We start from the raw sequence: 57671 nt of genomic DNA, 5'->3' as shown, positions 1-57671 counted from the left end.
TGAATTTACAGAACTTGCAAGGACTGAGGGACTTGCTATCAAACGACCTAGAGGTTGTGATGGAGCGATCGCCTTTCTCAGATAATCTTTTTGTGTTGACTTCTGGGCAATCCTTAGTAGAATCTGCTCCAGAGCTGGGGTCTACTCGCATGGAAAAGATTATGGGGCATTTTCAGGAAAAATTTGACTTGGTTATCTATGACACTCCTAATCTACTGAACTATACAGACGCCAATTTCCTGGCTGCCAATACAGATGGAATCTTGATGGTGGTCGGATTAAGAGGAACTAAGAAATCTCAATTCAAGCAAGTCCTCGATCAAATAGACAGGTTTGGCTTAACTTGTCTGGGGGTAGTAGTTAATCGTGTTCAACCATCTTCCTTGACTGTCTCACCCTAGAACATGGGTTGTTGAAGGTTAATCGGTTGTTCACCATTTTTGAATGAAGAATGAAGAATGAAGAATGAAGAATGAAGAATGAAGAATGAAGAATGAAGAATGAAGAATGAAGAATGCGCGCATTCTAAATTCTACATTCTTCATTCTGACAGACAACCTTGGCCAAAAGGCCACGCAATCGCGTTCAACCTGCCACCAAAACGAATTCTGCCGGATACGATATTACCTATCCCCGATGCGATCGCAATCCGGATTCTGAGTTCACACTTAGTAAGAACAATTAGGAACATACTGCCACCAAAGTTGCTTTCGCCTGAGGAGGCGGCAAAATTGGTACGGACAATGGAGCCTAATCAGGTGATGTTAATGAAGGCGTTACATCCCTTGAAACATTTGAGGATTTTTCTCGATCTATTCCATCTCTTAGATAAGGTGTAAATCTACGAACTACGAATTCATAGAAACAGACATACCGTTGCCCCGAGTTCACGATGACAATTGCCTATCTAGTTAATCAGTATCCTAAGGTAAGTCACAGCTTCATCCGGCGAGAGATTGCAGGCCTTGAGGCTTGCGGTATTCAAGTCAAACGTTTTTCTATCCGTTCCTGCGCCTCTGAACTAGTTGATCAAGCCGATCAACTAGAGCTACAGAAGACTCGATTTGTCTTAGGAGTTGGCATCGTGGGCTTGTGTTTTAGCCTATTACGCACTGCCTTAACCAGACCGATACGTCTTTTGAAGACCTTAGGGCTGACCCTCAAAATCGGCTGGGGTTCAGACCGAGGAGTTTTGAATCATCTAGCCTACTTAGCTGAGGCTTGCCTTGTGCTGGGTTGGTTTTCCGAGTCAGATATTGAGAAGGTTCACGCCCACTTCGGAACAAACTCAACTACAGTAGCTATGTTATGTCATGCTCTCGGTGGACCATCTTACAGCTTCACAGTTCATGGTCCAGAAGAGTTTGATAAATCCCAACTTCTCGCCTTAAGAGAAAAAATCAACCGAGCTGCTTTTGTGGTCGCTGTTAGCTCCTTTGGCAAAAGCCAGCTTTATCGATGGTGCAGCCACAATCAGTGGTCAAAAATCCATGTGATCCACTGTGGTGTGGATGAGATGTTTTTGAGTAAACCCCATACCCCCATACCAGAGGTGCCACGCTTAGTTTGCGTTGGTCGCCTCAGTGAACAAAAAGGACATCTACTCTTGATTGAAGCGGCGCATCAGTTAGCGGCTGAGGGCTTGCAGTTCAAGTTGGTACTAGTGGGTGATGGACCGTTGCGATCGCAAATTGAAGCAACTATTGCCCAGTTGGGTTTGCAAGACCACATTCAGATTACTGGCTGGGCTAGTAATACTGAGGTTCAGCAACAAATTTTAGCAGCACGAGCCCTGGTACTGCCCAGCTTTGCGGAAGGATTACCAGTCGTGCTCATGGAAGCTTTAGCCCTGGGTCGTCCAGTGATTACTACTTATGTTGCCGGAATACCTGAGTTGGTGAGTGATGGTAGCTGTGGTTGGCTGGTGCCACCAGGCTCTGTTGAAGCCTTAACCGCAGCAATGGCTGAAGCCTTAAACTCCCCGGTGGAAACCCTCGAGGAAATGGGTAAAGCTGGGGCGGAGCGGATTGCTAGGCGGCATGATGTCGCAACAGAAGCCAAGAAATTGTCAGCCCTATTTCTATCTAATCCTGAACTACCTCCAAAGCAAGCTCCGATTGAGGCACCACCAAGGAGTGCTAAGCTCTCACGCCTTTAAATTGTAAATCGGGGCAACAGATAACCATTTTCAATAATTTCCCTTATTTTTAAAAGTTAGCTGATGCGTTTTGTATTTTTGCTTTCAGACTTTTCAACAAGCACCACTTGGCAGCTAATATACCGTGTCCTTCGCCGTCCTAAGCTAAAGCCAATTCAGAGTTGGGTCAGGCGTAGGTGGCTTTATAAATCCGAAGTAAACGGCGGAGACCTGAATATCATGCGTCACTGCTTGGCAGCTCGGGAATCTGGGGCTGATGCAGTAATTGCCACCATGACTGGTCGTAACACCTTTGGGAATACTTGGGGGATTCACGATTTACCCTTTATCCGTTGGGCAGATCGTCGTCCGGATGATGTATGCATTATTCCTGATTGGCTGACACTATTGATTAATGATGTCAAAGGACCAGCGATCGCTTATCTCCAGGTTCCAATTTTGGTTAAAGCTGATTTTGACTATCGAGATAGCCGTGTGGCTCTTTGGACAGACTCTCCCTTCATGAAGGAAATATGCGAAGCCACTTATCCTGGCAAGGAAATTGAGATTGTTCCCAATGTAGTTGACAACCAGGCATTTCCATTTATTCCTCAAGCAGAAAGAGAAGCAGGTTTGGTCTTCGCCTTTCCCAGAAAAGGTCCTGAGTTCATCACCGAGACTGAGGAATGGTATCAAAAGCTAGGTGGTACCTACTGGAGATTTGAGCGTGTGGATGGACTTCCCTTTCACGAACTAGCAAAGCAGTTTAGACGACCACAAGTCTTCCTGGCATCTGCAGAGGTTGAGGGTTGTGCCCTTCCTCCCCAAGAATCCATGGCAGCAGGAATTGTGGTAGTCGGTAAGACTGCCCGTGGGGCAAATTTCTGCATGGAACACCGTAAGACTGCTATGGCTGCCGAGACTCCTGAGGCTGCAGCACGATGTCTTTTGGAACTAGAGAATGCAGAACTTCGTGACAATATTTCACGCAATGCTCACGACTATATCAGTCGTTATTTCTCATCTCAAGAGCCAGCCCGTTTCTGGCAAAATACGGTTCGGGAGTATTCATCTGGTGCTCAACAACTATTATCTACCTAGCTGTAACGTACCTACATTACACAACATGCTCAGATATCAGCTGTAGAGCCAATCTTTAAAACTAATCAAATTATCTGATGCCTTTAAGTCTGCAACCCCACCCATCCCGTCTACCTACTCGGAAATCTAACCATGTCCTCATCACTTAAAAAACAACTCCTCCGTGGGGCTATTTGGACAGTAGCTGGTTATGGAACAAGTCAGTTTCTGAGACTGGCAAGTAATCTTGTTCTGACCCGCCTGCTTGCACCAGAGTTTTTCGGCTTAATGGCTCTAGCCAACGTTTTCATCATTGGCTTACGGTTATTCTCCGATGTCGGGATTGGTGCAAGCATCATCCAGAATAAACGTGGGGATGACCCAGTTTTTCTGAATACTATCTGGACTATTCAGGTTTTGCGGGGCCTTTTGCTGTGGGTGGCTTGTCTTATAATTACTTGGCCGATTGCCCATTTCTATAATAACCCGCAGCTGTTAGGGCTGATGCCAGTCATTGGTGTGATCCCACTGATTGAGGGATTCAACTCCACTGCTGTGTGGAGCCTCAACCGCCACATGGCATTTGGCAAGATCATGATGTTTGAGCTGGTGGGGCAAGTGTCCGGCCTGATCTTGATGGTCGCTTGGGCTTTTGTCAATCGGACAATCTGGGCTCTTGCTATTGGAAATGTGCTGACGGCATTGGTCAAAATGGTAATGAGTCATTGGTTAATTCCTGGAATATCAAACCGCTTTACCTGGGAGAAAGAGGCAGCCAACAGCATCTTTTCCTTCGGGAAATGGATATTTATTTCAACGGCGCTTACCTTTCTCGCGACCCAAGCCGACCGACTAATTCTAGGCAAATTGTTTTCATTTGAGTTATTGGGAATTTATGGTGTTGCCTTTAATTTAGCGTACCTACCTTCTCAGGTAATCTCGGCAATTAGTTCCAAGGTGCTTTTGCCAACGTTTTCTCAGCTGGCTGATTTGCCTCGGGAAACCTTTCGGATCAAAATTTGGTACAATCGCCAACTTATCCTAGTGGTTGCAGCATTGATGTTGACAGTCAGTACTGCTTTTGGAGATTTTGCGATTTTTATCTTATACGATGAGAGGTTTTATGAGGCGGCTTGGATGTTGCCAATCCTGACCCTAGGCATCTGGCCTGCATTATTGATTGATACGGTTCAGCAAGCTCTGATGGCTCTTGGGAAGCCAAACTATAACGCTTACAGTCAACTTGTCAAGAGTCTTAATGTTTGTATTGGCATACCCCTAGGATTTTATCTGATGCAAAGGTTCGACAATGGACCACTCGGAGCAGTAGTCGTGATTGCTTTCAATGACATTCTCCCTTATTTAGTAATAACTTATGGTCTCTGTCGTGAAGGGCTTTCTTTTATTAAGCAAGACCTCTGGGCTACTTCACTACTGTTGACATTACTGATGTGGGTGATTTGGGCTCGATATATGTTGGGTTTTGGATATCCTATCAGTGGACTTTTTTAAAACAGGGAACAGGGAGCAGGGAGCAGGGAGTAGGTAACAAAAATTATCACGTTCTATTTAGTATTGCTATTCTTAATTAAGAATAAAAACTATAAAATAAACAATGGATAACAAAATGGATTCAAAATTAAACTATTGCCTAGACCCGGAAAAGTTAACTAACTTTGCGAAGGAGCATTGTGAAGCCTACGCCCAGGCTGAGCCATTCCCACACATTATCATGGATAACTTCTTTCCAGAAGAGATTCTAGATAATATTCTGAATGAGTTTCCTCAAGCTGATGCAATTGATTGGCAAAAATTTGAGGCTGCCCCAGAAAAAAAACTGGCTTCAAAATCGGAATTACAAATGGGAGAATACACCCGTTTTTTTCTGTATCAGCTCAATTCATCAACTTTCCTTAACTTTTTAGAAACCTTAACTGGTATTGATGGAATCATCCCTGATCCTCATTTTGTTGGTGGTGGCTTGCATCAGATCGAAAAAGGTGGTTACTTGAAAATCCATGCTGATTTCAATCGCCATACAAAATTGCGCCTTGACCGCCGCTTAAATCTTCTGATCTATCTCAACAAAGATTGGAAAGAAGACTATGGTGGTTATTTTGAAATGTGGGATCAAGAGATGACTCAGTCTCAGAAAAAAATTCTCCCCATCTTCAACCGATGTGTCATATTCAGTACTACCGATTTTTCCTATCACGGACATCCTGAGCCATTAACTTGTCCAGAAGGAAGGACTCGGAAATCCTTGGCACTTTACTACTACAGCAATGGCAGACCAGCTGAAGAGCTTTCCAAGAGTGGCGATCATTCCACATTATTTAAGGCTCGACCAGGAGAAAAATTACAACTTAAAAAATCTCCAGTAACCAAAGTCAAGAACTTTCTTAAGAAGTTAATTCTTGAGTAATAATTCAGCAGTCAGCGGTCAGCGGTCAGCGGTCAGCGGTCAGCGGTCAGCGGTCAGCGGTCAGCCATCAGCGGTCAGCGGTCAGCCATCAGCGGTCAGCCGTCAGCCTTCAGCTTACTCTTTTATTCAAAAGCACCTCAAGTACCGTGGCACAGGCTTTGGCCTTGGCCTTTAGGCCACGCGGGGCGCGTTTGGCCACGCTGTGCGAACGACGCTGTGACTTAAGGCATATGCTGATAGCTAATAGCTAATAGCTGATAACTGATAACTGATAACTGATAGCTAATAGCTGATAGCTGATAGCACCTCAAGTAGCGTGCGCGTAGCGCTTAAGCTAATAGCTGATAGCTGATAGCTTACATTACTTAAGTCAGAAATTACTCAAGCAACTCTGTTGACGTTTATGCCCAAAAAAGCCAATGAGTTTTTTAGTCCCCATCGTCATGTTCGGCTGGATTCCAGTTGTTCTTTATCTCTTCATGAGAATTCCAGCTCAGCGGGCAGTCATTGTGAGTTTCATCGTAGCATGGCTATTTCTACCTGTGGCAGAATATGCTTTGCCTGGTCTACCTGACTATACTAAGATGTCGGCAACTTGCTACGGTATTTTGTTGGCTACGTTTATATACGATGTTGGGCGTTTTAGCTCCTTTAAATTCAGCTGGATTGACTTGCCGATGCTAATTTGGTGCCTATGTCCATTGGCTTCATCTCTTACGAATGGGTTGGGGGCTTACGATGGGTTCTCTACTGTTTTGACGCAAACCTTGACCTGGGGAGTACCCTATTTTCTCGGTCGGATCTATCTCAATAACTTGAGTGGATTACGTGAATTGTCAATTGGCATTTTCATGGGCGGCTTGATCTATGTTCCCCTATGTTTGTACGAAATTCGCTTTAGTCCGCAGCTCCATAGGATATTTTACGGCTTCTTTGCTCATCCTGACTTTTCTCAAACCATGCGTTACGGGGGATGGAGACCGACAGTATTTATGATCCACGGTTTGCCAGTGGGTCTGTGGATGATGGCAGCTAGTTTAGTGGGAATTTGGCTATGGCACACTGGGGTGATCAAACAACTGTGGAATATTCCGATGAAGTGGCTGGTAGCTGCCGTGTTGATCACATTTATATTGTGCAAATCCACTGGTGCCTATTTCTTACTACTCTTAGGAGTTGGGATCTTGTTTGTGGGCAAGCAATTTCGTACTGCTTTGCCAGTCTTTATCCTAATTGGGGTTATTTGTTCTTACTTATACATTAACTCACAGACTGAAACCTACGTTAGTGATCAGATTATCTCACATGTATCGAATGTGGTTCCTGCAGACCGTATCCAATCCTTACAGTTTAGATTTGATAATGAAGAGCTACTTGTAGATAAAGCACGGGAACGGATCGTGTTTGGCTGGGGAGGATGGGGAAGAAGTCTGATATTTAATGACAAGGGTGAGCAAGTTACAGTTCCAGATAGTTTGTGGATTCTTGCGTTTGGTGAAACTGGTACCGTTGGACTAGCCAGCCTGACCACATCCTTACTAATGCCGGTGTTGACTATGTTTTGGTTCCGTTGTCCAGCGGAGTTGTGGCCAAAGCGGCAAGCGGCACCAGTGGCGGTGCTGACCGTGGCTGTAGCGTTGTACATGGTGGAATTTCTGCTCAATGCCCATGGTAATCCTGTCTTTGTATTGGCTTGTGGAGGACTATCAGGATTGGTGATCCAAGAACCTACAACCAATAAGGTTAAAAAAGTCCCGGCATTGGTAGCCCAGCGTTCTCGGAATCAAAATCGGCATCAAAATCGGCATCAACGGAGACAAGTTCAAAGGAATTAGGGATGATATAGCAGGGAGTAGGGAGTAGGGAGTAGGGAGTAGGGAGTAGGGAGTAGGGAGTAGGGAGTAGGGAGTAGGGAGTAGGGTAAAAAAACGTGTTAATTTTTACGGTTTTAAAAACGCTATTTTTTTAATTAAAAAAATAGCAAAATAACTAACAATTAATTCTTAATGTATAAGCTAAATAAAGCACAAAATTAGTTATGTTTAATGAAGTAAAAAACAATAGCATAAATTCTTTACTTATAGTAATTGTTAACTACAAAACTCCTAGTTTAACTATAGACTGCTTACGCTCTCTAGCGGATGAAATGCCAGGTTTATCGAATACTCGGGTGGTAGTGGCAGATAATGCCTCTGGGGATGGATCGGCTGTTGCCATTAAAAATGCGATCGCAAACGAAAACTGGGGTAGTTGGGCATCGGTGATGCCACTAGAGCACAATGGTGGATTTGCTTTTGGCAATAATGCTGTGATCCGCCCAGCCCTGAAGTCTAATCAGCCACCGGATTATGTGTTGTTGCTCAACCCAGATACCATTGTTCGTCCTAGGGCAATCAAAACCCTGGTCGAGTTTATGAGTGACCATCCCCAGGTGGGTATTGCTGGCTCTCGCCTGGAAGAGCCTGACAGTACCCCTCAGTGTTCAGCATTTCGGTTTCATACCGTCCTCAGTGAGCTAGATTCTGGTTTGCGTCTCGGTGTGGTATCGAGATTATTATCGAAGTGGGTAGTTTGGCCACCGATTCCTGACCAACCCTGTCCAACGGATTGGGTTGCTGGGGCAAGTATGATTATTCGTCGGGAAGTGTTTGAGCAGGTTGGCCTGATCGATCAAGCTTATTTCATGTATTACGAAGAAATGGACTTTTGCCTACAAGCCCAGAGAGCTGGTTGGGAATGCTGGTATGTCCCAGAAAGTCGCGTAGTCCACTTAGTTGGACAAAGTTCAGGTGTTACCGACACCAAGCGTCCACCCAAACGCCGACCCCAGTATGTCTTTGATTCTCGACGACGGTATTTTCTTAAAAACTATGGTTGGTTTTACGCTGCTCTAGCGGATCATGCCTGGGCTTCTAGTTATTTATTGTGGCAATTGCGCCGAGTGGTTCAAGGTAAGCCCGATAATGACCCACCCCAGTTACTTAGTGATTTTCTCCGCAATAGTGTGTTTTGTAAAGGTGGTGCCTTTAGTAGTCCGAAGATTTCGTGATTAGCTTTTAGCTATCAGCTTATAGCAAATCTTATACCCATGAGGTACAAAGGGATCCCCCTAAATCCCCCTTAATAAGGGGGACTTTGAGGTTGAGAAGTGTACCTCATATAATGCGGGTGCCACAGCATCGAAGCCTGTTATACAAAGCTGATGGACTATTCCCGATTCCCAATTCTAAATTCTTCATTCTAAATTCTTCATTCTAAATTCTTCATTCTAAATTCTTCATTCTAAATTCTTCATTCTAAAAAAATATTATGGTGATGCCAACAGATTTAACGGCAAATTCTACCCAGCCAAAAACCGATAAGTTGGGACTTTGGCAACAAATTAAAGAAGATTGGAAGGCCCATGGTTGTGATTGGACTAAGCCTGGATTTCGGGCTGTGGCGGTGCAGCGGTTTGGAGTCTGGAGAATGAACATCCAACCGAAGTTACTACGGGCTCCCTTTAGTATTCTCTACCGAGCATTATATCGTAAAGTTCGTAATACCTATGGGATTGAATTACCTTACACCGTAAAGCTTGGTCGTCGAGTAATTATTGAGCATCAAAGTGCGATTGTTATTCATGGGGATTGCACTATTGGTGATGATAGTATCCTACGTCAAGGAGTCACTTTAGGTAATCGTTATTTAGATCGTCCTTTCGATGCCCCCATCTTAGGAAAACGTGTCAATGTTGGTGCTGGTGCTAAGATTTTTGGCAAGGTTACTATCGGTAATGGGGCAAATATTGGTGCTAATGCTGTAGTTTTATCTGATGTACCTGCTGGGGCTACGGTAGTGGGAATTCCTGCTAAGGTTATTAAGGTGCGTTCTTTAGATGAGAACGGCTCTAGTTGAGATGTCAACAAATGAAGACTAACCACAAATGAACCGCCGCCGCATTCTCAAAGCTGGACAGCCTTACAGTTTTAGCCAATATTTTCACCTTCCCTTTACCCTAGAAGATATCTTGGCTGAATTTGACTGTACCCTTGTGCGATCGCATATCGATCTACCTCGTCAGCCCTTCACTGCGCCTATTGAACCCCTGCTGCACCAAATCGAGCGTAACCGCAAGCGCATCGAGCTGATCAACGAAACTGCCCGTCGCGAAGCCCTGATCGCACCAATTCTGTTTGAAGTAGTCGATCTAACTAATCACCGCATTTACATTGAATATTCCATCGCCGTTAGCGAACACCTGCGGGGAACCTTAGATTATTACATTGCCAACCATAACGTGATTGTGATCGAAGCCAAACAATCTGATCTGGTAAGGGGCTTCACTCAACTGGCGGTGGAGTTGGTTGCCCTTGATCAGTGGCTCCAGTCTGACCAGAGAATTTTGTACGGCATTGTTACCACCGGAGAAGACTGGCGTTTCGGTACTTTTAATCGCCAAGAACGTTCTATACAACAAGACCCCAAGCGCTACATCGTCCCAGAAGAGCTAACCGAGTTGCTGGAAATTTTAGTCGGGATTATGAATTGAAACGGTTAATTAATTATAGTGGTTTTTAATTAGGGAATCGGGAATCGGGAATCGGGAATCGGGAATCGGGAATCGGGAATCAGAGGGGAGTAGAGACTTAGATAATTTACAGAAATAAATACAGATGAAAAACCACTATAGTATCTTAATTCAATGGTCAGAGCAAGACCAAACCTACATTGCTAGTTTACCAGAATTTGGTCCTTATGCTCATACCCATGGCAGCAGCTACGAAGAGGCTCTCAAAAATGCTAAAGAAGTGTTAGAGCTTTTGGTAGAAGATTACCAAGCTAGAGGTCAAGAGTTACCTTTATTAAATTATTCAAAAATAACCGTTTAATTAAAGATTACAAAAACCGACTTTGCCACTGCTGATTTTTTCTTGATTATACAGCATCAGCGCAATTTCAAGTTTGAATTCATCCTCAGTCATTTGGCTTTACGGGACAGACTGTCCCAATACTTGCTACCGAATTCTAAATTCTTCATTCTTCATTCTTCATTCTTCATTCTTCATTCTTCATTCTAAACTGACTCCACCCACAACTGGATTGTCTCCAAGTCCCCAAATGGGATCATCTACACCATTGCTATTTTCTTGTAGCTGTTGATTGTTTTGCTGTAACTGTTTAATTTTTACAATTTCATGATGCAAGGCTAATACAACTAATTACTCAAGATTCTTTACTAGTCCTGTCTGAATTAGTTCTTCTGTAGTTTTCAGCAAATCTGTGGGTAAACTTAAAGTGATTTGATTGACGTTTTCCATGGATAGTATTGTTTGGATGAGAGTGTTGATTATTATTGATTGAGCTTACCTATAGTCTAGGTGAGTTAGCAAAACGAAACTTGCCCATGATTAAGCTAACATTAGCTTAGCGCAATTCTTCCCCATGGCACAGGCATCAACTGAATCCTAACACTGGTTCACTTCACACCCAGTAAGGCTAATCATAATTCCTCTATCCTTGATTAACTCTTCCCTACTCCCTACTCCCTACTCCCTACTCCCTACTCCCTTTTCCCTACTTCCACCATCGACTAACATCATCAACCGCTGCCACCGTTTCTCTTAGGGCTTCAATACCCCCAAACTTGATGATTAAAGGAGCTAATTGAGGAAGAGCTTTAATAAAATTGGGACGGGTTAGACTAGCTATCCCTCTTTTGTCAGTCTCCGGGACACCAATCTTCAGAAGTATTATCAGTCAATCAATACAAGCTATTCTATTAGAAAAAATTGGATACTGTATTTGTTGCTAGAAAAAAATCTGGTAATCCCTTGAACTACAAAAGTTCTAGAATTTAGAAAAGACAAAAGATTTCGGAGAGTGACAGAAGAGGGATAACGGGCAAGATGCCCATTCCACCCACCGGGTCAAACAGCTTTAATGAGATGCACCCTGACACTTTCGAGCTTTGTAGGCGGCGAGAGTCTGTTTTAAGCTGCCCAAATTGGTTCAATCGAGACCCTTGTGACGCTGGGTTCTTTCCACACGGGGCTCTAGCTGCTGAGATGTCAGCACAAGCAAGCCATAAGCCCTTTGACATGATCAGCGATCGCGAAATAAAAACTTTTGCTGATCTTCAGGTTAACCCGTTGGGCTGCTGGGAGGTAGCCTCAACAGTGACCAAACTAATATATAACTTACCTGAATATTTGTCAAGTACATTTTATACAAAAAAATATTAAATTCCCCTGAGATATAGCTTTTCCATTTGAGATGTAAACAGAGGATTGAGGAAACAAGGGAATCTAAAATAGACAACAAGCACTATTATAAAAGAAATACAAGGATTTTTTGGGGTTATTTTAAATCAGCCTTATAGTTCACGAGCTATTTGTAAATTTTATTTATTCGAATACAAAAAAAATACAAAGGCTAAGGTTAGCACACAATCTTGACAAGATGGTCTAGTATAAGAGTAAAATAATGGTTAACTAATTCCTGGAAAAATACGGCTAAGTGGCAAGAGAGCGAATAGCTCCACTTCCTGATAGGCTCAAGGGAGTTAGTGTAACGATAAGCCAGGTCAATTTCACATAGGGGTTAGACTCATTTAAGCTCAGGGCTTAATCTACGTCGAAAGCAGGGTAAGCGCAAGAAAAAATGGCTCATAATGTGCATTGGCTGGATATCGGTTGCTCGTGGCTCAAAACCCCTATCATCTCGTAGAACTGTACTCGCAATAGAGTTAAGTTATTGATAATTGTGCCGTCTTTTTATCAATGAGCCACAACTTATTGATTCTTGCGCTTACCCTGATGCCGAAAGGCCTATTAACTCTTAGCCCAAGGCCAAAAAATTTAATTAATTTATGAACCTGCTAGGTTTTTTGTGCTAATTCCTAATGAGCACAGATAACCGAGATTGTAGGTATCCATCGACAGGTCTTGGAATCAATTCCTTGGCCATGATTCCCATACCACTGTGGATTGCCACAGCTGCTAGTGGGAAAGTATTTATTCTTATTCTAATTATTACTAATGTCTCGACAAAAGCGCAAAAGGTCAAGGTGCAGCAGCGGTTGGAGGCTGCAAAGCTGGAAAGTTTGCTTGCCCGCGATCGCAATCATCATTTTGTTGTGTGCCGAGGTAGCAGTAGCCCAGAATCCACCTTCTGAGCTTACATCTCTCCAAAACCAGCTTAAATCTCTCCAAAACCAGGTTAAATTTCTCGAAATCGCCCTGGATACTATCTGGGTGATATTCACTGGTTGTTTAGTGTTCTTTATGAACGCGGGCTTTGGGATGTTGGAGGCTGGTCTTTGCCGCCAAAAGAACGCCGCCAACATTTTGACTAAAAACCTGATTGTGTTTGCCCTGTCTACAGCCGCTTACTGGGCAGTTGGCTTTGCTTTCATGTTTGGCAATGGGAACCCTTTTATAGGTTTGAGTGGCTTTTTCCTTAAAAGTAACGATGTCTTCGATTCACTAACACATATTGATATACCCCTCAACGCCAAGTTCTTTTTTCAACTGGTTTTTGCTGGAACTGCTGCCACTATTGTGTCTGGAGCAGTGGCTGAGCGGATCAAATTTTCCGCCTTTTGTCTGTTCAGCCTTCTCCTGGTGGCAATCATTTACCCAATGACGGGTCACTGGATTTGGGGAGGAGGCTGGCTAAAAGGGATAGGATTTGAGGACTTTGCTGGTTCAACCGTAGTTCACTCCGTAGGCGGTTGGTCTGCCTTAGTGGGTGTTTACCTTCTCGGACCACGCAAGGGTAAATATATAGATGGCGTGTCCTATGGGCTGTCCGGACACAATCTCAGCCTCGCGATTCTAGGTTGCTTGATTTTATGGCTAGGCTGGTTTGGTTTTAACCCGGGCTCAACGATGGAATTAGATCCCAAGGCAATTAGCCATATTGTCCTGACGACGAATACAGCAGCTTGTGCAGGGGGTATTGCCGCAGCTATAGCTACCTGGTTGAACCCATGGGATCTTAACAGTAAGCCTGACCCCACTATGATTATTAACGGAGTACTGTCGGGTTTGGTAGCCATTACCGCATCCTGTCGATTCGTTACCATTGATAGCGCTATCGCTATAGGTCTGCTGGCAGGAATAATTGTGGTCTTCTCAGTGGAATTTTGGGACAGGATGGAAATTGATGATCCAGTAGGTGCTATTTCTGTCCATCTTGTCGGTGGAGTCTGGGGAACCCTGGCTTTAGGCCTTTTCAGTGAAGGAAGTGAAGGAGCTGGTGCTTTGTATAGTGATGGTCCAGTAGCAGGACTATTCCGTGGTGGCGGGATAGATAGTATCCGGCAGCTTTCTATTCAACTACTTGGCATTGTTGCAGTAGGTCTGTCAACAGTTGTCCTGAGCTATCTTGCGTGGTTATTAGTTAAAAGCATACTTTCCTCAGATCTCAGAGTTTCACCAGAAGCAGAAAAGGAGGGTCTAGATTTGCACGAACACCGTATGAGCGCCTACAGTGGCTTTTTGTTTAAGGCAGATGTCAAGGAATCAGCGCTCAAGGATCCCCCAAGAAAGAATTAACAAACTAAAGAATTAACAAACTCAAGAGTTAGGAGAGTCATCATGACGATTATGGACGATGAGCTAAGAAAAATCGTTGAAGAAATGGAAGTTCCCAATATAGCCATAATTGGTAAGACTGGTACGGGTAAAAGTACTCTTATTAATAAGGTATTTGGGGTAGAAAAAGCCGAAACAGATGCGGGATGGCCTGTAACTCAATCATTCAAGCTTTATACTCCAGATCATAGTTCTGTCGATACACGGAAACCCATTAATTTATACGATTCAGCCGGTTATGAAGCGAATAAAGAACAAGAGTTCAAAGTAAATCTGTTTGATTTTATAGAGACCAAACAAGCCGAAGGATTAGAAGCTCAAATCCACTTGATTTGGTATGTTATCAATGCGGCCTCAAAAAGAGTTGAAGGCTTCGATGCGGATATCATTAACGAACTCAACGGATTAGCAATTCCTGTGATCATAGTTTTGTCTCAGTGCGATATTGTCAGTCCTGAAGACATTGATAAGCTTAAGGATGTGATCAGAAATTGTGAATTTAATAAGGCTTATGACATTCTCGAGGTAGCCGCTAAACCTTTAGAGAGGTACAATGGACCCATTTGTAAAGCTTTTGGACTGGAAGAATTGGTCAGTAAAACCGTTGAGTTATTACCGACTATATATTCAGATGCCATCGTTGCCAACCAAATAGTCAATATTGGATACAAGAAGAAGGTAGCCTGGAAATACATTGCTGCTGCTGCTACAACTTGCTTTGGAGCTGGGTTTTTTCCCGTCCCGCTTTTAGCGGTCATAGCCATGACTTCCTCTCAAGTTGGTCTTCTAAAGGTTATAGCAAAATTATATAAGTCCGATGATATTATCGAAATTATAGACCAAATTAGCGGTCAAACAATTGTGACAGCAATTAGTGTTCCAGCAACTGGGGCTTTAGAAATCTCAGCTACCTTTTTGGTCGGCTTGTTTCCTCCTGGTTTTCTGGCAACAGAGGCAGTAGCAGGAGCACTAGCTGCTACCTATGTAGTAATGATGGGGCTGACATATACGTCCGTTTTTGAGAAGTTTTATAAAAGGCGCTTGAATCGCCCGCAGAGCAAGCAGGAAATCAAGGAGTTTCTTGAACGAACATTTAGAGAAGAACTTCATAAATATCTAAGAATCAGAGTTAATTCTAAAGAAAGCCTTGATCATATAAGAGACGATTTTTTATCGGATCGCGATCAAGACGATCAAGATTAGTCTACCCACCATTAAGTCCCTGGCAATAATCGATATGTCAAAAAAAACACAAAATTATGATAGCATTGTTAGGGAGTTAGTAGATGCTCATGATGACATTATAGGTGCAGTTATTATCTCCGACGAAGGGCTACCATAAACTGATTATATAGGCGAATTATCTGAAGATGAAATTATCGAAATAGCAGAGGCAATAATCAATGTTGCTAGTATTAAACGACCCAACCGAATTTGGTTTGAATATCAAGATTTTGATCTAATTGTTGTTTTTAACGCTAAGGATTATTTATTGCTAGTTAAAGCTAAAAAAACTAATAGACTTGGGAGCCTTAGAAAGACTATTAAAAATACCTCAGAAAAGATTCAGTCTTTAGTTGACCCTAATCCAGCTTCTGGCAATGGTGATCAGCCCAGTGTTAGGCAAAATAATAATGAAAAAAGATACAGGAACAAACCGGAAAGTCCTGAATCTTAGTCAGTTGCTCCACTTCCAGGGCAAAGGCATCTCCCGATCAATCGTCTTGATTATGGGTATTCAACTGAACCCTTAATAACGGGGGGCATTTTGCCCTTGGCCTCAACTCAGATATTCCACCAAGTTTATTAATATTTACCTGTGTCTTGATGCAGTCGCAGGGAGATAGGGTTTGAGTTTTTTGTGATAACTGAGTAGTATCCAATTTGAATTTTCAAAAAACCTTAGCTATTCTATCATGTAAACCGATTTTTTATATATTCACTGTTCCCTGTTCCCAGATCCGCTGTTCCCTATTCCGTGGTATATCAAAATATAAGCCAATGAAAAATACTGTACAAATTCAACATAATTGAGTAGACAAATCCCTAAAACTTTTATTTGTAAATAAATGTAAAAAAAAAAATACCCCTTGCATTTTTTCGAGGAGTTATGTATACTATAGAAAGTGACGACCGATACTAATAGCCGCGCTGGTTACAACTGTTAACCACGACCAGCGCGGCTTTCCTCCCTCCTAAAAAGGAGTTACTTCCATGATGCAAAAAAAAATCACGATCATCAATCCTCGCTGGCTACATCTCAGTAAGCATTCAGCTTATGCACTACGGGCACGCTACGCGAACAGTTATCAGCTTATGGGCGATGGGCACGCTAGCTGACGGCTGACGGCACCTCAAGTAGCGTGAGCTTTTAGCTCACGGCTGACCGCTGACTGCTGACTGCTGACTGCTGAATAATTAAATTTTACGATAGTAAAAAAACAGGAATATATTTCGACGAATAAAAAAAGAAAAAGGCTAAGGTTAGCATACAACATTGACAATATCCTCTACTATAAGAGTAAGATAGAGCTTAACTGCTTCCTGGAACAACACTGTCAAGTGCCCAGGTAACAAATAGATTCAGTTACTCATAGAATCAAGGGAACTAGTGTAAGGATAAGCCAAGTCAATGGTCACTCATGACTTAGGCTGATTTAAGATTAGGGTGTTATCTACGCCAAAATTTTATCTACGCTAAAAGAGTTTTCACTAGTAGCCTAAGGCCAAAAAAAATTAATTAATTCAGGGGTCTACGCTGAAAGCTGAAAGCTGACGGCTGAAAGCTGACGGCTGAATGCTTACAAGTATTGATTTTTATTCTAAGCACTAAACCTTTGATTACTAATGTCTAAACAAAACCGTAAAAGGTCAAGGTGTACCACCGGTTGGAGGCTGCAAAGCTGGAAAGTTTGCTTGCCCTTAATCGCAATAATCATGGTGTTGTGTACCGAGGTAGCAGTAGCCCAGAATCTACCTTTTAAGACTACCCTTGCATCTCTTCAAATTGCCGTGGATACTATCTGGGTGATATTCACTGGTTGTTTAGTATTCTTCATGAACGCGGGCTTTGGGATGTTGGAGGTTGGTCTTTGCCGCCAAAAGAACGCCGCCAACATTTTGACTAAAAACCTGATTGTGTTTGCCCTGTCTACAGTCGCTTACTGGGCAGTTGGCTTTGCTGTCATGTTTGGTGATGGAAACCCTGTTTTAGGTTTCAATGGCTTGTTCCTTTCAGGATTAGATAATAGTCCAGCCATAGGAGAAGCCTACAACGGTGTCTTCTATTCACTAAAAGATATTGGTATACCCCTTAACGCCAAGTTCTTTTTTCAACTGGTTTTTGCTGGAACTGCTGCCACTATTGTGTCTGGAGCAGTGGCCGAGCGCATCAAATTTTCGGCGTTTTGTCTGTTCAGCGTTCTACTTGTGGGCATCATTTACCCAATCACGGGTCACTGGATTTGGGGAGGAGGCTGGCTAGGAGGAGGCTGGCTACAAGGGCTGAAATTTTGGGACTTTGCTGGTTCAACGGTAGTTCACTGCGTAGGCGGTGGCTCTGCCTTAGTAGGTGCTTACCTTCTCGGACCACGCAAGGGCAAATATATAGATTGCGTCTCCTATGGGCTGCCCGGACACAATCTCAGCCTGGCGATTCTAGGTTGCTCGATTTTATGGCTGGGCTGGTTTGGTTTTAATCCCGGCTCAAGCATTTTTAATCCCGGAACAACGAATTTAGATCCCAACTCCATTAGCCATATTGTCCTCACGACGAATATAGCAGCTTGTGCAGGGGGTATTGCCGCAGCTATAACTACCTGGTTTGACCCAAGGGATCCTGACAGTAAGCCTGACCCCACTATGATTATTAACGGAGTACTGTCGGGTTTAGTAGCTATTACTGCATCCTGTGCATTCGTTACGATTGGTAAAGCTATTGCTATAGGTCTGCTGGCAGGAATAATTGTGGTCTTTTCAGTGGACTTCTGGGACAGGATGAAAATTGATGATCCAGTAGGTGCTATTTCTGTCCATCTTGTCAGTGGAGTCTGGGGAACACTGGCTTTAGCTCTTTTCAGTGAAGGACCTGGTGATTTGTATAGTATTGGTAACGGTCCAGTAGCCGGACTATTCTGTGGTGGCGGGATAGATAGTATCCGGCAGCTTTTTATTCAACTACTCGGCATTGTTGCAGTAGGTCTGTCAACGGTTGTCATGAGCTGGCTGGCTTGGTTATTTGTTAAAAGCATACTTTCCTCAAGTCTGAGAGTTACAGAAAAAGCAGAAATTGAAGGTCTAGATTTCCACGAACACCGTATGACTGCCTACAGTGGCTTTTTGCTTAAGGCAGATGTCAAGCAATCATCGCTGAGAGATCAGCAAAGACATAATTAATATCATGTCCGGTTGAATACTTACACTTTGGCTAAAGTAAGGCAGAAGGCAGAAGGCAGAAGGCGCTTAGTATAAGTACTCAACCGGACATGATATTACCTGTTCCCTGTTCTAGAGTAGTTTAATCAAAAATAATCCCATGACCAGAATCAATATGATGTCAAAACAACCACAATATTACGATATAATTGTTAGGGATTTAGTAGCTGATAATGATGACATTGTAGGTGCAGTTATCCTCTATAAACAGTTACCTATTACTGAATATATAGGTGAATTAAATAAAACTGAAACTCTAAAAATAGCAGATCAAATAATCGAGTTTCACAAATCTATTAACCGCTTACCTAGTCTGGTAAACAACGAAAAAATATTGATGGAATCTAGAGATACTTTGCTGATTGTTGTTTTTTATCCTAATCAGTGTTTGTTGCTAGTTAAAGCTAAGCAAACTGATATCCTTGGCAGGATTATACATGCTATTGAAGAAACATCACAAAAGATTCAGTATTTACTTGACCCTAGAGCAGCTTATCGGAATGGTTATCAGTTCTTTGATCAGCCAAAGGATAATGAAATAATATACAGGAATAAACCCCTAAGTCCTGAATTTTAGGACGTTCCCAAATTTCAATACAACTGGGGCACAAAGAATTGCTCATACAGAGGTGGGCGCACATAATTATTGGGAGCCTTCTTGCGTGGGGGTAATTCTAGAGGTTCCGGTGTCATATCAACATAGGGAATCTTGCTGAGAATATGACTGATGCAATTAAGCCGAGCACGCTTTTTGTCATCAGCTTCCACCGTGAACCAGGGGGCTTCTGGAATATTGGTGTGAGCCAACATGTTGTCTTTTGCTTGAGAATATTCCACCCAGCGATCGCGAGATTCTAGATCCATCGGGCTGAGCTTCCAGCGACGAGCGGGATCGGTGGTGCGAGATTGGAAGCGTCGCTCTTGCTCCTCATCGCTTACTGAAAACCAATACTTCAGCAAAATTATGCCAGATCTGACCAACATCCGCTCAAATTCTGGGCAGGTTTGCATGAATTCCTGATACTGTGCATCGGTACAAAAACCCATCACATGCTCCACCCCAGCTCGATTGTACCAACTGCGGTCAAAACAGACAATTTCACCGGCTGCGGGCAGATGAGCTACATAGCGCTGGAAATACCATTGGGTCTTTTCCCGATCACTGGGTGTACCCAATGCCACAATTCGGCAGCCACGTGGATTTAGGGGTTCGGTAATCCGTTTAATAGTCCCTCCCTTACCCGCTGCATCACGTCCTTCAAACACAATCACAATCCGGGTCCCAGTATGCTTAGTCCAGTATTGCATTTTCACCAGTTCCAATTGCAGACGGGCAAGCTCCTTTTCATAAATTTTCCTGGGAAGTTTAGAGCTGCCTTCTGCCTCAGAAATGTGGTAGAACACTCTTCGTTCTGAATTGGGGAGATTGGCCTTCTTTTGTTTCTTGAGTTTTTTCTTATTTAATTTTTCCTTATTTAATTTTTTATTATCTTTCTTTTTACTATCTGCTGCTAGTAGATGCTTCTTTTTGCTCGCCCGTTGGGACTTATCCCCATTCATAGATTTAGTTTTCATTGCTATACAACCCTGTATTTGTATTGAGCTTGATGTAGGGTGGGCAGTGGATCAGGCAGATTCACCAAGCTAGCCATCGGTTTGCTAGGCACTGCCCACTTTAGGATTTGCCCTTTGCCTAAAACCAAGCATTAATTGAGCTAAGAGGGAATTCACCGATTTTCTAATCCTCTAACTCGTTGCTCTAAGGCATTCATTCTTTCCTCTAAATCTAATTTATCAGATTCCTGGGTGATGCTATATCCAATCAATTGTTCTAATATCCTTTCTTGTCGTTGTTGGTTCTCTTGAGACCTTAATTGTCTTTCTTGTAGTTCAAGTTGACCAGCTTGTAGTTCAAGTTGACCAGCTTGTAGTTCAGCTTGAACAGCTAGCATCTGTTCTAATATTGTCTCTTGTCGTTGTTGGTTCTCTTGAAACCTTAATTGTGTTTCTTGAAACCTTAATTGTGTTTCTTGTAGTTCACGTTGAACAGCTAGCATCTGTTCTAATGTTGCTTCAATTCGATCTAATCTGTTCGAGCCGTTGTTAGTCATTGTTAATTTATTAATTTAGTTGGGTTCTATTTAGAGCTATTGGCCAATGCCTCTAATTTATTATGACTCCAAGCTTTTAACTCCTGACTCCAACAGATGTAGGGTGGGCAGTGGATCAGACAAATTCACCAAGCTGGTCATAGGGTTGGTAGGCACTGCCCACCCTACGATTAATGTGCTGGATAAAGTTAATGCGTTCGCTAGCCAACGCCCTTCGGGCTAATCGCAACTCTAGATCGCCTTGGCAAAGTTAGCTGGATCTTGGTCACGTCGGTGACGGATGGGAATAGCAGAACCTTGACCATTTCCTACTAAAGAGGCAGTTTTTTCCAGAGACTCTCTGAGCCTCTTAGCAGCATAGATAGACATATCCCGAGGAACACTAATTCTGTCGCGCAAATATCTAAGAGCAGGATCTGAACCCAACGGTGGCATACAGGTTTCCCCGGTAATCATCTGTGTCAAGGCACAACGCAGGGCTGGATCAAACAGTGTCTCGTCGGCGGGGTTAACTCGAATGATATTAGTGCGGTGTTTAAGCACTCGTTGGAGAGCTTCAGTACGGGAAGTCTCCGGTTCTGGGTAAGTTACATCCGGTAGCCCTTCCCAAGGACCATTGTCCACCCGTGCCTGATTGATTAACGTCTGGGGTTTATCATTTTGCCAGCAGCCCCCCATCTGGGGAGGCAAATCATGGACATGGGTGTGGAAGTCGCTCTGTGTGCCACGATAGGTAGGTCGGGTTTCCATGGCTTCAAACCAAGCTGCCAATCGGGGATTTTCTTCCCTCATAGAATAGCCTTTGTAGTAATAAAGACTGGCATTCATGCGTTCGACATAAGGCATGAAAATCACATCAACAGTACCAAACTGATCCAGAAAGTAAGGACCCGGAGTGCGACTGAGGGCATTTTCCACCATCCCCACCACTTTAATAAATTGGTCTTGGTGATGTTGCTCTTCTTTAGATGAACGTGTAGGATAGCACAGCCAAGTACACCAAGCTCTAAACAGAAGTCTCTCCAACTGCCTTAGCTTTATGACAGCCGGGTCTTTCATGCTTTGCTCTAAGGGTTTAAAAACCCGCTCTAATCCGATTAAAATGTCATCACTTTCGGTGATAAAGTTACCATCTAGCTCTAGGGCTGGTAGCATTCCGGATGGCACTTTCTGCTTGTACCAACGTTCTTTCTTACCATAACAAAACATGGTAATTTTTTGGATACGATAAGGAATTTGTTTTTCTTCCAACCATAGCCAAATTTTCTGGCAGTAAGGGCACCAAGCGTGGTTATCCCGGTATAGGGTAACCCGAATATCAGATTCACTAAAACCAAATAGGCGCAAACAAGATTGAGCGTTAGTAGCTCCATTAACGGTATCTATTTTAAAATCCGTCAGAGCTTCTAGTTCTTGCCAGCTTAGGGGGGCGATACTCATGGGGGTGGGTTTAATTAAAGTTTGTTACAAAAGATACTATCGCATATTTTGTGTAAGCTATCAGCTATCAGTTATCAGTTATCAGCTATTGAATAAAATAAGCTGACGGCTGATCGCTGACAGCTGATAGCTGAGGATCAAGACAGTGATAAACCTGAGCTTGGTAACCATCCACGGATATTAAATTATTAACAGAATTCTCAGCAGAACAATTAGGTAACTCTTCAACTGTTGCGTTAAAATTCACCAACCATAAATCTAGGGTACTTGACAAATCAGCGACAGTTTGTTTAAGAGTGAGAGCAGCCGGACAATTGCTCTGCTGGCACTGAATTTGGTCTTGATGTGCCAATATAAATTGGGGATTAACTGAGGATAGTTTTTGATCAGCCTTCTGTTGGAATTCCCAAGCCAGCCCCATCATTTCACCAGTCTGTACCAAGGTGTTGTGAGTAGTAGCAATTAGTATCGGTACTGATGACTGTTGTTCAATTATGGGTACCAATAAATCTGGACGATAGTATTTTTGATAGCCTAGATTGCTGACTACGGTAATACTACTCAAAAACCCCATTATCAAAACTAGCGCTATGGTTTTTGGTCTACTAGGGCTACTATTGTCAGTGGAATTTGTGGTTGAGGCGCGAGGGTTACTCACGGCTAGGGCGGCTGCTACTAAGACAATCACAGCAGGGAAGTAAACGAAACTATACCGAGCACCACGGGTGAGGTCAGTACCAAGGCAGTAAGTAATACCAAAAAATAATGCGATCGCACTAATCAAGAAACTCCCTAAAACCCCTGTGACCAAACCAGTCTGAGGGTGATTTAGTTGTATTTTTAGATAGCGATAGAGAATCGGGAGCAACCAGATTAGAAACACTAACATCACCAAACCCGAAGCAATGACCACGATCAGGGAAGATGACTCTACCGGCAATAGCGATAACATGGTGATCCAAGCAGCGAAAGCTTGAAAAATTGGCTTGCTCCAAGCCCAACTCCCTTCAGTGCTACTGATAATCCATTCAGTCATCTGAGCATCGTAACTCGATAGCCACACCGGTAACCAAACTAATCCTCCCATAGCACTACCTACAGCAACTGCACCAATGCGCCGGATTGGATAGGGTCGAGAAGGAGAAAGTTTGGCTAATCCCCAAAGTCCTAACAAAACCATGGCCTCAGCACACAGGGTCAGGAGAAAAAAATAGTGGGTTGCTATACCTAAACAATTAACCACTACCCAAGACAGGGATATCCAAATCGGTAGAACAGTCTGGCGTTGAAGATGTTGTACAGCAATAACTAAGCAGCACAGGGATGCCATTACCCACAAAATAGCTAAGGTGTAATGACGGGCTTCCTGGGCTAGAAAGACACCGTAGGGAGACACAGCCATAATTGCTGCTGCTAGTTGAGCCACTAACCGGGAACGAAACCCTACCCAGCTCAGTCCATAGATTACTGGAATTGATACTATACCGAACAGGGCGGGAAGCGATCGCATCCCCCAAATTACTAAGTCGCTATGCTGTAACGATGTTCCATCGAACGCCTGTACACCGAAGGAAAATAGCCTCATCCACCAGTTCGCCAGGACAAAATATAGGGGAGGGTGGTGATCCTCAGTAAATAAATGATGAATAACTGCTGATGCTCCCGATTCTGGATTAAATGCCAGTGGTTGTAACAGGGTAGATAGGGAAATGGCTTGGTCTAGGGGTAAGGTTTGATAACTATTGCCCAAGCTGAACACGATTGTGGCAAATTCATCGGTCCAGGGGGACTTCAGGGTGAGGTTAGTGAAGCGTAAAACACTGCCAATAGTAATCCAAAATAATAGCAACAGGGGCTGAAACCAGAGACTTCTCAGGAAAGTTTTCAAAAATAGTAACCTCAATCAGCAAAGGAGCACACTTGCCAATGGAATTGAACAATGATACGACGCATTCCCCCACCTGGCCTATGGCCACGCTACGCGAACGGCTTGCCAGGTGGGGGTTAAGGAGTAATCAGTTATCTCTAGCCCAGCGCTCTATTAGTTCTCCAACGCTGATATTTGTTTCTTTGGCAGAAGCTCGCAATCTATTCCATGCCGTATCGGTCAGCATTATGGTGTGTTTTTTTTTAGTTCATCATAATAAACCGGGATTCCTCTCATCCTTTTTTGAGTTTTCTTTTGCCTTGTGCTTGACCTATCTAGAATAGCCGTATTTACTAAAAATAGAGTAGCAAAGAAACAGATGAAAACGCCAGCCAAAGTTATCCGCACCGATAAATGGAGTGCGGCTCGTTCCTAGGAAGAGCCTCCTGAAACAGGAGGGGTAAAACTAGGGGGATTCGCGGGGAAAACCCAGAAATCCTAACTATCTGTAGGATGGTGGTGAAAACCCACCCCTTGAGGAGAACAAGTGACTCCCTACCTTGGCCACACCGAACAAGCGGCAACTTGTAGAGTGAAGCTGGCACCAGGGCGGAATTAGAGGCGAAGCAGATTAACCACACTACCGCTAATGGGGAGGCGACAAGGGTAACAGTAGTGAAAGTCCTGAAAAAGTGTCTAAGTCGGAAGCCGCAATCTGTCAAATATGCGAGACTTTATCCTTTAATTCTCACAACGTTTTTCCATTGACAGTTGTAATCTCCGAGAAGAGGATAGGCAAAGTGGACTGCCCTAAATCGCCAAAACAATCCAACAGATGGAACGAGTAAAAACGACAGCAATAATAGGTCTAAGGAATTAGTCGAACCTGAGTAAGTTATGCCAAACTTAATCCCTACTGTCGGGTAGGATGTAGTCGAAAAACTGGCTACGGGTATCAAGATAAACAAATCTGAGAAGAGCATGGGTAGACACATATCAAATAGATATAGTGACCTCTGGAAGAGTGAACGCTGGAAACAGCACGAAAAAAACTTATTCCGCCTACAAAGAAGAGTTTATAAAGCAGTTCGAGTTGGCGACCTAAAGAAAGCTCGGTCACTTCAAAAACTGATAATGAAATCCCGCTCAGCACAACTTTTGGCCGTCCGACAAGTAACACAGCTCAATCAAGGAAAAAGAACCGCCGGAGTAGACGGGAAAGCATCCTTAAACTACAAAGAAAGGTTCCAGGTACTTGAAAAACTAGGCTCCAGTGCGGAAAATTGGACGCATCAAGGCTTAAGGGAAATCCCCATAGCCAAGAAAAACGGGAGTACGAGAATGTTGAAAGTACCAACAATCCAAGATAGAGCATGGCAATGTCTAGCAAAATATACTCTAGAACCTGCTCATGAAGCAACGTTCAGTGCCTACAGCTATGGGTTTAGGACTGGCAGAAGTGCCCAAGACGCACAAAAAATGCTATTCCAAAATCTGAACTCAAGAAAAAACGGCATTAATAAAAGAGTAATCGAACTGGATATAAAGAAGTGTTTTGACCGCATATCCCACAGCTCCATTATGGATAGATTGCTAGCTCCTGCGGGTCTGAAGATAGGGATATTCAGATGTCTAAAAGCAGGCATCAATCCAGAATTCCCGGAGCAAGGAACGCCCCAAGGAGGTGTGGTCAGTCCACTTCTCGCCAACATAGCACTTAACGGAATCGAGGAAATAAATCCAAAAAATAGGTGCATTAGATATGCTGACGATATGGTAATAATCCTCAAGCCAAAAGATAACGCTGAAAAAGTACTAGAGAAAATTAAAACCTTTCTCGCAGAAAGAAGGATGGAAATCAGTGAAGAAAAGACCAAGATAACTAATACGACAGACGGATTTGACTTCCTGGGGTGGAAGTTCCGCGTACAGAAAAACGGAAAATTCCGATGCATTCCCTCAGAGGAAAATCACCGGAACATACGTGAGAAGATTAAAACCGTGGTCAATAACTCGAATTATGGAGCCGAAGTAAAAGCCAAAAAGCTAGCACCAATCGTGCGTGGATGGAGGAATTACCACAAAAGCTGTGACATGAGCAGTTCCCGAGATAGTCTCTGGTTCATGACCAAAACTGCAAATCGAAAGTTCCGAAAGGAAAAGAAAATTAGCAGACATAAGGCCACAGAGCTATGCAAGAAAGCCTTTCCAGAAGTAAGGTATGAACAAAATCAGCACGTAAACGTCAAAGGCACCAAGTCTCCATATGATGGAGACCTGGTTTACTGGAGCAATAGGAACTCCAAACTCTATGATAACGCTACAGCAAAAGCTTTAAAACGGCAAAACCATTCCTGTGGGCATTGCGGGTTGAAATTTATTAATGAGGAAAAGGTACACCTTCACCACATTGATGAAAATCATGACAACTGGAAGGAAAACAACCTGATGGCTGTACACCAAAGTTGCCACCAACAATTACACTGGAGCCAAAAAGATACTTAGGAGCCGTGTGAGGCGAAAGTTTCATGCACGGTTCTGAAGCGGAGGTGCGGGGTTCAATAGCCCCCATCGACCGTAACGACTCAACCCGACCACCGAGCAGCGTGTACTGCTTAGTGAGACGGTCGAGGTCTACCGTCGTGCTTGTCGGTACTTGGTTGGCATCATCTATACTCACTGGGGGGAACTTGGGGATTTAACGGCAGATCAATTGACCCCTGCCGTTGAGAAATTGATGCACAAGACTGCTAAGCGTCCTAATATCAAATATCCCCAATTCAATAAAACCTTCTATAAATTCCCTAGTTACTTACGTCGGGCTGCAATCGCATTTTCCGCTGGTCAGGTTAGTAGTTTTGTTACTCGTTATCGGGATTGGCAATCAGGAAGTAGAAAAAGAAAGGACGCCAAGCCTCCAAGACTGAATGCAAGTACCGGTTGTTATCCATCCCTCTACAAAGGGCAGTGCTATAAACTACATGGTTTCAATACAGTAGAAGTTAAGGTCTTTAATGGCTCTGATTGGATCTGGACTGATGTTCATATCACCGGTTTAAGAGAGCGTCACTTGGTAGCATCTAACAAGATGATGTCTCCTTCTCTAGTAATAAACAATCGGGGGTATTACCTGTCAGTTCCATTTACCTGTAAGCCAGAAAAAATAAAACCAGAGGCAAATGTTACAGCAGTCGATCTAGGAATCAACACAACAGCCACAATAGCAGTCGTAACTCACAGCGGAACTGTAATCCATGCTGAATTCGTTCATCCTGGAAGAGACATAGACCGCCGAGATAAAAGACTAAAGTCCGTATCTACACGGGCATCATTGACCATGGGTAAAGGCGGGAAACTCCATAAAGGTTTCTGCTCTAAAACCTACGATAAATGCCGAAGAATCAATCATCAGATCGGCCATATTGTTTCAAAGCGGATTGTCGAGATTGCCAAAAAGTTCAATTCTTCAGCTATAGTGTTTGAGAATCTTAAAGGCTGGAGGCCAAAGGGTGGCAAAAAGCGATCGAACCTGCGGCAAAAATTCCATGGATGGCTCAAATCTAAAATCCGAGATTTCACCGAAATGAAATGGGCGGAATTAGGCGGAAGAGTTGTAGAAGTTGTGGCAGCTTATACTTCAAAGTTGGCCTATGATGGTTCCGGCGTGGTCAAGAGGAATTCAAAAAAATACTCTTTAGCAACCTTCACCTCAGGTAAACGCTTTAATGCAGATTTAAATGGCGCTTACAATATCGGTGCTAGAGGTGTGTTTAAGCTCGTTTGCAGAAATGACAACGAGGGTCGTTCCAGCAAAAGATCTGGACGACCACCTAGAAGCTGGGTCTGCCTGTGTGACTTGTGGGTTAGCGGTAATCCTAAGTTAGCATAGGACACCACCACCTCGGGCGAAGCCCGACGCTACGCGAACGGCTTGCCAGGTGGTGGAGCTTCATATAGATGACAGACAAAATATATCGAATCAGGGGGTTTTAGCCCCTAAGTTATTTTCACCTTCCGGCTACACCATGGAGATGTTCAACTGCGATCACTGCGATCATTGTAGATTTACTGAGTGTAGGTTTACTGAATATGCCTGTGATTACCACTAGTGTTGATACTATTCTCAACCGTGCCTTAGGGGGTATTGATATATCACCCGATGAAGGGGTTGTGCTTTTGAAGCAAACTGAACCTCAGGCCGTAGCGTCAATTCAAGAAACTGCGGATCGGTTGCGCTATAGACAAGTCGGGGATACCGTTACCTATGTTATCAACCGTAATATCAACTTTACAAATATCTGTACCCAGCACTGTAGTTTCTGTGCTTTTCGGCGGGATGCCTCTGACGAGGGTGCTTATTGGCTCGATTGGCAGCAAATTCATCAAAAAGCAGGGGATGCGGTGCGGCGGAATGCTACAGAAATTTGCATGCAGGGCGGACTCAACCCCAAGGCAAAGATGAATGGGTCAACCTTGCCCTATTACCTAGAGTTGGTAAAAACCATTAAGCAAGACTTTCCTCAGCTGCATCTCCATGCTTTCTCTCCCCAGGAAGTGCAATTTATTGCTGACCAAGATGGACTTAGCTATGCCCAGGTGATTGCTCAACTACAAGAGGCTGGGGTTGGTTCAATGCCAGGAACAGCAGCCGAGATTTTAGATGATGATGTCCGACGTATTCTCTGTCCGGAAAAGACCAATACCGCCACTTGGCTAGAGATTGTGTCAACAGCTCATCAACTAGGAATGCCCACAACCAGTACCATGCTATCCGGTCATATTGAGACACCCCAACAACAAATGGCACACTTGGAAAAATTGCGATCGCTTCAACAAACAGCCCGTAACCAGGGATACCCTGGCTTAATCACTGAATTTATCTTACTGCCCTTTGTCGGACAGGAAGCTCCCAAACCATTACGTCATCGTGTTGGACGGGATCAACCAGTCTTGAAAGATGCTCTGTTACTCACAGCTGTAGCTCGGATTTTCCTAGGGAACTGGATTAAAAATCACCAACCCAGTTGGGTAAAACTTGGTCTTGCTGGGGCGACAGATGCCCTTAAATGGGGTTGTAATGATATTGGTGGCACATTAATGGAGGAGCATATCACCACCATGGCCGGAGCTATGGGGGGTACCTGTATGGAAGTAGAAACATTACAAGCAGCCATTCAATCCCTTGGGCGTCCCTATCAGCAACGAGATACGATCTACAGCTAAGATCAAGTCCAGTTAATCACTTCTAATCTGGTTGATACCATACCTGTTAATTAATAATTGGTAATTGATAATTATTAATTATTAATTATTAATTTACGAACAACCAATTTTAATCAGATTCAACGGTCACACAGAGATATAAGCCCTTATATTGATGTCCCTAGCAATCAAATCCATGACAAAAAAAAAGAAATCTTCTCTACTGCTAATTTTTGCAGCAGCCGTCTTGGTAGTAGGCGGTGGAGTAACCGCTTACTGGTTGCTAGTGCGGCGGCAGATTTTCCAACCAAATATTCAGGTAAGTACCCAGTTAGTTCCGCAAAATGCCTTCTTTACTGCATCAATTTCTACAGATTCCAAACAATGGCAGCAGTTGCTAAACTATGGCACAACTGAATCTCGACAAGTTTTGGAAAAACAGCTTGCTCAGTTGCAGGAAAATTTACTAACTGCTAACGGCTACAACTATCAGGAAGATATCAAACCTTGGTTGGGTCAAGACGTTACCTTAGCATACTTTAGCCCTAGAGAGTTATCACCAGCAGTCTTATCAAACGATCAATCAGTTTTTCCCAGTTTGATTGTACTACCCATTGACAAAGTAACCCAAGCAATGGAGCTGTTCAAAAAAGCCAAGTCTCAATCAGGGAAACAGTGGGTTGAGAGAACCTACAGAGGTATTCAGGTTTACGAAACGAACAAGAGTAACTCCCAAAAGTACTCAGTAGCAGTGCTGGGGCGTTTTCTAGTGGTGAGTGAAAACCCCAAAATTATTGATCAGGTGATTGACACCTACAAAGGAGCTATCTCGGTAGCTAGTAAAGCTGGTTACCAAGATGCGATCGCTCAGATTAAAACTGATCAGTCCTTTGCTCAGTTGTATATTAATCTACCAGCTTTTTTAGCCGCAGTAGCCACTGATTCCCAGGAGCAGCCTGAAACAACAGCAGCTAAACCCTTAAAGCAAGACATAGTCACAACAGTAACCCTAGCACCAAAGGGGATAAGTTTTGAAGGGATTTCCTCGCTCAAACCCAGAAGCGCTGTTAAGGTCAGTAACCAAAATAGCGGTTCTTTTTTGCCTAGACGGATGCCAGCGAGTACCCTAGCCATTATATCTGGGGGTAACATCAGACAATTTTGGCAATACTATACCGAACAAGGAGCATTAAATTCTCTAATCCCCATTTCCCCAGACAATTTCCAAGCTGGATTGAAAACCACCTTAGGGTTGGATTGGGAAAAGGATTTACTGTCTTGGATGGAAGGGGAGTTTGCCCTAGCCTTAATACCAATGTCTCCCGAACAACTGGCGCTTCAGGATAACCCTTACTCTGCTCCCTTAGGAGCTGGGATAGCATTGATGGTAAAAGTAAGCGATCGCTCTCGTGCTCAAGCAACCCTACAGCAATTGGATGACTTAATCACTAATAGTTATCAGTTACCGGTGGTAGAAACTCAGGTGAACGGTCAACCAATGGTGACCTGGACAGCTACTTTAGGAGGGGTGAATGCTACCCACGGCTGGTTAGAAGGGAATGTAGTCTTCTTCACCCTAGGAGCCCCCATTGCTAGTGAACTGGTCCCTCAACCCCAAAAGACACTACTTCAAGCACCTCTGTTTCAAAACACCGTACCAACCAAACCTAATCCCAACACTGGTCAATTTTTCCTTGATGTTGAGCGTACCCTCAACAGCAGTAATCTCAATCTCGCCCAACTATCAAGCCAGCAAGAAATCTTAGCAAAGGCAATTAATACCATCGGCTTAACGGTTGCTACAATCGACCCCAATCGTACCCGCTTTAAACTTTTTGTTCAGTTGAAAAAACAGTTTCAACCCAGTAAAGCTGCTGAAACTAAGAAGGGAGATAATCAGCAAAAGCCGTAAAGACGCTATTAGGTATTAGGTAAGCATTCAGCGGTCAGCGGTCAGCGGTCAGTGGTCAGTGGTCAGTGGTCAGTGGTCAGCTTTCAGCAGACGTAACAGAGATTAAACGAATGCTTACCGGTTTTATTCAAAAGCAGCTCAAGTACCGTGGCACAGGCTTCGACGCTGTGAGGTAACCCATAAGCTGATACCTGATAACTGATACCTGATAACTGATACCTGATAGCTGATAGCTGATAGCTGATAGCTGATAGCTTAATAGCACTAGGCATTAGGCTTTAACTCATCCCTAAAGCCTAATGCCTAACACTTAACACCTTGAATTAACCCTCAAAAGTAAATTAACCAAGTCGTAGTTTATGCCATCGATATAGCACCAGATTTACCAGCAGCTTCCTTAAGGATTTCTGCTTTATCAGTTTCTTCCCAAGGCAAAATCAAATCGCTACGCCCGAAATGACCATAAGCTGCTGTGTCTTGATAGAAACGACCACCCCGTTCTGCGGGTAATCGGCGCAGATTGAAAGTTTGGATAATTCCAGCAGGACGCAGTTCAAAATGCTTGTTGACCAATTCCAGCAAAATCTCCTCGTCCACCTTACCAGTGCCAAAGGTTTCTACAAGGATACTCACGGGTCTAGCCACCCCAATCGCGTAACTCAGCTGGACTTCGCATTTGTCTGCTAAACCTGCTGCCACAATGTTCTTAGCTGCATAGCGACAGGCATAGGCAGCGGAACGGTCTACCTTAGTGGGGTCTTTGCCAGAGAAAGCACCACCACCATGGCGTGAGTAACCGCCATAGGTGTCTACAATAATTTTGCGACCAGTTAAACCTGCATCACCTTGGGGACCACCAACTACAAATTTCCCTGTGGGGTTCACCAGGAAGCGTGTGTTGTTATCCGGCTTAATCTCGATATCTTGGAAACAGGGTTCCACCACTGCTGACCACAAGTCATCTTTAATTTTTGCCTGGACAGCTGCCTCATCGGTAATATCACCAATAGTGGCATCGTGTTGGGTGGAAACCAGAATCGTATCAATCCCAACCGGCTTGCCATCTTCATAAACCACACTGACTTGGGTTTTGCCATCAGGACGCAGGTAAGATAAATCACCAGTTTTACGTACAGCTGCCAGACGGCGAGAAACCCGATGAGCCAGGCTGATGGGCATGGGCATCAGTTCTGGGGTTTCGTTGCAGGCAAAGCCAAACATCAGACCTTGGTCCCCTGCACCGATAGCATCCAGTTCATCCTCACTCATTTCCTGCCGACTTTCCTGGGCAGTAGTCACCCCTTGGGAAATATCAGGGGATTGTTCATCAAGAGCAACTAAAACAGAGCAACTGTTGGCAGAGAAACCATTGTCGGCATCTGTGTAACCGATTTCAGCAATTTTCTTCCGCGCCAAATCAATCAAATTGACCTGGGCTTGGGAGGTAATTTCACCAGTAATCAATACCAAACCGGTGTTAACGACCACTTCTGCCGCAACACGGCTTTGGTGATCTTGAGCGAGCATAGCATCTAGGATAGTGTCAGAAATCTGATCACAGACTTTGTCAGGATGACCTTCGGTAACCGATTCAGACGTAAATAAATAGCGACGAGACAATTATCAATTCTCCTTTAACTATTTCTGAACCTGTATAGCATAGATCATTTTGAGTTGCTTTAACTCGTTACTATCAAATCTTTAATCTTTAAATATAGCATTTTTCATAAATTGATGCTCAACAGATGCTGAATAAAAATCCTAAATCCTTTTTCAGAATGATTTGACGAGTAAATAGTCAAAAAAACTAGACTTTTTGACTATTGACCTATTTTTAAATTGATGAATGATTAAACTCCATCATCCGAGCAAAATTTTATCCTCTTGCTCTCGTTTTTATGAAATTTTTAACATTTCACCCTTTGTGGTATTTTTCCCCTTGGCAAGGGTAATGATTCAGCTATCAGCAGTCAGCTATCAGCTAATGAACAGATTTCTGAACAAACAAGATGCACCCCATCTGTTACATCCCTTCTTGATGCAAAGCGCGAGTGGGGGGAACCACGGCAGTCGCTCATGGGGGAGACCCCCAAGACCGCGCTGCCTCCCCAAGACCGCGCTGCATCGCTTACCAATCCCTTGCCATTATGTTTTATTTAGAATCCCCTAAAACCTCCTTTAAAGCACTCAAAACTTGCTCCACATTTTCTCGCCGAGAGTTATAACCCATTAAACCAATGCGCCAGACTTTACCTGCTAATTCACCCAAGCCGCCACCAATTTCCATGTTGTAATCATCCAGCAGTTTGCGGGTAACTGCCTTGCCATCGACCCCCTCTGGTATCCGAATCGTAGTCAGGGTAGGCAAACGAAATTCTTGCTCCACGTGACATTCTAGACCCAAATCAGCCAAACCTTCCCAAAGCAATTCAGCATTAGTTTGATGCCTTTCCCAACAACCGGTTAGTCCTTCTTGAGCAACCAATCGCAACGCTTCGCGCAAGGCATAATTCATATTAATTGGAGCTGTGTGGTGGTAGGTGCGCTCGTCACCCCAATATTTGCTCAACATTGATACATCCAAATACCAATTAGCGACTTGGGTACGACGCTGGTTGAGTTTTTCGAGGGCACGAGCTCCCATAGTGAAAGGGGAAATGCCTGGTGGACAGCTAAGCCCTTTTTGGGAGCAACTATAGGCCAGATCAATCCCCCATTCATCAATAAACAGTGGCACCCCACCTAAACTGGTGACTGTGTCAACCAGCAGCAAGCAATTGAAATTTCGGCACAACTCAGCCACACCCTCCAGAGGCTGACGGGCACCGGTTGAAGTTTCAGCATGAACCAAAGCCAAGACAGCAGGACGATGGGTTTCCAAGCCTTCTCGGAGTTCATCAAGGGTAAAGACTTGCCCCCAAGGCTTGATTAGTTTACGGACATCAGCACCATAACGACCAGCCATATCCACGAGTCGGTGTCCAAAGTAACCCTTAACCCCAACTAAAACCACATCACCTGGTTCTACTGCATTGGCTAGAGTAGCTTCCATGGCCGCACTACCTGTCCCACTCATGGGAATGGTCATCGGGTTATCAGTTTGCCAAGCGTAGCGGAGTAAGGTTTGCACTTCGTTCATCAGTGCGATGAAACGGGGATCCAGGTGACCAACTGGGGGCAGTCCCAAGGCTGTTAATATGGAGGGATGGGCATTAGATGGCCCTGGTCCGAGTAACAGCGTCGGAGGCATGTCTATATCGGTCAGGGAGACGCGATTATTATCTTTGATTGATGGAGTTGAGGTCATTTATTATATTAAGTGTTTAGTAAAGTAAGAGTTAACCAAAATAAATAATAACCCGAACGCGGCTATCCCCGTCTTCTAGGAAGTAAGACGGGACAAGAAATCAGCTTGAGCCTCAAGCACAGAGGAGATTAAAGAGGTCAACAAAACCGGGTGTATCTCATATTTCCAAAAAAAAGGGAAGTGTGGAAAGTGTGGGAAGTGTGGGGATTGTGGGGATTGTGGGAATTCTCGCGCGAATTTTTGCTTAATTTCATCCATTGAGATGCACCCAACAAAACCTAATCTGCTGGGATATCGGCAAAGATGCCAATGGCAATGGTGAGGTAAGCAGTTAAGCTGTTATGTATTTTTAATACACAACAGTTTACCAAAGATGTGATCCTCAAACAAAAGGAATTTGAATCTAGTTTGTTGACCTATAAAGGTAGGGCAAATGCATCTAAATTATGAAACCTTTATCCACTAAAAAAATAAATAACACCAGTTTGAATAAAAATAAATAAATAAATACCCTGAAACCATTATACCTGGGTTAGCCGGTTGTCAGGTTACCCGGTTGGCAGGTTGCAGGAAACAACCTTTAACCTTCAACGGATTAACCTTGGCCAAAAGGCCACGCTACGCGAACAACCGCAAAGTAGGCTAGAAAATAAAAAGATTCGCGATCTGCACGCTTTAAGCGATGGACTGCGTCCCGCTTTCAGCGAACGCATGTTTGGCAAGCAATAGATTCAGGATAAATACTGTGGTTTTTAAGATTGCTTTATTAGGATTAGGGACGGTTGGTACAGGAACAGCAAAGATTTTACTCGACACAGCTGGACGTAACCCACTACTGCAAGGGATAGAAATTGCCAAGGTGGGAGTGCGATCGCTTGATAAGCCCAGAGAAGTGCAACTACCACTGGAGTTGATGACAACCGACCTAGAAGAAATTGTCACCAACCCAGAGATAGATATTGTAGTAGAGCTACTGGGAGGATTAGAACCAGCGCGATCGCTTATGCTCAAGGCGATTGCCGAAGGTAAACATATTGTCACTGCCAATAAAGCCGTTATTTCCCGCTATGGGGATGAAATTTTTGCGGCGGCGGAAGAGGCTGGAGTCTACGTCATGTTAGAAGCAGCCGTTGGGGGGGGTATCCCAGTAATTCAACCCCTCAAACAGGCATTGGGAGTGAACCGTATTCACAGTATTACTGGCATTGTTAATGGTACTACCAATTACATCCTGACCCGGATGCAACGGGAAGGGGGAGAATTTGGCGATATTCTGGCTGATGCCCAACGGTTGGGATATGCTGAGGCTGACCCTACTGCTGATGTGGATGGATTAGATGCCGCTGACAAGATTGCTATTTTAGCTTCTATTGCTTTTGCAGGACGGATTAAGTTATCTGATGTCCACTGTGAAGGGATTCGTCAGATCAGTGCAGCAGATATTGGTTATGCTGAGAAACTGGGGTTTGTAATTAAACTCTTAGCTGTAGCCAAGCGAGACCCCATGGCAACTGGAGATAACCCAAAGTCTGAAACTATTCAGCTGAGGGTACATCCTACCCTTGTTTCCAAAACTCACCCCCTTGCCAGTATCAATGATGTTTACAACGGGATTGTGGTAGAAGGCGAACCGATTGGACAAGTGATTTTCTCTGGTCCTGGTGCAGGTTCTGGTCCGACAGCCAGTGCGGTAGTGTCGGATATCTTAAACATTGCTGCTGTCCTCAAAAGCGATCGGGAAGCCAAGCAACTACATCCTCTACTTAGTTGTGCTCATCAGCACTATTGTACTGTTGCTCCTATTTCAGACCTGGTCACCCGCTTTTATGCGCGGTTCCTTAGTCAAGACCATCCTGGTGTAATTGGGCATTTAGGCACCAGTTTTGGCAAACATCATGTCAGTTTAGAATCTGTGGTGCAAATTGGTTTCCAAGGAAACTTAGCAGAGATTGTGGTCGTCACTCATGATGTGCGTGAAGGGAACTTCCGACAGGCTCTAGATGAAATTCAGACTCTAGAGGCAGTGGATAGTATTCCTAGCATTTTAAGAGTGCTGTGAAGGTTTAATAGTTGAAGGTTTAATAGTTGAAGGTTTAATCTTTTAGAGGGTTGAGGAAAGTCCTTCCGGGAAAGTTCAAACCATAGCCATTCCCGAAAGCTAGGTTGTTTGGTTGAAGTCTAAAAGTTGAAACCGTTTACCTCTGCCCTAGTCTTGATCTATGACTCAATCATTAACAATGAATCTAGTGCGCTGGCTCCCAATTGTTTCCACAATTTTTTGGCTAGTGACCCCAACTGTTGCTACTTCAAACTTGGGAACAACTGATTCCTATCCTGGTTCTTTATCTGTAGATGATGGTTGGCGATGGACTTCGTCCCGCTTTCAGCGAACGCAAAGCCAGTTAAATTTCACAAATTCCACACTTCAACCAGGCAACCTGCAACCTTGGCCAAAAGGCCACGCTACGCGAACAACCCTGACAGTACAAACAGTACAACAGTCACAAAACACAGTAACTCAAAACACAACAATACAGGATATCTGTCCACCGCCAGTGCTCTCCCGCTTAACTCGCCACCAAGTGGTTGCAGGTGAAACCGTCGAGAGTATTGCCAACCAATACAACCTTGAGGAGGCTACACTACTTCGATTCAATCCAGCCTTAAACCGGCAGTCAATGCCAGTGGGTCAAGAGATTCTGATTCCGCCATTCAATGGCATCTTGGTGAATGTGCCATTGAATGCCACTTGGCAAGACTTAGCCGACGCCTACGGTGTCCGTGCTGCCGTTTTATTTGAGTTAAATGGTTGTCAAAAACCCTCTAAGCAAGCCTTTATCCCAGGGTTGAATTCCCTTAACAGAAGTATTCCCACAACAACAGGGGAAACTCAGACTGTAGATAACTACACTGGATTGACTAATTATCCCTTACCAACTGTGGCACGGATAGGACTGGATTACGGCTGGCGGCAAGATGCTGGTGAGGATGAAAAGAAGTTTCACGCTGGTGTAGATTTACTGGCACAGGAAGGTACTCAGGTTTTTGCCAGTGATAGCGGTATCGTTGCCTATGCTGGATCACAAGATACTTATGGCAATTTGGTGGTGATTAATCATGAGGGAGGACGCCAAACCCGCTATGCTCACTTAAACCGTACTACTGTCAGTCCAGGTCAGCAGATTAATGTTGGACAGTTATTAGGTACAGTGGGTACTACAGGAAATCCTGACATTGACCAACCCCATCTACATTTTGAGGTTCGTTTGAATTCCCCTGGGGGTTGGGCAGCACAAGATCCAAAATTGCATTTGAAAATTACTCCATAGTAAGCATTGAGCTGACCAAATTGATCGTGGATATCCAATAGTCAGCTATTGCTGATCCTGATATAAACCCACTTTCCGCACTTCATTTTGTAGCACAAAAGAACTATCGAGTGCGATCGGCGAAGCCGCGCCAAAGGCGATCGCAAATTCTCTAATATAATCCGAGTAAAAATACTTAGTTGACCGAGAGTTCGCTGGTGCTTGCCGCGAACTTTTTTCAACTGAAGTTATTACGTATAAATAAACTAAAGCATTATATCCCTGTAGGGTGCGTTAATAACGCTACACCATAAGCGCGTTTAGAGGCCAGTTTTGCGTAAGTCCTATTCAATTTATGGTCAATTATCGCCAGTTTACGGGGTTTAACCCCCCATAGATAATATCCATTCATAGCTTAATATCAACCCAAGATTCCAACTGCGTACATTCTAAGGGTTTTGTTATCGAAGTCTTTACCTACTCCTGAGCAGGAAGAAAGTAGATCAAATTCCATAGCCTCTCAGGTGTGGAGTGAGGCAATTGACGATAACACAAGGTAACACGTATCACCATTCACAATTCGGGTTTAGGAAGGCTGTTCATGGGATTTCTCAACAATTTCAGTATCAGGTCAAAACTTATATTTATGTTGCTGGCTCTGAGCACTTGCTCGCTGTTCGTGACTGCTTATATCGGTTATCGGAGTGGTCAGTCTCATCTGAGCAAAACAGTATCAAACCAGTTAACCAGTCTACGAGCTTCCAAAGCAGATCAAATAGAATCATACTTTGAAGATATTCGTTATCAAACCCAGACCCTAAGTGAAAACTTAATGGTGGTCGAGGCGATGCAGGAATTTAAGACAGCCTACAACCAACTGCAGCAATCTAGGACACCAAATGATACACCAACTAATTTAGAGGACACCCTCAAGAAATACTACCGTAAGGAATTTTTGACCAAACTAGCGGAAACTAGTGACGGCAAACCTGTATTAGAATCTTACTTACCAGAAACCTCTGCGGCTCGTTACCTCCAGTACTATTACATCGCTACTAACCCCAACCCAGCTGGGGAGAAACATCTCCTCGATGATCCAGAAGACAAAAGTGAGTACAGTAGTATTCACGCCCGCTACCACCCGATTTTACGCAATATTGTTGAAAAGTTTGGTTACCGGGATATGTTGCTGATTGATCCTAAAACCGGTGAGATTGTCTACTCAGTTTTTAAAGAAACTGACTTTGGCACCAGTCTCACTACTGGACCATACAGTGATAGTAACTTGGCTTTCGCCTTAGGCGACCTCCGAAAAGCCAAGGGAAAGGATTATGTGCAGATCTTTGATTTTGATTCCTACCGTCCTTCTTTTGGAGCCCCAGTAGCATTTATTGCTGCTCCCATCTATGACGGCTCCCAATTTATAGGTGTTTTGGCATTCCAGCTTCCGGTTAATCAGATTAACAATGTCATGACAGGTTACCGTAAATGGAAGAGTAATGGTCTGGGGGATACAGGAGAGATCTATCTAGTCGGAGAAGATTATCTGATGCGATCAGTTTCCCGTTTCCTAATTCAAGACCCGACAAAATATAGTAAAGACTTGCGAGAACATGGTGTAAAGGAACAGATCCTGAAGCGAATCGAGCAGTTCGGTACATCAATTCTTCAACAGCCAGTCAAGACAGAAGCTGTAAAAGCAGCCTTAGCTGGGCAAGAAGGCACCCAGATTATGGATGATTATCGGGGTATTGAAGTTTTGAGTTCCTACGCTCCCTTAAACATCGACGGATTGGAGTGGGTGATCGTCTCCCAGATGGCTCTTACCGAAGCCTATGCCCCAGTTTACGCTTTTCAAAAGAGAGTTTTGGTTTCAGCTGCTTTGCTCATACTGCTGATCACCCTAGTTGCTATGGGGCTCGCCCATGTGTTTGTCCAACCAGTAAGAACTTTAATTGCTAGCGCCCGAAAAGTCAGGGATGGACAAGTTGATGCGGTTGTGAATCTAGACTCGGAAGACGAATTTGGGGAGTTAGCTGAGTCATTTAATCAAATGGTTGGCAGCTTACGCACTCAAACTAAACTGGTCGAGGAGAAAAATCGCGAAAATGAAAAGTTACTGACAAGTGTATTTCCAGACTCCGTAGCCAAACGTCTGAAACGGGGAGAGACAAACATTGCTGATAGTGTTTCCAATGTTACGGTTTTGTTCTGCGACATTGCTGGATTCTGCAAGCTCTCTAGGTCTATGGATACCCATGAAATCATTGCCATTCTTAATGATATAGTAAGTCTGTTCGATCAAGCCACCGCCAAATACGGAATAGAGAAGATTAAAACCATTGGGGACAATTACATGGCAGTCTGTGGATTATCAATCTTACATCTAGACCATCAAAAACGGGCAGTAGATTTTGGCTTAGAAATACTAGCATTGACCCACCGATTCAGTCATGAGCGAGGATTTGATATAGACCTTGAAATCGGTATCCATTCCGGAGATATTGTTGCTGGCATTGTAGGTCGAGAAAAAGTTGTATACGACGTTTGGGGCGATACAGTAAATGTTGCCAATAAGCTAATGTTTGACTGCCCACGGGGAGCTATATTAGTGTCTCAAAATGTCTACAACAGTCTCCATGATATTTACGACTTTGAGCAGGCTGAGGACATCACAACTAATGGTAAAAATCAGCCGAAAGCTTGGTTGTTAAGAACTGCACAGGAATTAGTAGCTTCAACAGTGTAGACATCGGCTTTGCCCAGTTTTTTCCAATTATTAAAGACCCAAGGGTAATGGGGAATTGGTAACTGACCAAACTATACGTGATTGCATTCTTTTAAGATTAGCATAATACACGAAATTAAAAACCACCGCGCGAGCATTATCCCGTGGGGGATGAAAACTTTTTTAGAGGGTTAACCCTCTTGTTCAAGGGATCGTAAAAGAACGGGACAAGGAGATTGTTTTGATGAGCAAAGTAATATGGGAAAACGATTGGTTTATCTGGGCAATAGCCTTAGGGATAGGGTTTCCGTTCCTGGTAATTATTCTCACAGAAATTACTCATCGTTTACAAAGACGCGGTCAGCCTCTAGCAGCTACACTCTTTCTAGTTCGTAACCGTGTCCTACCGGTCTTAGTATTCCTGCTATTTATCCAGAATGTGCTTGAGTTAGACCTGGATAACAATCTTGTCAAGCTTGTCGAGACCCTGGTGTGGTTCTTTGTTATAGACGCCTCTCTGTCTCTAATCAATTCGGTTTTGTTTGAAGCCGCTGGGGAAAATACATGGCGAGGACGGATCCCAAAACTACTCCTAGATTTGTCAAGATTTTTTTTGGTAGCCCTTGGTGGTGCCATTGTGCTATCGAGAGTGTGGGGAGCCGACCTCGCTGGTCTAGCTACTGCCTTGGGTGTGGGTTCTATTGTTATCGGCTTGGCACTTCAGGACTCTCTGGGCAGCATCTTTTCTGGCATTACCCTACTGTTCGCTCGTCCCTTTGAAGTCGGTGATTGGTTGCAGATGGGAGACAAAGTTGGTCAGGTCATTGATATGAATTGGCGAGCTGTTCACCTGTTAACCCGCACAGGGGACATGATTATTATTCCCCATCGGGTACTTGGGGGAGAAATAGTCCTCAATTACAGCAAACCGAAACGGATTCATGTAGAAACCTTTAGGATTGACTTCGACAGTGATGATCCACCCAACCTAATTAAGCAAGTACTAAAAGAAACAGCACTGGCCACAGAAGGGATATTGAGTGATCCTTCCCCAGAGATCCGCACCATGGAATATAACGACTATCGCGGTAACTATGAGGTTAGGTTTTGTATCGAAGACTATCAGGATGCCCCCAAAATCCGTGAACAGTTGATGACCCGTATCTGGTATGCAGCCCAACGCAACAATCTTGGACCTACCATTCCGATCTATAGACTCCGTAAACTCGATAGTGAACCTAATCAGGCAGATAGCACTTTGACGAAGTTTACCGAGAGCCTGAAGTCAATACCTGTCTTTGTTCCTGTAGCTAAACAGCAAAAGAACTTGGAGAATTTCTCGAAAGGAGCAGTCCTACAACATTTCGGTGTGGGAGAAACAGTGATTCGTCAAGGGGATCCTGGTCATGCTTTGTACATTATTATTGCTGGGAAAGCTGTAATCACCGTCAAAGATAGTTATGGTGAACAACAGGAGATGATGACTCTGTCAAGTGGTGAGTTTTTTGGGGAAATGGCACTGTTTAGCGGCAAACCAAGCTCCGTATCCGTTACCGTTGTGGAAGATTTACAAACTATTGCGCTTTATTCAGATCTGGTTAATCAGATGATAGAAAGCACACCAAGTCTCGCCCGTGAAATCGGTCAAATTATCGAAGCACGACGAAAAGCGATAGATGAGGTGAAACAAGCCAATCTTGCATCCAGTAATGGTGCCGAGTTATCAAGTCAAGGTTAAGTTGACTATCAATCAACCATCATGGGATTGGCCTTGGCCTTTGGGCCACGCTGCGCGAATGGCCACGCGGGGCGCGTTCGCAACTGTAATGCCATGGGATTGGCCTTGGCCTTTGGGCCACGCTGCGCGAATGGCCACGCGGGGCGCGTTCGCAAAAGCTACACAGGGGGACGGTATTGCCTATAAGGTGGAGCCAGTGGTAGTGTAATCGGGGGAACACCAGTGCGATCGTGCGCTATCTTAGTGATTGTTACTGATTGCATAAATCAGGTTTATCTGGACTTCAGCACTAAAAGTGCGTACCTACACAGCATCAGTATTTTCAGCATTAGTATTCAGGAAAAAGATAATTGGTAATTGTCATTACTCCTGAGCCATTACCGATTATCCATTACCGATTACCTATGCCAAGCCATGCTTAGAGTACAATCCCCAAGGTTCTAGTATACCCAAGGTTCTAGTATAAGCGACTCAAGACATAGTCGCTCAGATCAATCAGAGCTTGCTTCGATTCTGAGGGTTTCAACACTGATATATTCTTAACTGCTGCCTTAGCATATTTGGCAGCCATTTCCCGCGATCGCTTAATTCCTTTACTATCCCTGACCAGTGCCAAGGCTTGTTCTTTATCCTCCGGCTGGGCAAACTCTCGCTCTATGAGCACCTCTAGGTAGGGTTTTTCTTCGAGGGCAAATAAAACTGGTGCTGTGAGGTTTCCACTAACTAAATCTGACCCTGCGGGCTTACCTAACACATCTGTGGAAGCTGTAAAGTCTAGAATATCATCTACAATCTGAAACGCCAACCCCAAATTACGTCCATAGTGATATAAATTGTCGGCTACCTGATCTGAAACACCACTTAGGCATCCTGCTGCTTTAGCACTATTAGCCATCAGTGAAGCTGTTTTGTTATAAGTCTTTGCCAAGTAGCCTTCTATAGTTGTCGTGGTGTCAAATCGACTCAGTCCTTGTTGGATTTCTCCCTCTGCCATATCTTTAATCACTTCAGAGAGCAGCTTAACTACCTCTAAGTTATCGAGATTAGCCAGATACCAAGCTGATTGACCAAACAGAAAGTCACCAGCTAGCACAGCGATTCGGTTATTGAACAAGCTATTAACAGTGGGTACGGTGCGGCGTACCTCTGACTCATCTATCACGTCATCATGGACCAGAGAAGCGGTGTGAATCATCTCAGTAATTTCTGCTAGACGTCGATGACGTGGGGTAATCTTGCAGTTGGTTATCGTTGCCCGTGAGACCAACAATACAATGGCTGGTCGTAACCGCTTTCCCCCAGCTCCGAATAAGTGTTCAGCTGCAGCGTATAAGATTGGGTGACTGGCACCAATCAGGTTTTTTAAGTTTTCACTCAATAGATACAGATCTGCTTCTACGGAAGCAAAAAGGGAGGTCACTGAGGTCATGGATCAGCCGACTCAGAAGTTAGTTACGAAAGTTTACATATTTCTTTCTTAATTCTAAGCTAACCGTCCCCGATCGGAAAATTTTGTTGAGTTTATGGCAGAACTGGAAGGAAATCTGAGGAATTGTATAGACTTGTTAAGTCTGTAGCGATCTCGGCATGGCTACCCAGGATTTTTGTGCTATCCTGATAATTGAGGGTTTGAAAGATTTAACATACTGAATTCCAAATGTGGTAAGGGGAGAGTTAAATTCGGTGATCCCACCATAGCACAGAAGTTGGCTTAGGCAAGACAAGCCTTTCTATCCCGTCTATATCTCAGTATAGATACTGAGTAAACTTGTCAACCAGACATAACCACCAAAAGTTGCCTAATCGGGAGCCTGAGTTGAGATGATTCTCACCTTAAGATCAGGAGTTAGCTAGGCGAGGGTGGTTACGGTCAACTGAATTAAACACCTGTATCCCATACCTTTTATCCGCAACCATATCCTAGAACTATAGGGTTTTAGGATGGCTTTGCAGCAGATTTCTATAGAACGTTGCATCTATCTGTCTCTTGTTCACTCTTATGTTATACATTGATATGTCGTTAATGATCCCCCTGCTAGCTACTGGCTACTTAATCACCATCTATGTGCTGTTAACACTAGCCCAGCGTGTTCAAAGTTCTCCAAGGTACTTTGCTAATCCCATTAAAAATGCCTTGGCTACTCGTGTGCCAACTGAGTCGGCATCCGAGGTCAACCAGGTTAAGGGATGGTCTCAAAGGTCTCAAAGTGAATCTCCTCGAGCATAACCCATGGCCTATTCATCTGCTTGGGTAGGAAGAGTCTTTAAACCTGGCGCAATGAGTACCAGATTGTCTAAATAGATTTTGAGTTGTCCCAAAAACAGATAGACGCAAATAGTTCTGACCACTGTCTGTGTTTATCTGTTTGGCTATGAGATTTTGACAGGTCATGGTCTACGGGCTAATGATCAAGTAGATCTAAGTATATCTTAGCGATACTCCAATATACAAGGTTGCCGTCATCAGGACTGACGTTGCCAAAAAGGTCAAGTCAGGCTTTCCCCCTTTTGGCTAATGGCCTAAGGGGGCATTTAGTCTTGGGCTACACAAACCAATTCCACAAATTTTATCAGCATCTAAACGCTGAAAACCCCGTCACAAAGCGAGCGGGTCAGAAGTTACCCCAATCAGAGGGTCGCCTTTATGGGTGAGTGGGCTATGCAGAAAAGGTTTAAAACTTTGTAGTAAGGCGACCCTCTGATCAGGTTTCGTCTCCGGGATGAAAGCGAATAGCGGCTAAAGCCGCCCGTAAAGAATCTCGAACCTAAAAGTGTTGACAGTTGTATAGCGCTATAGTACCATTCAAGTATAGGGTACAGGCTGAAAAACCGAACGCGCCCCGCGTGGCCTTTGGCCTTGACGCAACCGGGTCCCAGACCCGTCACTGCATGACCTAAAAGTAGTAATGCCCGGAGGGTAGGGAAAGTCCTCTTTAAAAACCCAATCATCAATTAACCCTTAAAGGCGACCCTCTGATTACGGTAACTTCTAACCCCACCGTACCGTGTTTTTTATCAAAATGTGCAATGCTCGGGTTCACACACCAACGGTTACAGGCTATGCATAAAAGGGTTAAAACTTTTTTATTAAGGCGACCCTCTGATCAGGTTTGGTCTCCGGCACACCGAAACCAGGCGAAAAGGGAGGAAACGGACTTCTTAAGGCACTCCTAATAAGTAGCCAAGCGCTTAGGGAGAATTGCCCGCTGGGTCTGCTATAAACTGAACTGAACTCTTAGTCTTGACGGGTTTTTGGTTCAGGTACTGCTTAATTTTTGGCGGCGTCAATGATTAAGATATAGCGGTTTAAGGCAGCTCGTTGAACTAAGAATCCCCGCGTCTTTAGACCGGGGAGTGTCAAAGCCTGCTTGCTTGGCTAAGGCCTGAGGGAGTAACCCAAGCCAACTTTTTTGATCAAGTTGATCAAGCCCTAGAATTGCTGATCTGGGGGGGGAACGGTAAACCCAACAGCCCTGGTGGTGGTCGAGGTAAGGGAGAGTTTCTCCTCTCCCTTTTTCCCTCTGCCACTAGAACAAGCATTATTCTGGCCTTCCCATGACCAGGGAAATGTTTCCCCTAGCTGAGTTAGGTAGAATTAGGGATTATATTGGGTTAATTATCCCAACAAGGCTTTGGCTTTAGCGACTACATTCTCAACCGTGTAACCAAACTTCGCCATAGCGACGCCACCGGGAGCAGAAACACCAAAGCGATCAATGCTAATCATATCACCCTCGCTACCCAAGTAACGGCACCAACCAAAGCTGACACCAGCTTCGACCGCGAGGCGCTTGGTAACTGCTTTGGGCAAGACGGATTCCCGATAGGCTTCATCCTGGGCTTCAAAAAGTTCCCAGCTTGGCATGGAGACAACACGGACTTTCTTCCCTTCCTCTCGCAACTGCTCAGCCCCTTGGACACACAGTGACACTTCGCTACCAGTACCAATCAGGATAATGTCAGGAGTGCCATCGCTGTCAGAGAGGACGTAAGCCCCTTTGGTCGCGGCTTCAATGGAACTACCAGCTAGGTTAGGTAAACCTTGTCGGGTAAAGGCGAGGAGAGTTGGAGCATTACGACGCTCAATAGCTACCTTATAAGCCCCAGAGGTTTCGTTGCCATCAGCAGGTCGAAGGACTACCAGATTTGGTATAGTCCTTAGGGAAGCAATGGTTTCAACCGGTTGGTGTGTCGGACCATCTTCACCTAAGGCTACCGAGTCGTGGGTCATTACCCAAATTACCCCAGCTTCTGATAGAGCCGACAGGCGAATTGCTGCCCGCATATAGTCGGTGAAAATCAGGAAGGTGGCTCCATAGGGAATCAAGCCAGAGTTGTGAAGGGCAATGCCATTGCAAATCGCTCCCATACCATGTTCCCGGACGCCAAAGCGTAGGTTCCGGTTTTCATATTGCCCTTTCTGGAAATCCCCAGATATGTTCAATAAAGTGAGATTGGAGGGAGCGAGGTCAGCGGAACCACCAATCAATTGAGGCAGTACGGGAGCAAGTGCATTGAGAGTGGCTTGAGAATGTTTACGGGTTGCTACTCCCTTGTCTTCCGGCGTGTAGGTGGGAAGGGCTTTTTCCCATCCTTCCGGGAGTTGGCCACTGGTAATTTGCTCAAATTCTGCTGCTTGTTCAGGATACTTTGCTTTGTAATCTTCTAGGGTTTGATTCCAGGCAGCTTCCGCTTCCGTACCGCGTTCCACTGCTTTGCGGAAATGATTGAGAGCATCATCTGGAACTACAAAGGGTTCATATTCCCATCCCAGGTGTTTGCGAGTGGCCTCCACTTCATCCCCACCTAAAGCTGCACCATGGACAGCATGTGAATTGGCTTTGTTAGGAGAACCATAGCCAATGGTGGTGGTTACCTTAATCAAAGACGGCTTATCTGTTACGGCTTTGGCTGCTGCTATGGCATCATTGATAGCTTCGAGGTCAGTGTTACCACTCTCTACATGTTTGACGTGCCAGCCATAGGCTTCAAAGCGCTTACCCACATCTTCAGTAAAGGCTAAGTCAGTAGAGCCGTCGATGGAAATATGGTTGTCATCGTAGAGGGCGATGAGTTTACCAAGTCCTAGGTGACCCGCTAAAGAACAGGCTTCACCAGACACCCCTTCCATGTTGCAACCATCACCAAGGATGACGTAGGTGTAATGATCGACAATCGTAGCATCCGGTTTGTTGAACCTAGCAGCTAAGTGAGCTTCTGCCATTGCCAAACCCACACCATTGGCAATTCCCTGTCCCAATGGACCAGTAGTTACTTCAACCCCATCGGTTTCAAAGTTTTCTGGGTGTCCAGGTGTGACCGATTCCCACTGGCGGAACTGCTGAAGATCGTCTATGGTTACACCATCATAGCCAGTTAGGTAAAGTAAGGCGTATTGCAACATACAGCCATGACCAGCCGACAAGACGAAGCGATCGCGGTTGAACCAATTGGGATTTTTGGGGTTATACCGCATAAAACGGTCCCAAAGCACGAATGCCATAGGAGCCGCCCCCATGGGCAGCCCAGGATGACCAGACTTGGCCTTTTCTACAGCATCAATCGCCAAGAAGCGGATGGAATTGATGCAAAGTTCTTCGAGAGACTGGGTTGCAACGGCCATAATTTCTGTTTAATGGATATGTGTGTACTATGGTCTAACAAGAATTTGTCTGAGTTCAAACAAGGGTGGCTCTCGGTTGACCCAAAGGTACTTTCTCATAATCCCATTACCGGGATCAATCAGCAAGAGATAGGGATTGGCTCAGCATGAAGGATGTTCGCCGGATAGCTTCCCTTGTAGGGTAGGATGAAGCATCAAGGATGAAAACAATCCATAAAGCCTGGGAATATGGGTTACTCAGTAACTATCATTAACTAGTAGTTGGAACTAGTAGTTTTTTCCTTGACCTACCTTCACCCAATGCCCACCATAAGCTCAAGGCTACCCTTTTGGTTCTCCTACGGAGTAAGCCGTTAACGGTTCAAACTTTATTCCCACTTTCCCGGTATTTTTTGAAGGCTAGGGTTACATTATGACCGCCGAACCCAAAGGAATTGGATAGCACTACTTCTACCATCTGCTGGCGACTATAATTGGGTACGTAATCCAAATCACATTCAGGGTCTGGGTTGTTCAAATTTATCGTTGGTGGAATCTGGTCATGGGCAATTGCCATCACTGAAGCCACTGCTTCAATGCCACCAGACCCTCCCAACAAATGACCTGTCATGGATTTGGTGGAGCTAATTGCTACTTTATAGGCATGGTCTCCTAAAGCTTTTTTAATCGCTGCTGTTTCAGTTTTATCATTGGCAACTGTACTAGTCCCGTGGGCATTGATGTAGCTAACCTGTTCGGCCGTCAAACCAGCATCCTTCATCGTCAGTGCTATAGCCCTGGCTGCTCCTTCGCCACCTGGTACAGGGGATGTGATGTGATGGGCATCACAGGTCATGGCATAGCCAACGATTTCGGCATAAATTTTTGCTCCACGACTGAGGGCGTGTTCTAGTTCCTCTAGGATCAGAATCCCAGAACCTTCTCCCATCACGAAGCCATTGCGAGCGATATCAAAAGGACAGCAAGCTGACTCAGGAGTATCGTTACGAGTAGATAAAGCTCGTGCTGATGCAAAACCCGCCATTGCTAGGGGAGTCACCGCCGCTTCAGCACCGCCACAAATCATGGCTTGGGCATAGCCTCGCTGGATTAAGCGAAACGCATCACCTACGGCATTAGACCCTGCGGCACAAGCAGTAACTGGGCAACTATTGGGTCCCTTCGCTCCCGTATGAATTCCTGTCTGACCAGCTGCCATGTTAGCAATCATCATCGGGATCATAAAAGGACTACAGCGGTCAGGTCCACGTTTAATAAGAACTGTTTCCTGGTCTTCCAGTACCTTGAGACCACCGATACCAGTGCCAATCATTACACCGACCTGTTCTGCGTTCAGGTCATTGATCTCAAACTGGGCATCAGCTAATGCTTGCTTACTGGCAGAAACCGCCAATTGAGCAAAGCGGTCCATACGCTTTGCTTCCTTACTCTTCATGTAGTCATGGGGATCAAAGCCCTTAACCTCACCAGCAATACGACAAGCGTGCTTGGAGGCATCAAATAAGGAAATTAAACCAATACCATTGCGTCCGTTTAACAACCCTCCCCAGTACTCAGCCACCGTGTTGCCTATTGGCGTAATTGCACCGAGACCTGTAACAACGACCCGTTTTTTATCAAAGTTTGTCATCATGCCATTAAAACTAGGCTTATCGACCGTGAACGCAGAACTTGCGGTAATAAATCAGGCTGATTAAGCTGGAGTTTCTGCTCCTGCTCCTGCTTTTTCCCCAATGTAATCCACAGCCTTTTGAACAGTGTCGATCTTTTCCGCCGCTTCATCAGGGATTTCGATGTCGAAAGCTTCTTCTAACGCCATCACCAGTTCAACTGTGTCTAGGGAGTCAGCGCCCAGATCGTTGGCAAAGTTGGCTTCTGGGGTAACCTCGCTCGCCTCAACGTCCAACTGTTCTGAAACGATTCCCTGAACTTTCTCGAAAATGTCGCTCATATAAATATTCCTCAGCCTTTTTAGCTAGAACCTCTCAAGTACTACTTACTGATTTTATGGGTTTTCTGATCTTATCCGAAAGAGGTCTCATCTTGTAGGTAGGTAATAAGGCTTCAGAGCCTGACCCCACTTCCCTTAATCCTCGGCTTTGGTGCCTTTGTCCCCCGTGTCATCTATATTAATTTGCTCAAGACCCCAGAACTGCTTAGTTTCCACAACATTTGATGGTAACCCAAGAGACATCCTTAGGAATTGTACACCAAACCTCAAAAAACCGCTCCTTTTCTCCTCACATGACCGTTGCCTTCCGAGACTTGACCCAGCCAAACTTTAGAGCTTCATGGACATAATTTCAACATCGTCCCTTGGAATTTGAGTTTCTGGCATCCGAGCTAACCCTGTTAATTCACGATGGTCGATCTTGTAAATTTGAAGTTTTTTTGTATTTTTGTCAAGCTAATCAAACAAAACTTTACAAAAAGCCGTGATTAGCGGGAAGCTGATTTATCAAGCCTTCCTTTGGGTTTGACGGAGTTGCGATCGCAGCCATCGCGCCGACAGTATCGGTATGAATACTGAATACATAATTATACCAATTCTTACAATTATTACTGCTCACACGACTACACATTCATTGGATCTGACTATCTGACCATCTGACCATCTGCATCTGTAGTCCTACTTTGAAGAATTGGTACTATATCATTTCAGGATAATTACCCTTAATAAAAATCTCCCCTATCTCCCCATCTTCCCCTCCTGGGAGGGGTTAGGGGTGGGTTCCCATCTCCCCATCTCCCCATCTTCCCCTCCTGGGAGGGGTTAGGGGTGGGTTCCCACCCTCCCCACCCTTCCAACGCTCTCCTTAATTATGGGTATTCAAGCAGAGTTGATATTAGTTGATGGGCTAACTAACCAATCCCTACTAAAAGGGCAGCAGTAAAAAATTTTTGTTTGATCAAGATGAGCTTTTCAAAATACACGACTTCGGTGAAATTCCTCGTAAGATCAGTTTTGGAATGAGTTAGCTCAGTTAGCTCAATTATGTATTTACACGGTTGTCGTGCTAGGTCAAGTTGATCCTAAAATTGATGTAATCACTTAACAAGGAAAGTCTCATGAATTCAAGTATTATTTTTTGGTTATTCAGCTGGTTTTTATTGGCAATTTATGATTATCCAACCAAAAACAATACTATCAAAGATAGCCATCAAATCCAAAATTTATTAATTTATTGTTTTTTTTTATTTTCAATAACTATGAAGCCATTGAACAAGATCTAAATTTGGCTAATGATAAAATCAAGTGGCTGGACTATGAACTTAAAGAAAGTCATCAGCAAATCATCGGGATAATCAATAAGTTTATTGTAGTTAATAACTCCTTAAGGAGGTTGCATAAAAAAAATGTCTCACTCCAAGAGAGGGTTGAACAGCTGGAGCTGGAAAAGCAGGCTTTTCTTGAAGAGCTTGATGGGGGAGTAGAAACTTCAAATTGGGATTATCAAGCCTGGGAGTTGATGGTACAGAAAACCAAAGGAATAATTGTGGAGCTAAACCAAGTCAAGACGGAAGTTAAATCACTCCTAAGACAAAACAAACAATTGGCATGGGATAAAGCATGCTTAGAAAAGCAACTTGAATTGGAGAGGGCAGAAAATCAATGCCTGACTATGGAAAAACAACAACTAAAGCAGCAAAAAAGTATCTTGGCAGGGAAACTGAGACAGAAGCATCTTGAAACTCAATCCCTACTCACTGAAATTGAAGCACTAAAGATGTAAAAACCAAGATGTGTTGATGATAAATTTTGATCACTCTACAAGCTTAAAGCAGGACAGTGACGGTCATGAGTAATATCGTGTCCGGTTGACTACTTATCATTCTGGGGTTTTAGTTAATTGAAAATTGAAAATTGAAAATGGTCAATCAACAATTAACAATTAACAATTAACAATTAACAAGTCATGGGCATAGGATCAACCATTTTATAAGTGATTAACCGGACTTAATCTTACCACTTACTAATTTCTAATTATTGACTCTACCAGGTTAATTTAGTAGCCGAATAGTACCACAACACATTTGATAGTTAAGTGACCCTTGAGCATACACAGAAAAACCAGGCAATAGCCAAGACAAAATACACAATGGTGATGGGTATAGGTGATGGGTATAATTTATTCAAGTCATTAGTAACCCGTCAGTGGGGCTAGCCCCAAGGGTACCAGAATAAACTAAACCCCGCTGTGTGTCCAGAGTCAAAATTGCCCCATCCCGAATCAATTGGGTCGCATTCTTTACCCCCACAATTACTGGCACACCCAAGCGTAAGCCAATCACTGCTGCATGGCTAGTTATACTATCTTCCTCAGTGATAATTCCTGCTGCCTTGCGAATAACTTCCACAAATTTGGCATTGGTGGAAGGAGCGACTAGGATTTCTCCGTGGTTGAAGTTAGGTAGATCACCATCAGTGTCAGCCACCCGAGCAACACCACTTACTGATCCCTGACCAATACCAACTCCCTGACCCAAAACTGCTTTGACTAACTCTACTTTAATTAAGTCTGTTGACCCAGCCACACCTTGGATTGTCCCCGCCGTCATGACCACCAAATCTCTTTCTGTTAGAAGCTGTTTTTCCTGAGCCACGCTGATTGCGGCTTGGAAGGTCTGACCAGTTGAGGGTAAATCCAGGACTAACAAAGGTCTGACCCCCCAAACTAGCTGGAGTTGTCGAGCCACATCTACATGGGGTGTTACTGCTAATATGGGAGTCTGGGGTCGGAATTTAGAAACATTCCGTGCTGTAGCACCAGTTTTGGTCAGAGTCATGATGGCTGCTGCGTCTAACTGCTCCGCAATGTGACCAACTGCCTGGGATATAGCATTGGGAATGGAACGGCTGGTGTCACGAGCATTACCGATAATCTGTTCTTGCTCAATGCGCACCGCAACCGTGCCCATGGTCTTTACAGCTTCTACTGGGTATTTACCAACAGCTGTTTCGTTAGAGAGCATGACTGCATCAGTGCCATCAAGGATAGCATTAGCTACGTCAGAAACCTCTGCACGAGTTGGTCGGGGTGAGTGAACCATACTGTCCAACATTTGAGTGGCAGTGATGACTGGGATTCCCCGTCGATTGGCTGAGGCAATCAGTCGCTTTTGTAAGATTGGTACATCCTCTGCTGGCAGTTCTACCCCTAAGTCACCCCTAGCAACCATCACCCCATCGCACAGGGAGATAATTGCCTCCATTTGCTCAATGGCTTCATGCTTTTCAATTTTGGCAACGACGGGTACCTGCTTGCCAGCACTGTTAATCAGTTCTTTGATTTCTAATATGTCCTGAGGATTACGAACAAAGGAGAGTGCTACCCAATCCACACCTTGATCCAAACCAAACATTAAATCTCGTCGGTCTTTATCGGTTAGAGCTTTGATGGATAGGTAGACACCAGGGAAGTTAACTCCCTTGTTATTTGAGAGGGGTCCACCGACGGTAACGGTACAGTGCAAGGCTCGTTGCTCTCGGTCTACCTCATCTACCCGCATCTCAACTTTGCCATCATCTAATAGGATGGTGGCTCCCGCAGGCACTTCGTCCGCTAGGGGTTCGTAGGTAACTGAACTGATTTCCTGTTTACCAACCATGGATTTGCTGGTTAAGGTGAAGCGATCGCCATTGTTGACAACAATGGAACCGTTTTCAAACCGCCCCAAGCGAATTTTCGGTCCTTGCAAGTCTTGCAGGATCGCTACAGGCTGATTGAGTTCAAAGGCCGTCTGGCGAATCAGGCGAATATTGCGCTGATGGTCTTCGTGGGTGCCATGGGAAAAGTTAAGTCGTAAAGTGGTGGCACCAGCTTGAATTAGTGCCTTGAGAACATCTGGGCTATTGCTCGCAGGGCCAATTGTGGCAACAATCTTTGTCCGACGTAGGGAATTTGGCGATTGCATAAACGTGAAAGGGATTAGGTTGGTTTCCCGAACAACACCTTAGCATGGCACATTACTGTTTTTTGTCTGATATTAAGTTTTCCTAAATATCTTTACAAAGACTTGTTATGAGTCATTAGTTATTAGTACCAAGCCAGGTTTAATAAGATTCGGTAAACATTCCCCAATCTACACTAAGTCCGGTTAGTGGGGGATGAATTTCCAGGCAAAAAATTTTTGTCGTAATCGAGTCGTAATCAATAAGATAGTATTGCAGGGTAAGCGCAAGAAAAATTGAGCCAAAATGTGATATGGAGTAAGGATTATGACAATAATAAGCCTTAATTCTCAGGACTATTGCATATTTATATCAATATTGTTGATAATAATGCGGCCTTATTGATTCTTGCGTTTCCCCTGGATAGTATTGGAAGAATTAGACTTAAGCAAAGTCAAACAGTTCACGAAAACTAAGGGTGCATTAAGGCCATAGGGAACGACAAAGGAAGCACTGATTACACCTTTGGCTTAGTCGAGGGGACTTCACGGGTCACTATTGCGGTATTGGATCCGGTAAATGCGGTTGTTGGCTTCTTCTGTGACGAGCAGACTGCCATCTTTTAGCACCAGCAACCCAACTGGACGTCCCCAGGTGGTTGGTCCTGAGGAATCGATCAGAAAACCAGTCAGAAAATCTTCATAGTAGCCTAATGGTCGTCTATCAGTTTTAAAGGGAACAAAGACAACCTTGTAACCGGTGCCTCGGTTACGATTCCAAGAGCCACGAAACGCTACAAAGGCACCGTTACGATACTTTTCTGGAAAGGTCTGTCCATCATAAAATTGTAATCCTAGTGCTGCTGAGTGCGATTGGAATAAAACATCGGGAGTTCGGGTTTGGGCAACCAGTTCAGGTTTAATGCTTTGACCATTGGTGGTTTGACGGGGATCGATCAGATGGGGGGCTAAATAGGCATAGGGCCAACCATAGAATTCCCCTTGGCGAATACGGGTGAAGTAATCAGGAACTAGGTCATCTCCGATCAGATCTCGTTCATTGACAGTAGTGTAAAGTTCACCAGTAATTGGGTGAAAGTCTAGGCCGACAGGATTACGTAAGCCATAGGCAAAGGTCTGTTGGTTTGAGCCGTCCAGGTTCATCACCTGTACCGATGCTCGGGGTAGGGGTTCCCTATCGACATTAGACCGTGAACCAATCGAGACGTAGATTTTGTTTAGGTTGGGAGATACTACCACATTGCGGGTCCAATGCTGGTTGTAGCCACCACCAGGAAGGTCAGCAATTTTTTGACCTTTGCCAGTAAGTTGCTCTTGACCTTTTGTGTAGGGAAAGCGGAGTACAGCATTAGTGTTGCCCAAGAAGAAGTATTGATCAGCAAAGGCCATGCCAAAGGGAATATTTAACCCATTACTAGCACTAGCAAAGGTTTTTTTGACATCAGCAACTCCATCACCATTGCTGTCGCGCAATAAACGAATACGATTTGCCCGAGTTTCTGTGACCAAGATATCCCCAGTGGGAGTAAGTGCTAGCCAGCGGGGACGGTCTAATCCATCAGCAAATACGTTCACTTGGAAACCCGCTGGTACTTTTAGGCTTGGGTTGGATGGCACTGCTACCACATTTGGAGGTCGAGAGGCGCTAGTAGTAGCAAAGGGTTGGGGTAAATCCTTCAGGGTAATTTTAATCGGTTGGGGTGTCAGAGGTTTGGTATCGATTAGGGTTTTTGTCAATAAAGCATTTGTTTGTGTAGGTGCCTGAGCAATTTGGGGAGATTCCTCAGACGAGGACTTTTGTAAAATCGGTGCAGCAGGTGCTTGAGTTGAGGTGCTGGTTGAAGCACAGGCTACTACCGTAGTCATCAGCAGTTGCAGGATCAGGAAACGTGGGAAATTCATGGTCAGGACCAAAGGGTGATTTGGGATTGATCGTGACATCCTCCTACACTAACGCTTCGCGTATAGTGTAGGCTTCCCATCTTCACAAACGGGTATTCCTGCCCAAAGCCACTTATCTAGGATTTCTCCCCCGACAGATCGACTATTTGACAGGCGGTTTCCATTTCCCGAATTGTCCACGGGTACTAATTCCAATCCTCGCCATCTAATCACCTGAGCAGCTGCATGATCTCTGTGGGCTGTGTAGCCGCATTCAGGACATTTATGCTCTCTAACGCTCAAATCTTTCTTCACTGTGGCCTGACACTCAGGGCAAGTCTGACTAGTTCCACGGGGGTCTACTCGTTTAAAGTAGTCGGGTAAGGTGAGAAATGTTACCATCTCTCCCTCCCCTAAGAACCGGACTTGAGACTTTCATACTCATCCGGCTCAAGCCTAATCAGGTATCCTGGTGAAGCTTCTTATGTTTGGCTTTGTGACAGTGACTATGTAGAATCTGTAGATTCTTAGTTTCACTGTTTCCGCCTCGCTTGATAGGTATGGTATGATGTACCTCGAAGTTATCATCGAGTTCGATAGGTAGATTGCAAATAGGACATATCCCTTTTTGGTGAATATATACCTTTTCGTATTTGCTACCTTTGGTAAATTTGGACTTCCCCCATTTAGTCTTCCTTTTCTTCCAATATTCTTTTAGGTCAGGGTCAAAGGGGGATGAGTTTCCTTTTACCTTTTCAAATCTGATAATAGGTACATCTTTGGCTGCGTTGACTAGGATTTCCTCTTTCTTTCTTTTTCCACTTGATATGGTGAAGAAGTTCAAGGTATCTTTGTCAATGGTTTTGAAGTATTTCCTCTTAATCCACTTCCAGGCTTTCTTTGGATGTTGTCTCTTTAGATACCTGTATATGGAATTGAGAATTTTATACCTTACATTGTTGAATGTTTTCTTGGAGCATACGAATCTGTAATAGTTTAGCCATCCTCTAATCTTCGGATTTAGCTTTTTGATTACATCTTCTGTATTTAGTGCCCTAGCTTCATTCTTGAGTATGCTACGAATTTCCTTTAAGAATCTCTTAACTTCTTCCTTGTCAGGTGTTATTATACATGAATAGCATATTTCCTCCCTGATTTTGGCGTTTGGGGTCGGGATTCTTATAGCATTTGGTTTTAGATTTTTAAGCATTTTTCGTGCTTTCTTCTTGTACCTCTTGCTATCTAATCTCAGGGTTTTTGTCTTTCTTTGTTGAATCTGGAACCCCAGGAAGGAAAAACCTTCTTCTATTATGTTTCTGATTTTGGTCTTTTCTCTGTTGAGTTCCAGCCCCCTTTTTCTTAGCCATTTTTCTACTCTGGGGATTATTTCTTCCAGGTTTTCTTTTGTTTGGCTGGTGATTACGAAGTCATCTGCGTATCTAGCAAATCTGTATTTATCTACCTCCTTTTTCTTATTTATGGTTTTCCCTCTACTTCGAGTTGTGTAATCTATCTTACATTTTTCGGATATGACTTCTTGGAGTCCATCGAGGGCTATATTTGCGCTTTTGTGGGCTGATGATTCCGCCTTGGGGTGTTCCTGAGTTGGTTGGATGGAATATCCTGTTATCCACGTATCCACATTTTAGCCATTTCTTGATTAGACTTCTTTTCGGTAGTCCTTCCAATTTATCCATGATGAAGCCATGAGATATATTGTCAAATGCTCCTTTAATATCTGCATCAAGAACCCAGTGGTGTGAGCTACCCTTTTTGAGGCCAGTGAACACTTCTTGGATGGCGTCGTGACAGCTTCTTCCAGGTCTGAATCCGTAACTATTGGGTTCAAAGCTTACCTCGAATACTGGTTCATATGCCATTTTTATTATGGCTTGACCTATTCGGTCTTTTATGGTTGGTATTCCTAAGGGTCTTTTCTTCCCATTTGATTTAGGTATATAGACTCTCTTGGTGGGGCTTACTTCA

46 protein-coding genes and 2 pseudogenes (1 of these 48 running past the window's edge) are annotated in these 57671 nt (G+C 44.2%); 31 read left to right on the top strand and 17 right to left on the bottom strand.

The genetic code is table 11. The features are described 5' to 3' along the window. The 12 genes from F6K53_RS16215 to F6K53_RS16160 form a co-directional block, all read left to right on the top strand. Nucleotides 1–401, top strand: the 3' portion of a protein-coding gene (locus F6K53_RS16215; RefSeq protein ID WP_293067238.1) for a tyrosine-protein kinase domain-containing protein. It extends 1792 nt beyond the left edge of the window; 401 of the gene's 2193 nt are visible here — the last part of the coding sequence; its start codon lies beyond the left edge, outside the window; it ends in the stop codon at nucleotides 399–401. A gap of 158 nt (nucleotides 402–559) precedes the next feature. After that, nucleotides 560–685, top strand: coding sequence for a hypothetical protein (locus F6K53_RS16210; protein ID WP_293067235.1), 126 nt, complete (start codon nucleotides 560–562; stop codon nucleotides 683–685). Between the two features lie 207 nt (nucleotides 686–892). Continuing rightward, on the top strand, nucleotides 893–2158 hold the full coding sequence (locus F6K53_RS16205) for a glycosyltransferase family 4 protein (protein WP_293067232.1): 1266 nt from the start codon (nucleotides 893–895) through the stop codon (nucleotides 2156–2158). 63 nt (nucleotides 2159–2221) lie between these two features. Further along, the gene (locus F6K53_RS16200; protein ID WP_293029365.1) at nucleotides 2222–3238 is read left to right on the top strand and encodes a glycosyltransferase; all 1017 of its coding nucleotides are present in this window, start codon (nucleotides 2222–2224) and stop codon (nucleotides 3236–3238) included. A gap of 132 nt (nucleotides 3239–3370) precedes the next feature. After that, nucleotides 3371–4729, top strand: coding sequence for an oligosaccharide flippase family protein (locus F6K53_RS16195; RefSeq protein WP_293029362.1), 1359 nt, complete (start codon nucleotides 3371–3373; stop codon nucleotides 4727–4729). Nucleotides 4730–4832: 103 nt separating this feature from the next. Next, nucleotides 4833–5642, top strand: a complete 810-nt coding sequence (locus F6K53_RS16190) for a 2OG-Fe(II) oxygenase (RefSeq protein WP_293067225.1) — start codon at nucleotides 4833–4835, stop codon at nucleotides 5640–5642. Further along, complete coding sequence (locus F6K53_RS16185) at nucleotides 5635–5817, top strand: hypothetical protein (RefSeq protein WP_293067222.1); 183 nt, start codon at nucleotides 5635–5637, stop codon at nucleotides 5815–5817. Before F6K53_RS16190 ends, F6K53_RS16185 begins: the two co-directional genes overlap by 8 nt. Nucleotides 5818–6061: 244 nt before the next feature. Further along, entirely contained in the window at nucleotides 6062–7477 is a 1416-nt protein-coding gene (locus F6K53_RS16180; RefSeq protein ID WP_293081340.1) for an O-antigen ligase domain-containing protein, read from the top strand. Nucleotides 7478–7680: 203 nt separating this feature from the next. Continuing rightward, nucleotides 7681–8691, top strand: a complete 1011-nt coding sequence (locus tag F6K53_RS16175) for a glycosyltransferase family 2 protein (RefSeq protein ID WP_293081337.1) — start codon at nucleotides 7681–7683, stop codon at nucleotides 8689–8691. Nucleotides 8692–8951: 260 nt separating this feature from the next. Further along, a complete protein-coding gene (locus tag F6K53_RS16170) occupies nucleotides 8952–9539 on the top strand; it encodes a serine acetyltransferase (protein WP_293067215.1) in 588 nt (195 codons plus the stop codon). Nucleotides 9540–9567: 28 nt separating this feature from the next. Continuing rightward, the gene (locus tag F6K53_RS16165; protein WP_293067212.1) at nucleotides 9568–10173 is read left to right on the top strand and encodes a hypothetical protein; all 606 of its coding nucleotides are present in this window, start codon (nucleotides 9568–9570) and stop codon (nucleotides 10171–10173) included. 124 nt (nucleotides 10174–10297) lie between these two features. Further along, nucleotides 10298–10513, top strand: coding sequence for a type II toxin-antitoxin system HicB family antitoxin (locus F6K53_RS16160; protein WP_293017232.1), 216 nt, complete (start codon nucleotides 10298–10300; stop codon nucleotides 10511–10513). Between the two features lie 180 nt (nucleotides 10514–10693). Here F6K53_RS16160 and F6K53_RS16155 read toward each other — a convergent pair whose 3' ends face one another. Further along, nucleotides 10694–10828, bottom strand: coding sequence for a hypothetical protein (locus F6K53_RS16155; RefSeq protein WP_293067209.1), 135 nt, complete (start codon nucleotides 10826–10828; stop codon nucleotides 10694–10696). A gap of 1697 nt (nucleotides 10829–12525) precedes the next feature. Here F6K53_RS16155 and F6K53_RS16150 point away from each other — a divergent pair. From F6K53_RS16150 to F6K53_RS16125, 6 genes are all read left to right on the top strand, one after another. Next, nucleotides 12526–12798 carry a hypothetical protein gene (locus F6K53_RS16150; RefSeq protein ID WP_293017235.1) on the top strand — a complete coding sequence of 91 codons (273 nt, stop codon included), beginning with the start codon at nucleotides 12526–12528 and terminating at the stop codon, nucleotides 12796–12798. Further along, on the top strand, nucleotides 12755–14182 hold the full coding sequence (locus tag F6K53_RS16145) for an ammonium transporter (protein WP_364302231.1): 1428 nt from the start codon (nucleotides 12755–12757) through the stop codon (nucleotides 14180–14182). Before F6K53_RS16150 ends, F6K53_RS16145 begins: the two co-directional genes overlap by 44 nt. Nucleotides 14183–14224: 42 nt before the next feature. After that, nucleotides 14225–15424 carry a GTPase domain-containing protein gene (locus tag F6K53_RS16140; protein WP_293067206.1) on the top strand — a complete coding sequence of 400 codons (1200 nt, stop codon included), beginning with the start codon at nucleotides 14225–14227 and terminating at the stop codon, nucleotides 15422–15424. 1011 nt (nucleotides 15425–16435) lie between these two features. After that, nucleotides 16436–16561, top strand: coding sequence for a hypothetical protein (locus tag F6K53_RS16135; RefSeq protein ID WP_293017238.1), 126 nt, complete (start codon nucleotides 16436–16438; stop codon nucleotides 16559–16561). 507 nt (nucleotides 16562–17068) lie between these two features. Further along, entirely contained in the window at nucleotides 17069–18616 is a 1548-nt protein-coding gene (locus F6K53_RS16130; RefSeq protein ID WP_293067201.1) for an ammonium transporter, read from the top strand. Between the two features lie 139 nt (nucleotides 18617–18755). Continuing rightward, nucleotides 18756–19232: a hypothetical protein gene (locus F6K53_RS16125; RefSeq protein WP_293067198.1), complete on the top strand. Its 477-nt coding sequence runs from the start codon at nucleotides 18756–18758 to the stop codon at nucleotides 19230–19232. 14 nt (nucleotides 19233–19246) lie between these two features. Here F6K53_RS16125 and ppk2 read toward each other — a convergent pair whose 3' ends face one another. The 4 genes from ppk2 to F6K53_RS16105 all read right to left on the bottom strand — a co-directional run bounded on the left by ppk2 (nucleotide 19247) and on the right by F6K53_RS16105 (nucleotide 24094). Next, a complete protein-coding gene (ppk2, locus tag F6K53_RS16120; RefSeq protein ID WP_293067195.1) occupies nucleotides 19247–20230 on the bottom strand; it encodes a polyphosphate kinase 2 in 984 nt (327 codons plus the stop codon). 152 nt (nucleotides 20231–20382) lie between these two features. Further along, nucleotides 20383–20766: a hypothetical protein gene (locus F6K53_RS16115; protein WP_293067192.1), complete on the bottom strand. Its 384-nt coding sequence runs from the start codon at nucleotides 20764–20766 to the stop codon at nucleotides 20383–20385. A gap of 231 nt (nucleotides 20767–20997) precedes the next feature. After that, on the bottom strand, nucleotides 20998–22206 hold the full coding sequence (locus F6K53_RS16110; protein WP_293067189.1) for a glutathione S-transferase family protein: 1209 nt from the start codon (nucleotides 22204–22206) through the stop codon (nucleotides 20998–21000). Between the two features lie 85 nt (nucleotides 22207–22291). Continuing rightward, the gene (locus F6K53_RS16105) at nucleotides 22292–24094 is read right to left on the bottom strand and encodes a phospholipid carrier-dependent glycosyltransferase (RefSeq protein ID WP_293067186.1); all 1803 of its coding nucleotides are present in this window, start codon (nucleotides 24092–24094) and stop codon (nucleotides 22292–22294) included. 38 nt (nucleotides 24095–24132) lie between these two features. On the opposite strand from F6K53_RS16105, the gene F6K53_RS16100 reads away from it, so the two are divergent. The 5 genes and pseudogenes from F6K53_RS16100 to F6K53_RS16080 all read left to right on the top strand — a co-directional run bounded on the left by F6K53_RS16100 (nucleotide 24133) and on the right by F6K53_RS16080 (nucleotide 31187). Further along, nucleotides 24133–24417, top strand: a complete 285-nt coding sequence (locus tag F6K53_RS16100) for a hypothetical protein (RefSeq protein WP_293017245.1) — start codon at nucleotides 24133–24135, stop codon at nucleotides 24415–24417. Between the two features lie 637 nt (nucleotides 24418–25054). Next, the gene (locus tag F6K53_RS16095; protein WP_293030546.1) at nucleotides 25055–26578 is read left to right on the top strand and encodes a reverse transcriptase domain-containing protein; all 1524 of its coding nucleotides are present in this window, start codon (nucleotides 25055–25057) and stop codon (nucleotides 26576–26578) included. 79 nt (nucleotides 26579–26657) lie between these two features. Continuing rightward, a pseudogene (locus tag F6K53_RS16090) lies at nucleotides 26658–27962 on the top strand (transposase); the annotation flags it as partial. A gap of 200 nt (nucleotides 27963–28162) precedes the next feature. Continuing rightward, entirely contained in the window at nucleotides 28163–29296 is a 1134-nt protein-coding gene (gene cofH / locus F6K53_RS16085) for a 7,8-didemethyl-8-hydroxy-5-deazariboflavin synthase subunit CofH (protein WP_293067180.1), read from the top strand. A gap of 175 nt (nucleotides 29297–29471) precedes the next feature. Continuing rightward, on the top strand, nucleotides 29472–31187 hold the full coding sequence (locus tag F6K53_RS16080; RefSeq protein WP_293067177.1) for a DUF3352 domain-containing protein: 1716 nt from the start codon (nucleotides 29472–29474) through the stop codon (nucleotides 31185–31187). Nucleotides 31188–31544: 357 nt separating this feature from the next. On the opposite strand, the gene metK is transcribed toward F6K53_RS16080, so the two are convergent. Both metK and F6K53_RS16070 read right to left on the bottom strand, forming a co-directional pair. After that, nucleotides 31545–32807 carry a methionine adenosyltransferase gene (gene metK / locus F6K53_RS16075; RefSeq protein WP_293081334.1) on the bottom strand — a complete coding sequence of 421 codons (1263 nt, stop codon included), beginning with the start codon at nucleotides 32805–32807 and terminating at the stop codon, nucleotides 31545–31547. A 532-nt stretch (nucleotides 32808–33339) separates the two neighbouring features. Then, entirely contained in the window at nucleotides 33340–34494 is a 1155-nt protein-coding gene (locus tag F6K53_RS16070; RefSeq protein ID WP_293067172.1) for an alanine--glyoxylate aminotransferase family protein, read from the bottom strand. A 564-nt stretch (nucleotides 34495–35058) separates the two neighbouring features. Between F6K53_RS16070 and F6K53_RS16065 the strand changes: the two genes are divergently transcribed. From F6K53_RS16065 to F6K53_RS16040, 6 genes are all read left to right on the top strand, one after another. Continuing rightward, nucleotides 35059–35223, top strand: a complete 165-nt coding sequence (locus F6K53_RS16065) for a hypothetical protein (protein WP_293067169.1) — start codon at nucleotides 35059–35061, stop codon at nucleotides 35221–35223. Nucleotides 35224–35239: 16 nt separating this feature from the next. Continuing rightward, complete coding sequence (locus F6K53_RS16060; RefSeq protein ID WP_293067166.1) at nucleotides 35240–36553, top strand: homoserine dehydrogenase; 1314 nt, start codon at nucleotides 35240–35242, stop codon at nucleotides 36551–36553. Between the two features lie 160 nt (nucleotides 36554–36713). Further along, complete coding sequence (locus tag F6K53_RS16055) at nucleotides 36714–37823, top strand: M23 family metallopeptidase (RefSeq protein WP_293081331.1); 1110 nt, start codon at nucleotides 36714–36716, stop codon at nucleotides 37821–37823. A 580-nt stretch (nucleotides 37824–38403) separates the two neighbouring features. After that, complete coding sequence (locus F6K53_RS16050; RefSeq protein WP_293081328.1) at nucleotides 38404–40551, top strand: adenylate/guanylate cyclase domain-containing protein; 2148 nt, start codon at nucleotides 38404–38406, stop codon at nucleotides 40549–40551. Nucleotides 40552–40774: 223 nt separating this feature from the next. Further along, nucleotides 40775–42268, top strand: coding sequence for a cyclic nucleotide-binding domain-containing protein (locus tag F6K53_RS16045; protein ID WP_293067157.1), 1494 nt, complete (start codon nucleotides 40775–40777; stop codon nucleotides 42266–42268). 21 nt (nucleotides 42269–42289) lie between these two features. Further along, nucleotides 42290–42454 (top strand): hypothetical protein, encoded by a 165-nt coding sequence (locus F6K53_RS16040; RefSeq protein ID WP_293017255.1) that lies wholly within the window; start codon nucleotides 42290–42292, stop codon nucleotides 42452–42454. Nucleotides 42455–42725: 271 nt separating this feature from the next. Here the strand turns inward: F6K53_RS16040 and sds are convergent, their stop codons facing one another. After that, nucleotides 42726–43697, bottom strand: a complete 972-nt coding sequence (gene sds / locus F6K53_RS16035; protein ID WP_293017256.1) for a solanesyl diphosphate synthase — start codon at nucleotides 43695–43697, stop codon at nucleotides 42726–42728. 570 nt (nucleotides 43698–44267) lie between these two features. Between sds and F6K53_RS16030 the strand changes: the two genes are divergently transcribed. Further along, the gene (locus F6K53_RS16030; protein ID WP_293017258.1) at nucleotides 44268–44495 is read left to right on the top strand and encodes a hypothetical protein; all 228 of its coding nucleotides are present in this window, start codon (nucleotides 44268–44270) and stop codon (nucleotides 44493–44495) included. A gap of 1389 nt (nucleotides 44496–45884) precedes the next feature. Here the strand turns inward: F6K53_RS16030 and tkt are convergent. From tkt to F6K53_RS16010, 4 genes are all read right to left on the bottom strand, one after another. Then, nucleotides 45885–47891 carry a transketolase gene (gene tkt / locus F6K53_RS16025; protein WP_293017259.1) on the bottom strand — a complete coding sequence of 669 codons (2007 nt, stop codon included), beginning with the start codon at nucleotides 47889–47891 and terminating at the stop codon, nucleotides 45885–45887. A 361-nt stretch (nucleotides 47892–48252) separates the two neighbouring features. Then, nucleotides 48253–49521, bottom strand: coding sequence for a beta-ketoacyl-ACP synthase II (gene fabF / locus F6K53_RS16020; RefSeq protein WP_293017357.1), 1269 nt, complete (start codon nucleotides 49519–49521; stop codon nucleotides 48253–48255). 63 nt (nucleotides 49522–49584) lie between these two features. Continuing rightward, nucleotides 49585–49842: an acyl carrier protein gene (gene acpP, locus F6K53_RS16015; protein WP_293017260.1), complete on the bottom strand. Its 258-nt coding sequence runs from the start codon at nucleotides 49840–49842 to the stop codon at nucleotides 49585–49587. A gap of 722 nt (nucleotides 49843–50564) precedes the next feature. Further along, the gene (locus F6K53_RS16010) at nucleotides 50565–50699 is read right to left on the bottom strand and encodes a hypothetical protein (RefSeq protein WP_293017261.1); all 135 of its coding nucleotides are present in this window, start codon (nucleotides 50697–50699) and stop codon (nucleotides 50565–50567) included. A gap of 377 nt (nucleotides 50700–51076) precedes the next feature. On the opposite strand from F6K53_RS16010, the gene F6K53_RS16005 reads away from it, so the two are divergent. After that, complete coding sequence (locus F6K53_RS16005) at nucleotides 51077–51625, top strand: hypothetical protein (RefSeq protein WP_293017262.1); 549 nt, start codon at nucleotides 51077–51079, stop codon at nucleotides 51623–51625. Between the two features lie 400 nt (nucleotides 51626–52025). On the opposite strand, the gene pyk is transcribed toward F6K53_RS16005, so the two are convergent. The 5 genes and pseudogenes from pyk to F6K53_RS15980 form a co-directional block, all read right to left on the bottom strand. Further along, nucleotides 52026–53807: a pyruvate kinase gene (gene pyk / locus F6K53_RS16000; RefSeq protein ID WP_293017263.1), complete on the bottom strand. Its 1782-nt coding sequence runs from the start codon at nucleotides 53805–53807 to the stop codon at nucleotides 52026–52028. Nucleotides 53808–54329: 522 nt separating this feature from the next. Beyond that, nucleotides 54330–55706 carry a sorbosone dehydrogenase family protein gene (locus F6K53_RS15995; protein WP_293069203.1) on the bottom strand — a complete coding sequence of 459 codons (1377 nt, stop codon included), beginning with the start codon at nucleotides 55704–55706 and terminating at the stop codon, nucleotides 54330–54332. A 48-nt stretch (nucleotides 55707–55754) separates the two neighbouring features. Continuing rightward, nucleotides 55755–56060, bottom strand: a pseudogene (locus tag F6K53_RS15990) (zinc ribbon domain-containing protein); the annotation flags it as partial. 85 nt (nucleotides 56061–56145) lie between these two features. Next, nucleotides 56146–57105, bottom strand: a complete 960-nt coding sequence (locus F6K53_RS15985) for a group II intron maturase-specific domain-containing protein (RefSeq protein ID WP_293081362.1) — start codon at nucleotides 57103–57105, stop codon at nucleotides 56146–56148. A gap of 94 nt (nucleotides 57106–57199) precedes the next feature. Next, on the bottom strand, nucleotides 57200–57671 hold a 472-nt coding region (locus tag F6K53_RS15980; RefSeq protein WP_293081325.1), incomplete at its 5' end, for a reverse transcriptase domain-containing protein.

Origin of the sequence: Moorena sp. SIO4A1 (assembly GCF_010672065.1) — a bacterium.
In the GTDB taxonomy this organism is placed as follows: Bacteria; Cyanobacteriota; Cyanobacteriia; order Cyanobacteriales; family Coleofasciculaceae; genus Moorena.
The sequence above is the reverse complement of the archived record's forward strand: the minus strand, read 5'-3'. Positions and strand labels throughout refer to the sequence as shown.

What these genes read in the sequence shown, in the direction of transcription:
- F6K53_RS16205 (WP_293067232.1), top strand. Translation starts at nt 893, where the DNA reads ATGACAATTGCCTATCTAGTTAATCAGTATCCTAAGGTAAGTCACAGC.
- F6K53_RS16200 (WP_293029365.1), top strand. Translation starts at nt 2,222, where the DNA reads ATGCGTTTTGTATTTTTGCTTTCAGACTTTTCAACAAGCACCACTTGG.
- F6K53_RS16195 (WP_293029362.1), top strand. Translation starts at nt 3,371, where the DNA reads ATGTCCTCATCACTTAAAAAACAACTCCTCCGTGGGGCTATTTGGACA.
- F6K53_RS16190 (WP_293067225.1), top strand. Translation starts at nt 4,833, where the DNA reads ATGGATAACAAAATGGATTCAAAATTAAACTATTGCCTAGACCCGGAA.
- F6K53_RS16180 (WP_293081340.1), top strand. Translation starts at nt 6,062, where the DNA reads ATGAGTTTTTTAGTCCCCATCGTCATGTTCGGCTGGATTCCAGTTGTT.
- F6K53_RS16175 (WP_293081337.1), top strand. Translation starts at nt 7,681, where the DNA reads ATGTTTAATGAAGTAAAAAACAATAGCATAAATTCTTTACTTATAGTA.
- F6K53_RS16170 (WP_293067215.1), top strand. Translation starts at nt 8,952, where the DNA reads ATGGTGATGCCAACAGATTTAACGGCAAATTCTACCCAGCCAAAAACC.
- F6K53_RS16165 (WP_293067212.1), top strand. Translation starts at nt 9,568, where the DNA reads ATGAACCGCCGCCGCATTCTCAAAGCTGGACAGCCTTACAGTTTTAGC.
- F6K53_RS16160 (WP_293017232.1), top strand. Translation starts at nt 10,298, where the DNA reads ATGAAAAACCACTATAGTATCTTAATTCAATGGTCAGAGCAAGACCAA.
- F6K53_RS16150 (WP_293017235.1), top strand. Translation starts at nt 12,526, where the DNA reads ATGAGCACAGATAACCGAGATTGTAGGTATCCATCGACAGGTCTTGGA.
- F6K53_RS16140 (WP_293067206.1), top strand. Translation starts at nt 14,225, where the DNA reads ATGACGATTATGGACGATGAGCTAAGAAAAATCGTTGAAGAAATGGAA.
- F6K53_RS16135 (WP_293017238.1), top strand. Translation starts at nt 16,436, where the DNA reads ATGATGCAAAAAAAAATCACGATCATCAATCCTCGCTGGCTACATCTC.
- F6K53_RS16130 (WP_293067201.1), top strand. Translation starts at nt 17,069, where the DNA reads ATGTCTAAACAAAACCGTAAAAGGTCAAGGTGTACCACCGGTTGGAGG.
- F6K53_RS16125 (WP_293067198.1), top strand. Translation starts at nt 18,756, where the DNA reads ATGACCAGAATCAATATGATGTCAAAACAACCACAATATTACGATATA.
- ppk2 (WP_293067195.1), bottom strand. Translation starts at nt 20,230, where the DNA reads ATGAAAACTAAATCTATGAATGGGGATAAGTCCCAACGGGCGAGCAAA.
- F6K53_RS16115 (WP_293067192.1), bottom strand. Translation starts at nt 20,766, where the DNA reads ATGACTAACAACGGCTCGAACAGATTAGATCGAATTGAAGCAACATTA.
- F6K53_RS16110 (WP_293067189.1), bottom strand. Translation starts at nt 22,206, where the DNA reads ATGAGTATCGCCCCCCTAAGCTGGCAAGAACTAGAAGCTCTGACGGAT.
- F6K53_RS16100 (WP_293017245.1), top strand. Translation starts at nt 24,133, where the DNA reads ATGGAATTGAACAATGATACGACGCATTCCCCCACCTGGCCTATGGCC.
- F6K53_RS16095 (WP_293030546.1), top strand. Translation starts at nt 25,055, where the DNA reads ATGGGTAGACACATATCAAATAGATATAGTGACCTCTGGAAGAGTGAA.
- cofH (WP_293067180.1), top strand. Translation starts at nt 28,163, where the DNA reads ATGCCTGTGATTACCACTAGTGTTGATACTATTCTCAACCGTGCCTTA.
- F6K53_RS16080 (WP_293067177.1), top strand. Translation starts at nt 29,472, where the DNA reads ATGACAAAAAAAAAGAAATCTTCTCTACTGCTAATTTTTGCAGCAGCC.
- F6K53_RS16070 (WP_293067172.1), bottom strand. Translation starts at nt 34,494, where the DNA reads ATGACCTCAACTCCATCAATCAAAGATAATAATCGCGTCTCCCTGACC.
- F6K53_RS16055 (WP_293081331.1), top strand. Translation starts at nt 36,714, where the DNA reads ATGACTCAATCATTAACAATGAATCTAGTGCGCTGGCTCCCAATTGTT.
- F6K53_RS16050 (WP_293081328.1), top strand. Translation starts at nt 38,404, where the DNA reads ATGGGATTTCTCAACAATTTCAGTATCAGGTCAAAACTTATATTTATG.
- F6K53_RS16045 (WP_293067157.1), top strand. Translation starts at nt 40,775, where the DNA reads ATGAGCAAAGTAATATGGGAAAACGATTGGTTTATCTGGGCAATAGCC.
- F6K53_RS16040 (WP_293017255.1), top strand. Translation starts at nt 42,290, where the DNA reads ATGGGATTGGCCTTGGCCTTTGGGCCACGCTGCGCGAATGGCCACGCG.
- sds (WP_293017256.1), bottom strand. Translation starts at nt 43,697, where the DNA reads ATGACCTCAGTGACCTCCCTTTTTGCTTCCGTAGAAGCAGATCTGTAT.
- F6K53_RS16030 (WP_293017258.1), top strand. Translation starts at nt 44,268, where the DNA reads ATGTTATACATTGATATGTCGTTAATGATCCCCCTGCTAGCTACTGGC.
- tkt (WP_293017259.1), bottom strand. Translation starts at nt 47,891, where the DNA reads ATGGCCGTTGCAACCCAGTCTCTCGAAGAACTTTGCATCAATTCCATC.
- fabF (WP_293017357.1), bottom strand. Translation starts at nt 49,521, where the DNA reads ATGACAAACTTTGATAAAAAACGGGTCGTTGTTACAGGTCTCGGTGCA.
- acpP (WP_293017260.1), bottom strand. Translation starts at nt 49,842, where the DNA reads ATGAGCGACATTTTCGAGAAAGTTCAGGGAATCGTTTCAGAACAGTTG.
- pyk (WP_293017263.1), bottom strand. Translation starts at nt 53,807, where the DNA reads ATGCAATCGCCAAATTCCCTACGTCGGACAAAGATTGTTGCCACAATT.
- F6K53_RS15995 (WP_293069203.1), bottom strand. Translation starts at nt 55,706, where the DNA reads ATGAATTTCCCACGTTTCCTGATCCTGCAACTGCTGATGACTACGGTA.